Genomic DNA, 50,140 nt, shown 5'->3' with positions numbered 1-50,140 from the left:
CTCTGCATCAGCGACACCTCCGACTTCGGGGTCCTTCGCATCCTCGTGTCGGACGTCGCCCGGGCCCGCCGGGTGGTCATGGAAAAGCAGCTCCCGGCCCGGATCGACGACGTCGTCGCCGCGGAGATCGACGACGTTCCCGGCAGCCTGGCCAGGGTGCTCAAGCCGTTCAAGGAGAGCCGGGTGAACGTCGAGTACATGTACGCCCTTGCCGGGGGGACCTCCGGGAAGGCGGTGATGGTCTTCCGGTTCAGCGACAACGACCGCGCGATCGAGATCCTGAAGCGGAACCACGTCAGGCTGCTCAGCGCCGACGACTTCGGGATCCTCGAGAATCCGGGGTAGCCGATGGCAAAACGACGCTACAGGCCGAAGAAGTTCGCGGTCATCGGAGCCGGGCCGGTCGGCAACGTCATCGCCGCGTTTCTCTCGAAGGGGGGGTGCGAGGTCACCCTGTGCGACATCGTACCGTCGCTCCTTGCGCCGGCGCGCGATCCCGGGATCCGGATCGAGGGGACCGACATCCTGAAGGCGAAGGTGGCCCGGACGACCCCCCGGATCGAGGAGATCCTCGACGATCCTCCCGACGTGATCCTCGTCGCCGTCAAGGCGACGGCGCTCCCGCTGATCGCCTCCGCCCTCGAGGGGTACCCGGGGGAGGGGCGGTACGTGATCAGCTGGCAGAACGGCATCGACACCGAACGGGTCCTCGCGCACCACCTGGGGCCGGAGCATGTCCTGCGGGCGGTCGTGAATTTCGGGTGCGTTCCGATCGCTCCGGGCCACGTCCGGCTCGCCTTCCACCATCGCCCCCACGTTCTCCAGGAGCTCGACCCCGGGGCGCGCAAGGCCGCCGTCGCGATCTGCGAGGTCCTCACCCGGTGCGGGCTCGACACCGTCCACACCGGGCAGATCCTGAGCATGGTCTGGCGGAAGGCGGTCATGAACGCCTGCATGAACCCGATCTGCGCGATCACCGGCAAGACGATGGCCGAGGTCATCAGCGACCCGATCCTCTTCACCCTGGTCGACTCCCTGATCAAGGAGGGGATCGCCGTGGCCCGGGCGAACGAGATCTTCCTCGGCCCGGACTTCTACCCCTACTGCGTCGGCTACATCCGGAGCGCGGGGCACCACAAGCCGTCCATGCGCCAGGATATCGAGGCGGGACGGAGGACCGAGATCGACTACATCAACGGCAAGATCATCGAGTACGGAGCGCAGGCCGGGATCGCCACCCCCTTCAACACGATGGTCCGGGGGCTGGTCAAGGCGCTCGAGCCGCGCTGATCCGCCGGCGCCGCCGGACGACGCCCCGCTTCTTTCGGCGCGCCGGGGGCGATACAATGGAACGGTTCGCGGAACGGGAGGTCGTCGAAGGGGTCATGGACATCCGGGAAAAGGTGGAGCGGCTGTCGGGCCGGATGCACGACCGTCCCCGGTACCCGACGCAGGGGGCCGTGCTCTTCGTCGACCTGGAGCGCCGGGAGCATCGCTCCGGGTACCTCCCCCGGGAGGTCTTCCGCACCTTCCTCGGCGGCCGCGGCGGGAACATGTTCCTCCTCTACAACCTGCTGCCGGACGGGCGGGAGGCGCTGGACCCCGGAGTTCCCCTGATCTTCGGCAGCGGGGTCCTCACCGGGACGGTTCCCACCGCCGCGCGGGGGAACGTCAGCAGCATCGCCCCGGACAGCGACGCATTCCTCGACAGCAACTGCGGGGATGGCTTTCCCACCTTCCTCAAGCTGCACGGTTACGATCACCTGGTCCTCTACGGGCGCTCCGCGGGGTGGACCCTCCTCGAGATCTCGGAGGAACGGGTCCGCTTCCACGACGCCGCCTCCTACCTCGGCATGGACAACATCGACCTCGTCCGGGCCGTCGAGCGCGACTTCACCTGCACCGAGCGCAAGGACATGGCGTTGGCCAGGATCACCCGGGCCGGGGAAAACCTGGTCCTCTGCTCCGGAATCATGGGGGGACCCAAGGCGATCTACGCCCGCGGGGGCACGGGGGCGAAGATGGGCTCCCTCCGGCTCAAGGCGGTCATGATCCGGGGGCGCTGCACACATCCCGACCTCTCGCAGGCCTTCAAGGAGAACAACCGGGAGTTCGCCCGGAAGGTCCTGTCGGCCAGCGCGGTCAAGCATGCGCTGAAAAAAGTCGGGACCCCCTTCCTCTACAAGCCGAGCCGGATCCTGGGGGCCATCGCGGTCAGGAACAACCAGGAGACGGTCTGGGACGACTCCCTGGACGCGGGCAATCTCGACCCCTACCGCACCGGCATGGACAGCTGCCTGAAATGTCCCGTCCGGTGCCGCCCCCTGAACGACATGACCCCCGAGGGGGTAGGGGGGTGGGGAGCCAGCGCGCTCAAGGGAGTGGCCGGGAACGCCCCCTATGACGAGAGCCAGGCGGACCGGGAGCATCGGCGGGAGAAGAACTACCGGGGGATCCGGGGCGACGGCTCCTTCGACCGGCACGACAAGGGGGAGGGCCCCGACTACGTCACCCTGGGGAAGATGGGCCCGATGGTCGGGCTCCGGGAGCCCGAGCAGGTCCTGCGGCTGAACAACATCCTGAACGACCTGGGGCTCGACTCGGCCAGCACCGGAAGCGCCATCGCCTGGGCCATGGAGCTGTACCAGCGGGGGATCCTCTCCCGGGAGGACACCGGGGGGCTCGAGCTGACCTGGGGCAACTACGAGGTGATCGAGAAGCTGCTCTTCCTGACGGCCCGTCGGGAAGGGTTCGGCGACGTCATTGCCGACTCCTCCCGGGCGGTGGAGCGGGGGAGATATCCTCGGGAGGCCCTCCGCTACCGGATGGCCGTCAAGGGGCTCTTCCAGACCGACCCGCACGACTCGAGGATCCTCAAGGGCTTCGCCCTCGGCGTCGCCGTCTCCACGCGGGGGATGGATCACCTCCGGAACCGTCCCACCCTCGAGATCAACGCCCGGATCAACGACGACCCGGAGTTCAAGAGAGCCCTCTACGGCGGATCCGTGTCGCCGGAGCCGAACCGCTACGACGGGAAGGAGCATGCGGTCCGGGCCTGCGAGAACACCTTCGCGGTGGGGGACGCCGTCGGCGTCTGCCGCTTCGCGACCAAGCTCTTCAACTCCCCCTCCACCGCCGGGTGCGAGGAGTTCGCCCTGCAGGTCAGGGAGCTGACCGGGGAGGAGTTCACCCCGGAGCAGCTCGACGGGATCGGCCGCAACATCACCGGGATCGAGCGTCTCCTCAACGCGCGCCTGGGGCTGACCGAGAAGGACGACACCCTCCCGGACCGCTGGTTCGAGGAGGAGATCCGGGGAGGGCCCTTCTCCGGGGAGAAGATCGACCGGGCCCGGTTCGCGCAGCTCAAGGCCCGCTATTACGCCCTCCTCGGGCTCAACGGCGCGGGAGTCCCGTCGCTTGCGTGGCACCGCCGCCTCGCGGAGGTGACCACCGGATTCGCCGTCGAAGTCGCCCTCCCCGACGACATCCCGGGAGCCCCGGAGGGAGCGGTCATCGTGGACGAGCCGGTGAGGAGCGCCGCGGAACTGCGGGAGGCGCTGAACCGGCGGCTCCCCCACGCGGCAAAGAAACTCGAGGACCGTTCCCTGGTCGTTTCGGTGAACGGCGGACTGATCCTTTCGAACGAGCAGGACGCTCCCGTCCGAAACGGCGACCAGGTCGTCGTGATGCGGATCCTTTCGGGAGGATGAGACCGGGGAGGGGGGGAAGGCCGTGAACCGGGCCGGATTCGCGCCGATCGACTTCGCGCCGGCGAGGGTCGATGTGGAGACCACCCCGGGAGGGGGCTATCTTCTCCGCTCCCCCGTCCCCCTGGAACCCTGCGATAGAAGCCTGGGGGTTCTCCTGCGCCGTTGGGCGGCGGAGGCGCCCATGAGGACCTTTCTCGGGGAGCGGGAGCCCTCGGGGCAGTGGCGGCTCCAGAGTTACCGGGAGGCCGCCCGCCTCGCCGATTCCGTCGCCCAGGCGCTGATCGACCGGGGGCTGGGCCCGGAGCGTCCCGTGATGATCCTCTCCGGGAACTCCATCGACCATGCGCTGCTCATGCTCGGGGGATTCGTTGCGGGGGTCCCGGTGGTGCCGGTCTCCGTGGCCTATTCGCTGCTGAGCCAGGACTTTGCAAAGCTTCGGGCCATCTTCGGGGATGTGCGGCCCGGGCTGGTCTTCGCCGAGCAGGGCAGGATGTTCGCCAGGGCCCTCGGGGCATTGGACCTTGCCGGGGTGGAGGTGGTCACCCGGGGAGGGGAGGCCGCCGGACTCCGCGCCACCCCCTTTTCCGTCCTGCTGGAACCTCCCGCCACGGATGCGGTGGAGAAGGCGTTCCAGGCGGTGGGCCCCGACTCCGTCGCCAAGGTCCTCTTCACCTCCGGGTCGACCGGCCTCCCCAAGGGGGTGATCAACACCCACGGGATGCTCTGCGCGAACCAGCAGATGCTGGCCCAGGTGTGGCCGTTCACGGAAAAGACCCCGCCGGTCCTGGTCGACTGGCTTCCCTGGAATCACACCTTCGGGGGGAACCACAACTTCAACCTGGTCCTCAAGCGGGGGGGGACCCTCTACATCGACGGCGGAAAGCCGGCCCCCGGCATGGTGGAGCAGACGGTGAGGAACCTGGCCGAGCTCTCCCCGACCATCTACTTCAACGTTCCGGCCGGCTTCTCCATGCTGCTTCCCTTCCTCGAGAGGGACGAGGCGCTGCGCGGCAGCTTCTTCCGCCGGCTGCAGCTGATCTTCTACGCCGGGGCCGCCCTGTCCCAGGATCTGTGGAGGCGCCTGGAGGCGGTCTCCGTGCAGGCGACCGGGAAGCGGGTGCCCATGACCTCCTCCTGGGGATCGACGGAAACCGCTCCGCTGGCCACCTCCGCCCACTTTCTCATCGAGCAGGCGGGGGTCATCGGGCTTCCCTGCCCGGGGGTGATCCTCAAGATGGTGCCCGGAGGAGGGAAGCTGGAGCTGCGGGTCAAGGGGCCGAACGTCACCCCCGGCTACCTGAACCGTCCGGACCTGACCCGGGAGGCGTTCGACGACGAGGAGTTCTACCGGATCGGCGACGCGGGAAGGTTCGTCGACCCGGGCGATCCCACCAAGGGGATCGCCTTCGACGGGCGGGTCGCGGAGGATTTCAAGCTCGACACGGGGACCTGGGTCCACGCGGGGACGCTGCGGCTGGCCGTCATGGCGGCGGCCGCTCCCGCGCTCCAGGATGCCCTGGTGGCCGGCCACGACCGGGCGGAGGTCGGGATCCTCGCCTGGCCGAATCTCCAGGGATGCCGGCAGCTCTGCGGGGACGCCGACGGGACGCTGCCGGTCGAGGCGCTCGTCCGGAGGCGGGAGGTGGTCGATCACCTGCGCAAGGCGCTGGCGGACCACAACGCCCGGCAGGAGGGCTCCGCGGCGAGGGTCGGGCGGCTGCTGCTCATGACCGAGCCGCCCTCGATCGACGCGAACGAGATCACCGACAAGGGATACATCAACCAGAGGGCGGCCCTGGAACGGCGGAAAGGGCTCCTGGAGCGGTTGTACGCGGCGAAGCCGGACCCGGACGTGGTTGTCCTCTACTTCATACCAAATGGGGGGAAGCGATGAGGCGGATCGGATTGTTCCTGGGGGGAGTCGTACTGGCGTGCGTGGTGGCCGCAACGGGATTCGCCGGCGACACGATCAAGGTGGGGATCGTGGACACCTACACCGGGCCGGTGACGACCTACACCAACGACGTGCGGGACGGGTTCCAGATGGCGGTGGACAAGATCAACGCGAAGGGGGGCGTGCTCGGGAAGAAGATCGAGGTGCTGCTGCGCGACGACACCTTCAAGTCGGACGTCGGGCTGACGCTGGCGAAGGAGCTGATCCTCCAGGAGAACGTCGACATCCTCATGGGCACGATCAACAGCGCGACGGCGCTGGCGATCTCCGACCTCGCGAAGAAGGAGAAGGTCCCCTTCCTCGTGACCTTCTCCAAGAGCGGGAAGATCACCGGGGAGAAGGGACACCGCTACGTGTTCGGCATGAACGAGAACACGGACATGATCGGACGGGCCACGGCGACGGTGCTCGCGAAGAAGCCGTACGCCAGGTACTGGATCGCCGGGGACGACTACGAGTACGGGCACGCGATCGCGGAGAGCATCTTCGGCAACCTGAAGAAGCTGAACCCGAAGGTTACGCTTTTGGGAGAAACCTGGTGGAAGATGCGGGAGAGCGACTTTACCCCCTACATCACCCAGATCCTCGCGGCGAAGCCGGATTTCGTGATCGTCGCCACCGGCGGCGGGAGCATGGTGAACTTCCAGAAGGCGGCGCAGTCCACCGGGTTCAACAAGCGGGTCCCCTTCTACCAGCACACCGGGATCGAGCTCTCCACCCTGATGCCGCAGGGGCAGAACGCGCCGGAAGGGGTGTTCGGAACCGCGAACTACCTCTTCTACTACCCGGACACGAAGGAGAACAAGTCCTTCGCGGAGGAGTTCCAGAAGCGGTTCCACCGGCATCCCAAGAGCGGGGCCGTCTACGGGTACATGGCGGCGCAGTTCCTCGAGAAGGCCTATGCGAAGGCCGGGAAGATCGACAAGGAGAAGTTCATCGACGCCCTGGAGGGGATGACGGCAGACAGCCCCATCGGCACCCTGGAGGTGCGGGCCTGCGACCACCAGATCGTGCTGCCGATGTACTTCGGCGTGACCAGGAAATCGCCGAGATACGAGTTTCTCGTCGCGGGCGACATCCTGTCGGTGTCCGGAAAGGACTACATGCCCAGCTGCGAGGAGATCATGAAGGAGCGGGCGAAGTAGTTCCTTCCCGATGCACATGCTGGAGAACCTTCTTTCGGCCGGGACGCTGACGCAGATCCTGGTGGGCTTGAGCCGGACGACGATCCTGTTCATCGTGTCGTCCGGCTTGAGCCTCATCCTGGGAGTGCTCCGGATCCCGAACATCGCGCACGGCTCCCTCTACATGATCGGCGCCTTCTCCGCCTACACGGTGATCCAGTTCCTGGGGGGCGGCACGCTCGCCTTCTGGGCGGCGATGGTCGCCGGGCCGCTGGTCGTGGCGGCCCTGGGGTTTCTCCTGGAGCGGGGATTCTTCTCCTACCTCTACGACCGGGAGCACCTGATGCTCCTGCTGCTCACCTTTTCCTTCACGCTCATCCTCGGCGACCTGGTGAAGATCCTCTGGGGATCGGAGTACCGCTCCATCACCGCGCCCCCGATCTTCCGGGGCTCCGCGGAGGTCTTCGGCCTGCCGATCCCCCAGTACAACCTGTTCCTCCTCCTGGTCGGGCCGGTGATCGCGGTCTTCCTCTGGCTCGTCATCAACCGGACGAGGATCGGGAAGATCGCCCGCGCGGCGGCGGTGGACAGCGAGATGGTCAGCGCCGTCGGAATCGACGTGGGCTGGGTGTTCGCCTTCACCTTCGTGCTCGGCTGCTTTCTGGCGGGGCTGGGGGGGGCGCTCGTCGCTCCCATCGTCAGCATTTCCCTGGGGATGGACCATTCGCTCATCATGGAGGCCTTCCTGATCGTGATCATCGGGGGTCTGGGGAACATCTGGGGGGCCCTGCTGGGCTCGCTGATCTTCGGGCTCACCCAGTCGCTCGGCATCCTGGTCTGGCCGCAGTTCGGGATCGTCTTCCCCTACCTCGCGGTCGTCGTCGTGCTCGTCTTCCGGCCGAAGGGCCTTCTGCGGTCGGCCTGGTGACGGCGCGATGAAGGGGAAACATGCCGCCGCGATCCTCCTGCTGGTCCTGCTCGCCGCCCTGCCGCAGTTCGCCCCCCGGTTCCACGTCTACATCGTCTCGATCCTCCTGCTCACCGGGCTTCTCGCGACCAGTCTCAACCTTGCCATCGGGTACGGCGGCCTCTACCAGTTCCACCACGCCGTGTTCTACGGGATCGGCGCCTACGGGACGGCCCTGATGCTGACGCGGAGCGGGATGCCGGCCGCGCTCGGGTTCCTCGCGGGGCCGCTGCTGGCGGCGCTGCTCTCCCTGGCGATCGGGATCGTCTGCGTGCGCCTCTCGAAGCTCTATTTCGGCATGCTCCAGATCTCCCTGGGATCGCTCGTCTGGGCGACGGTCTACCGGTGGTACTCCTTCACCGGCGGCGACGACGGGATCCACGGCATCCCGCTGCCCGACCTGCTCTCCTCGACAACAGGGGCCTACTATTACACCCTGATCGTGACGGCGGCCAGCCTGTTCGCGCTGTACCGGATCGTCCGCTCCCCCTTCGGGAAGGCGCTGGAGGGGATCCGGGACAACCCGGTCCGGTCGTCGGCCATCGGGATCCACGTGAAGCTGCACCAGCTCGCGGCCCTCGTGATCGCCGGGTTCTTCGGGGGAGTGGCCGGCTCCCTCTTCGTCGTGGTCGACACGTCGGTCTTCCCCGACATGATGTTCTGGACCTACTCCCTCGAGGTGCTGATCATGTGCCTGCTCGGGGGGATGTACACCTTCTTCGGGCCGCTCGTGGGGAGTTCGATCCTGATGCTCCTGCGGACCTACGTCAGCATCCACTTCCAGTACTGGCACCTGTTCCTCGGCATCCTCCTCACGCTGGTGATCATCTTCCTGCCGGAGGGAGTGCTTGGGGCTGTCGTCCGGCGCTTCCGGCGGGCGGAGACCGGTCATGCTTAGGGTGGAATCGGCCGTCAAGTCGTTCGACGGCTTCCGGGCCGTGAACGGTGCGAACCTCGACGTGGAGGCCGGGGAGATCGTGGCGGTCATCGGCCCCAACGGCGCGGGGAAGACGACGCTGTTCCACCTCATCACGGGGCACCTGTCCGCCGACTCGGGCCGGATCCTGTTCCAGGGGCGGGAGATCGGCGGGGTCGCGCCCCATCTCCTCTGCCGGATGGGGATCACCCGGTCCTTCCAGGTCGTGAACATCTTCCCGCGCCTCTCGGTCTTCGAGAACGTGCAGATCGCGGTGCTCGCGCGGGAGCGGAAGACCTTCCGGATCTTCGCCACGGTGCGGGACATGGCGGCGGAGGAGGTGCACGGGATCCTCCGGAACGTCGGACTCTACGAAAAACGGGACGTCGAGAGCGACCTGCTCTCGCACGGGGATCAGAAGGTGCTCGAGATCGCCGTCGCGCTGAGCGGAAAGCCGGAGCTGCTGATCCTCGACGAGCCCACCGCCGGGATGGCGCCGGAGGAGACGAAGCGCTGCATCCACCTCATCCGGAGGCTTTCCGAGGAGCACGGCCTGACGATCCTGTTCTGCGAGCACGACCTCGCGGTCGTCTTCGAGATCGCGAACCGGATCATGGTGATGGTGCGGGGGGGGACCGTGATCCAGGGGAGCTGCGAGGAGGTGCGGCGGAACCGAGAGGTCCAGAGCGCCTACCTCGGGGAGGACGGGTGATGCTGGAGGTCCGGGGGATCCACACCTACTACGGGCTGAGCCACATCCTCTTCGATGTCTCCCTGTCGCTGCGCAGGGGCGAGATCGTCGGGCTGCTCGGGAGGAACGGAGCCGGCAAGACGACCACCATGAAAAGCGTCTGCGGGATGCTCCGGCCGAAGGAGGGGACCATCTTCTTCGACGGGGAGGACGTGACGGGGAAAAAGCCGTTCCAGCTCGTGCGGCGCGGCATCTGCTACGTTCCCGACGACCGGAGGATCTTCGCCGACCTGACCGTCGAGGACAACCTCGGGATCGTCCACCGGCGGACCGGGGAGTGGAGCCGGGAAAAGGTGTACGATCTGTTCCCGCCGCTCCGGGAGATCGCGGGACGAAGGGCGGGGTTCTTGAGCGGCGGCGAGCGGGCGATGCTCGCCGTGGGAAGGGCGCTCATGAGCGACCCGAGGCTGCTCCTGCTGGACGAGCCGACGGAGGGGCTGGCGCCGCTCATCGTGAAGGCGCTCGAGGAGCAGATCCTCCGCCTCAAGGAGGCGGGGATCAGCATCCTGCTCTCGGAACAGAACCTGAAGTCGTCGCTGCGGCTCATCGACCGCGCCTACATCATCGACAACGGCCGGATCCGCTACCATGGGACGGTGAGGGAGCTCACCGACAACGAGGAGATCCGGAAGATGCACCTGATGATCTGAAAGACCGGCGCTTCCGCCGGCGTTCAGGTGCCGACAAGGGGATGAAATTGCCTACAGAACCGTTTACCTATCGCCGCCGCGTCGCATTCGGAGACTGCGATCCGGCGCGGATCTATTATGCCCCGCGGGCGGTCGACTATGCCGTGGAGGCGGTGGAGGCCTGGCACGAGTCGGTTCTGGGGGTCTCCTGGACGGAGTGGATCGAGCGGCACCGGCTCGAGCCGGACTTCACGAGGATCGACTGCGAATATTTCCGGCCGCTGCTTCCCGACCAGGTGGTTCGGGTTCGGGTGTGGGTCGTGGGGAACGGACGGGAAACCCTCACCTTCCTTGCGGCGGGCGAGGACGACTCGGGGAAGCGATGCTTCCGTGTCCGCCTCGAGGGCCGTTTCCTGGAACGGGGGACCGGATCCCCGGCCCCGGTCCCCGCGAAGCACCGGGAACGGATCGAGGAGTACCGGGTCCGGTGCGGCGGAAACGAAGACGCCCTGAGCCGGACAGGGCGAACGGAGGGGATCCCGCCGCGGAAACCGAAGGCCGGCGGGAAGCCGTTCACTCGAATGCGGCGAGTGCTCTACGGCGAGTGCGGCCCCTCCGGGAAGATCTATCCGCCGAAGGTCTTCGAGTACGCGGTCGAGGTCGTCGGCGAATGGTACGAGGAGGTGGCGGGGGTGTCGTGGCTCACGCTGATCGCCGTCCGCGGGCAGGGGGCCCCGTGGGTGTCGGCCGGCTGCGCTTTCCTGGCCCCCATGGTTCCGGGGCAGGAGATCCGGGTGACGGTCCGGGTGACCCGGTTGGGCAGGTCGAGCATCGGCTTCTCGGTCACGGGGGAGGCCGGCGGAGGCGAAGCATGCTTCGAGGCGGAGATGACGGCCTGCCTCATCGACCAGGAGGCCGGGTTCCGCCCGATGCCGGTTCCGGAGGAGATGGCCGAACGGATCCGCGCCTACCGGGCGGCCAGCGGGGACGAAGGGTAAAGGGCCGCCCCGCTTCCCGTATTCGGATCCGGAGGAGATGGAGGAGGGGTCTGTCGGATTCGGCCGGTCCGTTCCCAAAAACGGTTTTATTCTGTTTGTTTGTTATAATGCAGGGGGATACCCAATCAAGGGGGGGGCGATGAGAATGAAATCGTTCAGGATTGTGATGGCGTTATTGCTAGTGCTTTGTCTTGGCGGCCTTTCGGGGATCGCGGCGGCGGCCGAGAAGCCGATCGTCATCGGCGCACCTCTTGCCACGGCGTTCCTGTACGGGTGGGATGCGGAGCGCGGCATCAGGCTGGCCGTCGAGGAGATCAACGCCGCGGGCGGAGTCAACGTGGGCGGGAAGAAGAGGCCTTTCGCGGTCGAGGTCATCGACACGCGCGACCTGGAAGCCGGTGTGCCCGTCACCGAAGCGCTGCTCGCTGTGGAAAAGCTGGTTCTCGAAAAGAACGCGGACTTCCTCATCGGGGGACCGGTCCGTTCCGAGGCGGCCCTCGCGGCGATGGACCTGCTGAGCAAGTACAAGAAGGTCAGCATCCTGACCACCGGCGTCCTGACACCCGCGTATCACAAGAAGGTTGCGGAGAATTACGACAAGTACAAGTACTGCTTTCGGATCACCAGCCATGTGGGAGTGATGGCGAACGAGTTCATGACGCTCTTCGGCGACATCCAGAAAGGCCACGGGTTCAACAAGGTCTACATCATGGTCCAGGATGTAGAGCATGCCCGGAAGGGCGGCGAATTCATGAAAAAAATGCTGACCGAGAAGGGATGGGACGTGGTGGAGATGAAGATCTATCCCACCGGGACCACCGACTATTCGGTCGGACTGAATGAGGCCATAAAGCAGAAGGCGGACATCCTCTTCCTGTGGATGGACATGCCGGAGAGCTCGATCCTGCTCAAGCAGTGGAGCACGTTGAAGGTGAAGGCGCTGCCGATGGGATTCGTGAACGCCGCGGAGCAGCCGGGATTCTGGAAGGCGACCGAGGGAAGGGGGGAATTCCTGATCGTCAACCTGGTGAATGGAGGAAACGCCCCTGCGAAGATCACCCCCTGGACCATGAAATTCGCCGATGCCTATCAAAAGAGATGGGGACTGGAGCCGGAAGGGTACGGGACCTCCTCGAGCTACATGGCCGTGTATACCCTCAAGGAGGCCATCGAAAAGGCCGGCGGCATCGATTCCGACGCGGTCATCACCGCCCTGGAGAACCTGGACCTCATGGGCGTGTACGGCAGGATCAGATTCGACAAGAAGAGCCACCAGGTCATTCCCTCCCTCGATCCGGACGAGGGGGCCGTCACCAGCATCATCCAGTGGCAGGGAGGCAGGAGGGTCCAGGTGTTCCCGCCCAAGACCGCGGAAGGGAAGATCCTGCTTCCTCCGTGGATGAGGTGACGAGGTTCGGGGAGTCCACCCACCCGGTGAACCTGATCCCTGCGGAGAAGGCTCCACCGTAACACTGCGGGGTTCCCGGGCGTTTCCATGCGGCTTGGTCCATGGCACCGTCGAATGGCTGGTGCCAGCGTATCGGCATCCACCACGGGTTTGCGGATGGTGACATGGAGATCCTGCTCTACGGCATCATCAACAGCGTGACGCTCTCGCTGATGGCGCTGGGCTTCACGCTGGTGTACAGCATCAGCAGGCTTCCCAACTTCGCCCACGGGGCGCTCTATATCACGAGCGGCTACCTCGTCTGGCTCTGCGTCAATCCCCTCGGGCTGCACTATGTTCTGAGCATCCTTCTGGGGATCGCCGGCACGTCCATTCTCGGCGCGCTTCTGTACCGCCTGATCATCATCAAGATCCGCGGCATGGAGATCTCGGAAATCATCGCCACCTACGCCATGGGGCTGGCCATCATCGAGGGGCTGCGGTGGGGGGGGCTGCGGGGGTCGACCTTCACGCTCCCCTCCTTCCTTGCCGGCTCCATCACGTTGGGCGGCGTCGTCGTCGACTACCAACGGCTCTTCGTCCTGGGATTCGGAATCGCCGTGTTCGCGACGCTGAGCCTCTTCGTGAAGTTCACGAAGACCGGGCTTGCCCTGAAGGCGATCGCGCAGGACGAGCGGGCGGCGATGATGCTGGGGATCGACTCGGACAGGAACGCGCTGTTCTCCTTCGCCTTCGGGTCGGGGCTGGCCGCCTTCGCGGCGGTGCTGATCCTGCCGCTCGGAAACATCGTCGTGGAGACGGGCTACAACGTGCTGATCTATTCGATCGCGGTCAGCATCATCGGCGGCCTCGGCAGCTGGACCGGCGCGATCCTCGCGTCGTTCCTCATCGGGTTCGCACAGATCCTGACCGAGGTGTTCCTGTCCACCCAGTTCCAGATGGTCATCTCGCTGCTCGCGATCATCGTGACGCTGCTCTTGAAGCCTTCGGGCATGTTCGGGAAACAGAAGGAGCTGGACGACCGGGTATGAGCGACGGCCAGAAGCGGAAGGAGAGGATCGACCGAGGCATCAAGGTCCGGAGCGACGGGATCTACGCCATGTCCTCCCTCCGGGAGATGCTCTATCTCGCGGGCCCGCGGATCCTTCTGATCGCCGGGCTGCTGCTGTTGCCGCTGGCTCTCGGCCTTGCCCCCTACTGGAAGCGGGTGATCAACATCCTGTGCGTCTACGCGTTGCTGGCGATCTCCTTCGACTTCCTGGCCAACTGCGTGGGACTGGTCTGCCTGGGCGGCGCGATGTTCATCGGACTCGGCGGATACTTCGCCGCCGTGTTCAATGTCTACCTGCACCTGCCCGTGGTTCTGTCGATTCCCGCCGCGACGGTCGCGGGGGCGGTGGTGTCGACCCTTTTGATCCTCCCGTGTCTTTCGCTCCGTGGCGTCTACTTCGCCATCGTGACTCTCATGTACCCCCTGCTCTTCACGAGGTTGATCGAGGCGTTCAACATCCTGGGCGGCTCGAACGGCATCACCGGCCTGGACAGCTTTCCCGGCCAGAACCTCGAGAACTACAGCATCATCGGGATCCTCCTGGCGGTGCTCTTCGCCCTGCGAAGGCTGCAGAATGCGGACATCGGGCTGGTCCTGCACGCCGTGAAGGACAACGACCAGTCGGTGCGGGCGGCGGGAATCGACGTGGTCCGGATCGAGGCGCTGGCCGTCTTCATCGCTTCCGGCATCGGCTGTCTCGGCGGCGCCTACCTCGCGCATCTGTACATGTGGGCGGGTGTGTCGCTCTTCGCGCTCGATTTTTCGATCATCCCGATCGCCGCGGTGACGATCGGCGGCGGCGGATCTCTCTTCGGGGCTGTGATGGGAAGCTTCATCCTGGTTCCCCTCTCCGAGTTCCTACGGATGTTCGGGACCTTCCGGATCGTCCTGTACTGCCTGGTCCTCACCGGCTTCATCGTGTTCAAGAGCGAAGGGCTGATGTCCTATTGCACCCGGAAATATCAGCAGTTCGAGCGGTGGAAGGCCGTATGAGCATCCTCTCTGTGGAAGGTCTCGGAAAAGCGTTCGGCGGCTTGAGGGCATTGAGCTCCGTCGACTTTTCGGTCCGGCAGGGAGAGATCTTCGGGATCATCGGGCCGAACGGTTCAGGGAAGACGACCCTGGTGAACTGCATCACGGGGTTTGTCCGGCCCGACGAGGGGAAGGTGTTCTTCCGGGGGCGCGACATCACCCGCTGGCCCGCGCACCGGATCGCCAGGGTGGGGATCGCAAGGACATTCCAGCTCATGCGACCCTTCTACTCCCTGCCGGCCTACAAGAACCTCGTGATCCCGCTCTGGTCGCCCCGTGCGCGGAAGGAGGGCGGCTGGCGAGGCGGGGGAAAGCACGGGGACCGCGACACGGTGGCCGTCGACATCCTCGAGGAGATCGGCTTCGAGCGCGATTCCCGGGTCCCCTACAAGCTGGCGTCGACCCTTCCGACGGGCTACCTGAAGAGGCTGGAGCTGGCCCGCTGCCTGGCCCTGCGGCCCGAGATCATCTTCTGCGACGAGGTCTTTTCCGGGCTGAGCGCGAGCGAGATCGCGAGCTTGATTCCGCTCATCGAGAAGATGAAGATGGAGGGGATCACCCTGGTCATGATCGAGCACAGGCTGCGCGAGCTGTTCCGGGTGGCGGACCGGGTCATGGCCCTGCAGTTCGGCGAGAAGATCGCCGAGGGCCATTTCCGGGAGGTCATCGAAGACCCGCGGGTGAAAGAGGCATACCTGGGAAGCGAGAAGATGTAGCCATGCTCGAGGCGTCCGGGCTGATGGTGTACTACGAGAACATGCTGGCGCTGAGCAATGTCGGCCTCGCGGCGGAAAAGGGCTCCGTGGTCGGGGTCTTCGGTTCCAACAGCGCCGGGAAGAGCACGCTCCTGTACGTCCTTTCGGGGATCATCCTGGACATCCGGAAGAAGGAACAGATGAGGGGCGGCGAGCGGATCACGCTGTTCGGGTCCATCGCCCTCGACGGGGAGGAGATCACCGCCCTCCCGGCGCACAAGCGGGCGGCCCGGGGGATCATCCTCTGCCCGGAGCGCAGGCGCATCTTCTCGGAGAGCTCGGTCCTCGAGAACCTGCGGATCGGCTCCTACCTCGCACCGCGGAAGTACCGGAACCAGGACATCGAATACGTCTTCAGCATCTTCCCGCACCTGAAGGACCATGTGCACCGCCAGGGCGGCTTCCTGAGCGGCGGGGAACAGCAGATGCTGGCCATCGGACGGGCGCTCATGGCAAGGCCGAGGATCCTGCTGCTGGACGAGCCGCTTCTGGGGCTGAGCCCCGCCTACCAGAAGATCGTGATCGATTCGCTGCAGGAGATCCAGGCGGACCGGGGGATCACCATCGTTGTCGCGGAACAATACGCGAGGCCGGTAATCCCGGTGATCCACCGGGGCTACATCATCGAGAACGGAAACGCGATTTTGGAAGGCACGAGGGACGAGCTGATGAACAACCCGGACGTGAAGTCCGCATATTTCGGGTTGTGAGACGGATGGACAAGAGGTATCAAGGGACGACATTCGGCGGGTTCGAGGAGTCCTGCAGGAGGTATCCGGACCATACGGCGCTCGTCTACCTGGGCGAGCGGTTCCGCTATTCGGAGCTCCACGGGCTGGTGGACCGGTTTGCTTCCGGACTGCTCGCGATCGGCGTGAGACCGGAAGAACGGGTCCTGCTCTACGTGCGGAACTGCCCGCAGTGGGTCATCGCGAATTTCGCGATCAACAAGATCGGCGCCGTCGTCGTTCCGGTGTCGCCCATCTACACCTCCCACGAGCTGGAGTACATCGTACAGGATGCCGAGGTATCGACGGTCATCTGCCTCGACACGAATTACATGTATGTCCGGGAGATCCTCGGCAGGACCGACCTGAAACGGGTCATCGTGACGGGGCTTGTCGACCTCGTTCCCTTCTGGAAGCGGGCGTTCGGGCACCTGTTCGACAGGATCCCGGTCGGGAAGGTGCAGCGGAGCAGGGAGATCTTCACCTTCCGGGAGGTCCTCCGGAGGGGGAGGGCGGCCCCCCCGCTCATCGAGATCGACCCGGACGAGGATCTTGCCTACATCATGTACACCGGCGGGACGACCGGCTTCCCCAAGGGAGTCGTGGGAAACCACGCCGGAGAGGTCTCCTACATCCGGGACATGACGGACGACGTGTTCCATGACCACCTGCTGGAGGGGGGGAGCACGATCCTCATGGTGACCCCCCTCTTCCACATCATGGCGAAGGGGTTCGCGATCGCAACGGCGTTCGACAAGGGGAACACGCTCGTCCTGATGCCATTCCCCGAGCCTGATGCCATCCTCGACGCGATTCAGAGATTCGCGGTGGACTGGATGCTGGGCGTGCCGGCCCTCTACCGGAACCTGCTGGAGAGCGACCGGATCGACCTGTACGCGCTGGACTCCCTCCGGTACTGCTTCAGTGGCGGCGACGTGCTGCCGGCGGAAGTGATGAACAGCTGGGAGCAGCGCTGCGGCGTCCCCATCTATCAGGTCTACGGATCGACGGAAGTGGGCCACGTGACGTACAGTCCCCTGGACAGGAGGCCGTCTCCCAAAACGGTGGGCAAGCCGCTCCGGTCGCGGAAATGCATCGTCATCGACCCCGAAACGGAGGAGCCGCTTCCGCAGGGCGACGTGGGTGAACTCGCGGTCACCTCCGAGCACATCGTGAAGCGCTACTGGAACAAGCCCGAGGAGACGGAACGGTCCTACAGGACGATCGGGGGCGAGACCTTCTACCGGACAGGCGACCTGGTGCGGTTCACCGGCGAAGGCGAGATCGAGTTCGTCGAGCGTTCCGCCGATATCATCAAATACAAGGGATACCGGATCTCCGCCTCCGAGATCGAGGCGGTGCTCCAGGACCATCCCACCGTCGTCGGAGCCTGCGCCGTCGGGGTGCCCGACGATGTGAGCGGCGAGCGGATCAAGGCCATCGTGGTGTTGAAGCAGGATGCCAAGGGGGTCGGAAGCGCCGATCTCATCCGGTGGTGCCGGCGCAGCCTGGCTTCCTACAAGGTGCCCAGCTATATCGAATTCCGGGACATGCTCCCCAAATCGAAGGTCGGAAAGCTGCTCCGGAGGGAAATCCGCGAGGAGGAGAGAAGGAAGACCCGGCAGCCGTGACCGCGGCACGGCACCATGCCTTTCGGAAAAGGAAGATTCCAGCTGCTGGAGGCTTGCAATGCGCGAAGCGTATCTTTGTGATGCCGTACGGACCCCGATCGGCAGGTATGGGGGGAGCCTGTCCGGAGTGCGGACGGACGACTTGGCCGCGCATCCGATCCAGGCGCTGATGCGGCGCAATGCCGCCGTCGACTGGAGCCGGGTGGACGACGTGATGTACGGCTGCGCCAACCAGGCCGGGGAGGACAACCGCAACGTCGCCCGGATGGCGGGGCTACTGGCCGGTCTCCCCGTGGAGGTGCCGGGGGTGACCTTCAACCGCCTCTGCGGCTCCGGGATGGACGCGGTGGGAGCCGCCTCCCGGGCGATCCGCACGGGAGAGGCGGACCTGATCGTGGCCGGGGGGGTGGAGAGCATGTCGCGCGCCCCCTTCGTGATGAGCAAGGGGGCCGCCCCCTTCGACCGCAACGTCGAGATGCACGACACCACCATCGGCTGGCGCTTCGTGAACCTTATATTGAAAGACCAGTACGGGATCGAGTCGATGGGGGAGACCGCGGAGAACGTGGCCGGGCAGTACCGGATCTCGCGCGGGGACCAGGATGCCTACGCCTTCTCCAGCCAGCAGCGGGCCGCCAGGGCCATGTCGGAGGGACGGCTCGCGGAGGAGATCGAGCCGGTCGTCCTTCCGCAGCGCAAGGGGGACGCCGTGGTCGTGGACCGGGACGAGCACCCCCGGCCCGACACCACGCTGGAGGCGCTGGCGCGGCTGAAGCCGGCCTTCCGTGCGAACGGGACGGTGACCGCGGGGACCTCCTCGGGGGTGAACGACGGGGCCTGCGCCCTGCTGGTCGCCTCGGAGAGGGGGGCGAAGGAGCACGGCCTGACGCCCTGGGCCCGGATCGTCTCCGTGGCGGTCGCCGGGGTGCCTCCGCGGATCATGGGGATCGGGCCGGTACCGGCCTCCCGGAAGGCATTGGCGCTCGCCGGCCTCACGCTGGAGCGGATGGAGGTCGTCGAGATGAACGAGGCATTCGCCGCGCAGGTGCTCGCCGGGATGCGGGAGCTGGGCCTTCCCGACGACGCGCCCCACGTGAACCCCAACGGTGGGGCCATCGCCCTGGGGCACCCGCTGGGAATGAGCGGCGCCCGGTTGGTCGCCACCGCCCTCTACCAACTGCGGCGGACCGGGGGCCGCTACGCCCTCTGCACCATGTGCATCGGCGTGGGGCAGGGGATCGCGATGATCCTGGAGCGGGTCTGACCCGCCCCGCTCCGGAAGGACCGGTCGGGCCGGTTTACCGGAAGGCGGAGATCCCGGTGATCTGCTCCCCGATGATCAGGGTGTGCATGTCGTCGGTCCCCTCGTAGGTGGAGACCGATTCCAGGTTGTTCGCGTGCCGCATGATCGGGTACTCGCCCATGATGCCGTTCGCCCCGAGGATGGTGCGCGCGGTGCGGGCCGCCTCGAGCGCGATCCGGACGTTGTTCATCTTCGCCATGGAGACCTGGGCGAAGGTGCAGGTTCCCTGGTCCTTGCGCCGTCCCAGGTACAACGCGAGCAGCTGCCCCTTGGTGATCTCTGTGACCATCTCCGCGAGTTTGCGCTGTTGCAGCTGGAAGGAGGCGATCGGCTTGTCGAACTGGATCCGGTCCTTGGCGTACTCGAGGGCGGTCTGGTAGCAGGCGTCGGCGGCCCCCAGCGCCCCCCAGGCGATCCCGTAGCGCGCCTGGGTCAGGCAGCTCAAGGGGCCTTTCAGCCCCTTCGCCTTCGGCAGCAGGCTCCTCTCCTCGTCGACGAGGACGTCCTCGAGGATCAGTTCCGAGGTCACCGAGGCGCGCAGGCTCCACTTCCCCTTCATCTGCGGGGCGGTGAAGCCGGGAGTGCCTTTCTCCACCAGGAAGCCTCGGATCCCGTCGCCGGTCTTCGCCCAGACCACGGCCACGTCGGCGATGCTCCCGTTCGTGATCCACATCTTCGAGCCGTTGATCCGCCACCGGCCGTCCTTCTCCCGCACTGCGTGGGTTCGCATCCCGCCGGGGTTGGAGCCGAAATCGGGCTCGGTAAGCCCGAAGCAGCCGATCGCCTCGCCGGTCGCCATTTTCGGGAGCCAGAAGTCCTTCTGCGCCTCGCTTCCGTAGGCGTGGATCGGATACATGACCAGCGACCCCTGGACGGAGGCGAAGCTGCGCAGGCCGGAGTCGCCGCGCTCGAGCTCGTACATCAGCAATCCGTAGCCCACGTTGGAGATTTCGGAGCAGCCGTACTTCTCGGGAAGGGTGGGGCCGAAGAACCCCAGCTCCCCCATCGGCCGGATCAGGTGCCCGGGGAAGGTCTCCTCCTGGGCGTGACGGTCGATGATCGGCAGCACTTCCTCGTTCACGAAGTGCCGGGCGGTCTCCCGCACCAGCTTCTCCTCCGGGGTCAGCAGCTCCTGGAAGCCCATGTAGTCGGTCAGCTCGGTGGTCGCGGCCATGCCGGTCTCCTTTCGGCTCTACACTGCGGGAATCGGCACCGCGCCGGTGCCCGGGATCCTCATCCGTGCAACGCCTTCGCCAGGCGGCCCTGCTCCTGCAGTTTCCGGTGGCGGAACGCCCCCCACAAGGCGGCGCCGATGGCGCCGGCATACAGGGAGTCGGGATGGGTCGCCGCCCGGGTGCTCATCCCCTGCCGCTCCATCCCGTCCTGCAGCGCCTGAAAGAGGCCGGTGTCGAGCGCCAGCCCCCCGGTCATCATCACGACCCCGTCCCGGACGTCGATCGACTTGAGCAGCTTGGTCAGCCGCTCGGCCATCGACTCGTGGATGCCGCGGAGGATGTCGCTCGGGGCGATCGAGCGGGACACCATGTTGATGACGTCGGTTTCGGCCAGCACCGCGCAGATGCTGCTGACCGGCTCCGGCTTCGTGGATTTCCGGGAGAGGGGGCCGATCTCGTCCTGGGCGATCCCGAGATAGCGGGAGATGTTCTCCAGGAACTGGCCGGAGCCGGAGGCGCACTGGCTGGTCATCCGGTAGTTCAGCACCTTCCCCCGGCCGTCGATCCGGATGGCGCGTCCGTTCAGGGCCCCGATGTCGAGCACCGCGCGGGCGTCGGGGTTCAGGTAGAGGGCGCCGCGGGCATGGGTGGTCATGGAGTAGAAGTGCCCGGTGGCCCCCCGGTAGCTCTCCCCCTCGCCGGTGGTGGCGATGTAGTCGATCCCGTCCCGGGAGAGGCCGGCCTCCGCAAGCACCGACTGCAGCGACTCCCCGACGAGCTGGAAGGCCTCGCGCTGCCGTATCCTCGCGTCCCAGCGGGCGAGCCACTCGCTCTGTTCGCCGTTCACGCGGAACAGCGCGGTCTTGATGACTCCCGAACCGACGTCGACGCCGATGGTCAGGCTCATGCGCGTGCTCCCCGTGTGCCCCCGGGGACCGCGCGGCGGGCGAAGGCCGCCCCGCCGAGGGCGCCGGTGTAGATCGAATCGGGGCTGATGTTGATCGTGATCTCCCCGTAGTTCTCCCGGACCAGCTGCCGCAGCTCCTTGACCGCCGCCTCGTTCTTGGCGACGCCGCCGGTGAAGGTGAACTCGTTCGTCACCCCGCCGGAGCGGGAGAGGATCGACATGGCCCGCAGGATGATCGCCCGGTGCAGCCCGGCCAGGATGTCGGCGCGGGCCTCCCCCAGGGCGAGCCGGTCGCGCAGTTCGGCGCCGGCGAACACGGTGCAGGTGGAGTTGATCCGGATCGACCGGGTCGCCTCCATGGCGATGGGACCCAGCTCGTGGAGCCCGATCTTCATCTCGTCGGCGATGTAGCCCAGGTAGCGCCCGCAGCCGGCGGCGCAGCGGTCGTTCATCTGAAAGCTGGTGACGATGCCGTTCCCGTCCACCTGGATCCCCTTGGTGTCCTGCCCGCCGATGTCGAGCACCGTGCGGGTCCCGGGGAACATCATGTGCGCCCCGAGGCCGTGGCAGAGGATCTCCGAGCGGATATGCTCCTTGGGAAAGGGGAGCCGGACCCGGCCGTAGCCGGTGCCGACCACGAAGGTCTCCTCGAGGCCGACGGAAAGCGACTGCTCGAGGGCGGTGCGGGCCTCCTCATGGCGGACCCCCGCTCGGTCCGGTTCCTGGAAGGTGCGCGCGAGGGCCTGCGCCATCTGTCCGGCGATGGTGTCGTCCGACGGGATGGTCCTCTCCACGTCGAGGATCGACTTGTCGTAGATGTTCAGCAGGGTCTCGAAGCCGACTCCAGAATCCCGGCCCACCGGCTCGGCGAGGCTCATGAAGCGGGACCCGGCGATGTCGCGGAAGAAGTCGGATTTCCGGGCGGCCCCCGGCGCGTAGATCGCCGGCGCCTCCTCCAGGAGCCGCCGGAACACCGAGGCCAGCGCATCCCGGAGCGCCCCCTTCCGGTCCCGGAAGCGGGGGTCCCCGAGATGGAGCTCGCAGCTCTCCTCCAGCTGCCGCAGCCCGGAGAGGAACTGCTCCAGCCGGAAGCTGCGCTCCAGGACCTCCAGCAGCCGCTCGCCCCCCCGGCCGTTGCCCACGGCCTGGCGGAACAGGGTGAACCGGGCGCCGATCTTGGCCTCCTGCTTGGAGACCGTGGCGGCGACGTCGTAGTTGGAGCGGGAGTTCGTGATCCCGCGGCCCAGAACCAACTGGTTCTCGTCCATGAGCAACGCCTTGGTGGTGGTCGATCCCAGGTCGATTCCGATGAAGGTGCGCATGGCGGTGCCCCTACGCCCCGGCTTTCGCGGAGCCGCCGGCCCGCCGCTTCTGGTCGATCATCTGGAAGTAGCTCTCCAGCCGGTTCTTCACGTTGGCCGCCGAGAAGTAGCGCGGGTCCACCAGGTCGGTCTCGATGAAGGCCGCCGGTTTTCCGGTCCGCCTCTCGATCTCGCGCATCATGACCAGCTGCCCTGCGGAGAAGCTGTTGCAGCTCTTGATCGAGTTGATCAGCAGGCCGTCGGCGTCGTACTCCAGGACGTTCCGCGAGAGCATGTCGACCCGGACCGGGAGGTTGCGGTTCGTGTAGACCCCGAGGCAGTAGTCGGCAAGGCTCTCCAGCGGATGGTCCGGGTCGTGCCGGAACCCGTCGTAGTCGTAGACGCCGCCGACCTTCGTGTAGGAGCTGGCGACGACCACGGCCCCCGCCTCGTAAAACATCTTCCAGAAGTCGCGGAAGGAGGTCCAGTTCGGCGGCCCCTCGACCACCAGCCGGTAGTTCTCCTCCGGCATGTCCCCCTCGGGGGTCTGGGCGCACAGCCCCAGCGCGATCCGCTCCCCGATCTCCTCCCGGAGCATCCGGTAGTATTCGATCGCCTCGTCGGTGCCCCGGAAGGCGGTGAAGATCGGCCCCATGTAGTAGACGCCGCCGAAGTAGCAGTCGATGGGGGAGGGCTTCCGCTTGGCCTGCTCCAGCATCCAGACCAGGTCGTCCTCGGCCGCGGCCGACTTGCGCAGGTACCCGCGCAGCCGGTCGATGTCGAAGCGGATCCCCGACACCCGCTCCAGCAGCGGGATCACCTCCTGCCGGAGTTGCGAGACGATGTAGTCCCGCATGTTCTTCGTCGGCTTCCCGTCGGCGGCGTAGGGGACATGGAGCATCACCGTGGGACATTGGTACTGCTCGCGGAGCAGCTCGAACCACTTCATGAAGGTGAAGCAGCCGGTGTAGGAGAGGAGCAGCAGGTCCGGGTCGGGAAACGGCTTCCCGTTGGGGGCGATGTTCCCCTTGGCCATCATGCCGATGTCCGCCTTCACGTAGGTGCAGACGTCCTCGGAGTGCCCGGCCCGCTCCGCCTCCAGGATCATGTCGCCCGACTTCTTCCGCATGGCGTTCTGGATGGCGTTGATCTCCGGAAGGTTGTTCACGATGTCGAAGCACAGGAGCAGCTCGTTCAGGTTGCCCGGGACGAAGGTCGAGCAGACCTTGTGCTCCCCGGAGGTGATCTTGTCGTAGTTGCGGCTGATCATCTCCTTCTGGATCCTCTGCGACGAGGACTTGACGACTTTCTTTTGGCTCATGACGCGCTCCACAGCTTGATGGAATCGGCGAAGGTCCCGGCCTGCTCCCGGATCGGCTGCATCTGGCCCGAGTTCTCGGCGTACTGCATCGTGATGTAGGGGATCTTCCGGGCTTCGAGGCGGCTGACCAGCATCGGCTGGTCGAGCAGCGCCGGGTCGCAGAAGCTGGGCGCCGCGAAGATCACGCCGTCGGCCTGCAGGGTGCGGATCGACTCGAGCAGCGACCGTCCCTTCTCCGTCCTCTCGACCTCGTACTTCGCCGCCGTCTGGGCGGACTGGTGCAGGAAGGCGCGGGCCAGGTTCTCGACGGGGTCCCCCGCCGCGGGGACCTCCCCCAGGAGCCACCGGTGGACCAGGAGGAGATCGTCGTCCACGATGTAGCAGCCGGCCATCTCCAGCGACTTGATCAGGTTGAGCGGCGGTTGCTCGCAGAAGGTGCCGACCAGGATCACCCGGCAGTTGTCGCGCATCGGCCGGTCCTCCGCCTCCGCGGCGGCCAGGTAGTCCCGCATCAGGAGGGTATGCTCCTCCGGGGGAAGCACCATCCCCGCCCGCATCAGCAGGTAGACCTCGGCGGAAGGGGCCTTCCAGGGGCAGGCGGCCCGGAACGCGTAGACCCGGTTCACCCAGAGGCGGTTCTCGTTGTAGACCGCGATCGAGCGGCGGATCTCCTCGTCCGCGATCTCCCGGCCGGCGAGCTTCGCGAGCCCGTCCCGCATCTCCCGCAGCTCGTTGGCGTAGAAGCGTCCGCCGACCTCGTCCCGGAAATTCTGCGGGGCGTCGAAGTAGCGGACAACCTTGTCCTGGAAGAGGAGCTGCCAGATGCCGCTCAGGTTCCGGATGACGTCGCAGATGGAGGGGAAGAGCATGCCGTCGACGAAGTCCAGCCTTCCGGTGACCGCCAGCTCGACGGTCGAGCGGGGGATCCGGCAGATGTAGCTCTGGTAGTAGGCGTCGCCGTGGATCACCTCCATGTCGGCGCCCCCCCCGAGGATTCCCAGCGGCAGCATGCCGGCGGCGTGGACGATCTCGCGCGGGACGTAGACCGGCATGTACCCGATCACCTTGCGGCCGGGGCGGGCCTCCTTCCATTCGCGCGCCCGGGCGAAGCTCAGGTCGTCGAAGAGCTCCTGGCAGAACGACACGATTTCCTGGACCGTCCTGGGGGTCGAGGGAGGGTTCATCTTACCGCTTCGCTCCCGGCATCAGGCTCTCCACCAGCTCCTCGGTCCAGGGGATCCCCCTGGCCAGCCCCTGGCGCAGTTTGACGAAGTCGATCTCGCGCCCCGTCTCCCGGGTCCCCTCGTTGAAGGCGCGAAAACCCGCGCGGGCCTCGTTCATCATGTTCAGCGCCAGCCAGGCGCGGGAGTTCTCCTTGTTGGCGTTCCAGGCGTCAAGCTTCGGCTTGCGCAGCTCCTCCAGGCTCTTGGTCAGGCACTCGGGGAAGGTCTCGATCAGTTTCGCGCACAGCTCCTCGACCTTCTGGTCGAGCAGCGAGAGGTCGGTCTCGCCCGCCTTGATCCGGGCAAGCCCTTCCTTGTAGTCCGCGCCGCTCCGGAACTCCCCGTGCACGATCCGGCCGTACTCGTCGAGCATCCGGTCGGTGATCACGGTCGGGTTCGGGACGAACCGGCCGTCCACCTTCAGGGCGGGGACCAGGTCGGTGACGATGCCGAGGCGGGCCGCCTTGTGCGCCGAAAACGGCTCGCACAGGGTCCCGGAGACCATCGCCTGCTCGCAGCCGATCATGACCGGGAGAAAGTCGGTGGCGCCGCCGATCGCCGCAGAGCCGTGCTTCGGGCCGGCCTGGCCGAAATTGGCCAGGTCCTGTGCGACGGTGAAGTCGCAGGCCATGCCGATCTCCTGCCCGCCGCCGATCCGCATCCCGTTGACCCGGCAGATCACCGGTTTGTCGCAGGCGAGGATCGCCGAAACCATGTCGTTGAACAACCGCATGTACTGGCGGTACTCCTGCGGGTTGCCGGCGTAGTACTCGGCGTACTCCTTGGTGTTGCCGCCGGTGCAGAAGGCCCTGTCGCCGGTTCCGGTGAAGACCACGGCGTTCACCTCGCGGTCGACCGAGGCGCGCCGGAAGGCCAGGATCAGCGCCTTGACCATGTCCGTGGTGTAGGAGTTGTATTGCTTCGGGTTGTTCAGGACGATCCAGGCGTTTACGAGCCCCTCCGCCGCCGAGCCGTCGCGGCGTCTGGCCGGCCGCTTCTCGTAGCGGACCATGCCGTCGCAGAGACTTTCCACCTCCCTGTCGATCAGGTTGTGGTCGACCAGTTTGGACGGCGCGGTCCTGGCGATGATCTCGTCTGTGGTGGCCATGGCTCCTCCTCTCCTCCCGGAAGGTTCACCTGTCGGTGTGCGCGGCCCCGCGGCGCCGAACGGCATGCGGCAGGAACCTGCGAGGGCTATACATGCAATCAGGTACCACAATACCATTTAAGGTGTCAAGGAACAATTTTCCCCCGGCGGTAGCCGGCCGGAAGGACCCGGGCCGGGCTACCGGATCTCCCGGGCGAGAACCAGCCGCTGGGACTGCACGAACCCGCGCGCATGGAGGAATCTCTGCAGGGTGAAGTTCTCCTGCGACAGCTGGACCAGCACCGTTTCGACCTGGAGGGTGGACAGGTTCAGCAGCAGCTGGGAGAGCAGGGCATGCCCGATCCCGGAGCCCCCGAAGGCGGGGTGGACGCCGATCGTGTCGATCACCGCAGAGGTCTCGACCTGACCGAATTCCCCGAAGTCGACCCGCGCCATGATGAACCCGTTGACGATCCCGTCCTCCTCGGCCACCAGGGAGACCCGGATTCCGGACTCGACCAGCACCTCCCGGAACTTCGCCGCGTAGTAGGCGGAGCGGTCGAATCCTGTGAGCTTCCGGTCGATCCGGACGACGGCCGCCAGATCCTCCTCCCGGAGGGAGCGGACCGGGAGCCGGTCCCGGGCCAGCGTCCCGAACCCGATCTCCTCGCCCCGGCCGCGGCCCCGTTCCCTTCCTTCAGGCTTCAGCGGCTTCACCTCGGCGACCTCCTCCTCGAGAGGGGTGGTGCCCCGTTCGATGATCTGGAAGGGGGCCAGCAAAAACCCCGTGGAGGCGAAGAACCGGACCATCCCCTGGTTCGCCCAGGCGACCTGCGTTCTCAGGGTGCCGATCCGCTTCGCGCCCAGCTGCCGTTCGATGTCGGCGATCACCGCCTTCCCGATCCCCTGTCCCCGGAAATCCGGGTCGACGCCGAGGACGTCGAGAACGGCCGCCGTGCCCCGGATTCCGAACTCCCCCTCCTGCACACGGGCGAAGCCGTACCCCGCCAGCGTTTTCCCGTCCACCGCCGCACAGGTGACGAAGGCGTCCGGCATCGCCTCCGCGACGGCGAACCGTCTCTCCAGGAATCCCCTCCGCGAACGGCCGGCGATCCCGCTTTCCAGCGCTGCGACCCGGTCCGAATCCTCCCGCCGCAGCGGGCGAAGCACAAGGGCGGACATCCGCTCACCTCCCTTCCTGCGTATCCCCATTGTACCCGGATTTCGATGCGGCGGGCCGGACGGCCGTTATGGTACTGTATGCCGAGCGCGCCCCGCGCGGGGGGCCGATCCCGTTCGCCCGAAGGAGGAGGAATGAGCGGATTCCTGAATCTGAAAGGCCGCGTCGCGGTGGTGACCGGCGGCGCCCGGGGGATCGGGCTGGCGATCACCCGCGCCCTGACCGCTCAGGGCGTCGTCGTGCACGTCTTCGACGTGGCCCCGGGCGAGGGGGGGGAGGATCCCTCCTTCCGGTTCCACAAGGTGGATATCGCCGATTCGGCCGCCGTGGCCGCCGCGGTCGCGACGCTGCCTCCGGAGGTGTCTCTGCTGGTCAACAACGCCGGCATCACCCGGGACCGCAGCGCGGCGAACATGACCGACGAGGAGTGGCAGTCTGTGATCGCGGTGAACCTGACCGGCGCCTTCCACATGGCGCGCGCCCTGGCACCCTCGATGCGGAAGGCCGGGTACGGGCGGATCGTGAACATCACCTCCATCAACGGGATCCGCGGCAAGTTCGGCCAGGCGAACTATTGCGCCTCCAAGGCGGGGCTGATCGGCCTGACCAAGACGCTGGCGCGGGAGCTGGGACCCAGGGGGGTCACGGTGAACGCCGTCGCGCCGGGGATGGTCATGACCGAGATGACGCAGGCGCTCGCCGGGGAGGTGATCGCGAAGGCCCGGGACGAGAGCGTGCTGCCGGAGCTGACCCGGCCCGAGGATGTCGCCAACGCCGTGCTCTTCCTGCTCTCCGACGCGGCCCGCATGATCACCGGCGAGGTGATCCGGGTCGACGCCGGGCAGTATATCTGAACGTGGCCGGCGGCCTGCACGGCTCGGGGTGCCGCGGATGACGCCCCCACCGGCGGAAAGGGACTCCCCCGCGCCGCGGATCGATTTCCACGTGCACCTGTCGGTCTACACGCACCACCGCGAGTGGGTGACCGAGTGGATGAAGCGGTCGCACCCCGCGGGGTACGAGGACTATATCGCCCGCCATGCCGACCCGGGCGCCTTCGAGGAACTGCTGTCGGCCGAAGGGGTCGACCATGCCTGCGTGCTGGCGGAGCTCTCCCCCGTCACCACGGGAATCTGCACGAACGAGCAGGTGCGCGATTTCTGCAGGGGGAGGACGCGGCTGATCCCCTTCTGCGACATCAATCCCCACCTGCACACCGACCTGGGGGAGGAGCTGCGCCGGAAGGTCGAGGGGGAGGGGTTCCGGGGGGCGAAGCTCTACCCCACCTACCAGCACTACTATCCCAACGACCCGAGGATCTATCCGCTGTACCAGGCGGCCCAGGAGCTCGGGATCCCGGTCCTGTTCCACACCGGCTCGTCGGTGTTTCGGGGCTCCCGGATGAAGTACGGAGACCCGCTCTACCTGGACGACCTGGCCGTCGATTTCCCCCGGCTGAACCTGGTGATCGGCCACGGCGGCAGAGGGTTCTGGTACGACCGGGCGCAGTTCCTCTCGAAACACCACGCCAACGTCTACCTGGAGATTTCCGGCCTTCCGCCGGCCCGGCTGATGACCTACTTCCCGGAGCTACCCCGGATCACCGACAAGGTGATCTTCGGCAGCGACTGGCCGGGGATCCCCTGGATCCGGCGGAACATGGAGGCGGTCGGAAAGCTGCCGCTGCCGGCGGAGGGGGTCGACAGGATTCTCGGCGGGAACGCGGCCCGGCTCCTGCGTTTGTAGCGGCGGTCATGGGCTCCGGGACGGTTCAGCGCCCGGGTTTGCCCCCGGCGGCCGCTTCCGTTCGCTGGCGGGTGCTGTTCAGCGCCGTCCGCAGGGTGATGGTGCCCAGGACCGCCTTGGTCAGCTCGTCGATCTCGAGGGTGATGCGCTGCAGTTCCGCCACGATCGGATTGTCCGTCGGGCTCCAGTGGTTGGGCAGGTCGAGATCCGATTCGAGCGTTTCGAACAGCTGGATGACGTCCAGCAGCGTCGTCCGGCTGACATTCCCGGAAAACCGGTACCCGCCGCCGACCCCCCGCACCGCCTGGACCAGCCCCGCGTGCGCCAGGGTCCCCATCACCTTCGCGAGGTGGTGCGAGGAGATGCCGTACTTGTCGGCGATGTCGGTGGTCGAGAGCTGCCGTCGGGAATCGCCGGCCAGTTCGAGCACGGCGAAGAGGGCGAACAGGCTGCTCTTTTTCAGCCTCACCGGAAACCCCCGCTGCAGGTCAATCGATCTCCTTCTCGAGCTCGACATACCGGCCGGTGCGCAGATCCTGGCTCCGGAAGAAGGAGAGCATTTCCTTGTTGTTCCGGTCCACCATCGTCCGGACCGTGGTGACGTCGGCCTGCCGGAGCCGCCTGCAGATTTCCTCGAACATCCCCCGGGCGATCCCCCTCCCGCGCATCTTCGGGGACACGCCCAGCGCGAACACCCATCCACATGGGGGCGACCCGAACTCCCATGCGCGGACTTCGCCGGTGATGAACCCGACGACCCTGTCGCCGGTTTCCGCGACCAGGAACACCCGGTCCTTTCTCCCGACGGCCACGTAGTGGTCGAAAATCCCTCGCCAATAGGCCGGTTTCTCCTCCTCGGACCCCACCTCGTCCAGCGCGATGATGGCCTCGAGGTCGGATGAGACGGCGTTTCGTATGAGGATCTGCTCGTTCATTTCACCCCTTGCCGTAGGTGACCGGTGTTGATCAATTTGGTACCTTAATACCACAATTAGGAAAATTAGCAAGCGATTTCCGGCCGGAGAGATTCCGCTCCCATCGTGCGGGCGATATCCGCTATGGACTCCGACCGGATTCCTGTATTAGTATACGCATGGGTCGAACCGGGGGGGGCGGGTCGACGGTCCCTGGTGATCGTTATCGGGCAGTGCTCCCTCCGTGAATATTTTTTCGTAAAACGGCGTATCACATTGCGTTGACAGACAAATGGCATTGTGGTACTTTTTTGCGAAATATCCGGGGCCGGTTGGGGGGTGGGGCTCCGGCTGTTTTCTCACGGGGGGAAACAGCTTAGCCTTTTGTAATTGAAGGATTTTCAAGGAGTCGACGGGAAACGGCGGCTTCGCACCGTTGCCGTCGTCCAATTCCGAACATCGGAAGGAGGAGGAGATGAAGGGAAAGAAACGGATGGTGTTGGGGATCCTGATGGCGCTCCTGCTGGCCGGAACCGTGGTCCAGGCGGCGGAGCCGATCCGCGTGGGGGCGATCCTCGCGGTGACCGGACCGGCCTCGTTTCTCGGAGGGCCCGAGGCGAGGACTCTCGAAATGCTCGCCGAGGAGGTCAACGCCAAGGGAGGGATCAACGGGCACAAGGTCGAGCTGTTCATCATGGATTCGGGGGCGAGTCCCGAGAAGGCGGTCTCCTTCGCCAAGCAGCTGATCGAGGAGAAGAAGGTGCTGGCGATCCTGGGACCCTCCACGAGCGGGGAGACGATGCAGATCAAGGGGATCGCCGAGGGGGGGAAGACGATCCTCCTCTCCTGCGCGGCGGCCGAGGTGATCGTGAACCCGGTGGCGAAGTGGGTCTTCAAGACCCCGCAGAAGGACAGCGATGCCATCCAGGCGATCTTCAACCAGATGAAGAGGATGAAGATCTCCAAGATCGGCGTCCTGTCGGGCAACGACGGCTTCGGCAGCGCAGGGAAGGGGCAGATCGAAAAGCTGGCTCCGGAGAACGGCATCACGATCGTGGCCAACGAGGTCTACGACAAGGCCTCCACCGACCTGACGGCCGAGGTGACCAAGCTCAAGGCGGCCAACGTCGAGGCGATCGTGAACTGGTCAATCGTTCCGGCCCAGTCGATCGTGATCAAGAACGCCCGCCAGATCGGATTCGCGGGGCCCATCTTCCAGAGCCACGGATTCGGGAACATCAAGTATGTGGCGGCCGCCGGGGCGGCCGCGGAGGGGGTCATCTTCCCCGCCGGCCGGCTGCTCGTCGCGGAGGTCCTTCCGGATTCCAATCCACAGAAAGCGGTCCTCATGAAGTACAAGAACGACTACGAGAAGAAGTACAAGGAGGATGCCAGCACCTTCGGAGGGCATGGCTATGACGCCTTCATGATCCTCGCGAAGGCGATCGAGAAGGCGGGCAGCACCGACAAGGAGAAGGTGCGCGACGCGATCGAGACGATGCGGGGGTTCATCGGCACCGGCGGCGTCTTCAACTTCTCGGCGCAGGACCACAACGGCCTCGGGATCGACGCGTTCGAACTGCTCACCGTGAAGGACGGGAAGTTCGCACTGTACGGGAAGTAGGAAGGGCGGATCGGCAGGAAACTTTACCGCGGGAGTATCCGCGCACGCCGCGGATACTCCCGTTTTGTTGACGGGGCGCGATGAACCTCGAGCTGTTCCTGCAATACGTGGTCGCCGGAGTCACCTACGGAACGATCTACGGGATCGTCGCCATCGGGTTCAACATCATCTACAACACGACGGGGATCATCAACTTCGCCCAGGGGGAGTTCGTCATGCTCGGCGGGATGACCGCCGTGACCCTCTCCCGGGTGCTCCCGCTCCCCGCGGCGATCCTGGGGGCCGTGCTCGTCACCACGGCGGTCGGCGCCCTCATCGAGATCCTGTTCATCCGCTGGCTCCACCGTCCCTCGGTGCTGCGGATGATCGTCATCACGATCGGGCTTTCGATCCTGATCCGGGAAGCGGCGCTTCACATCTGGGGGGAGAGCGTTCGGGCCCTTCCCTACTTCACCGGGACGTCGGTGACCTCGATCCGGCTGGGCGGGGTGTACATCTCTCCGCAGGTGCTCTGGGTGGTCGGCATCGGCGCGGTCGTGGTGGCGATCCTGGGAGGCTTCTTCCGGTACACCCTGCTGGGGATGCAGATGCGGGCCTGCGCCGCGAACCGGGACGCCGCGCGGCTGTGCGGCATCAGCGCGAAGAACATGGTGACCTTCTCGTTCATGCTCAGCGCCGCGATCGGGGCGCTCGGAGGGTGCATCGTCTCCCCGATCACCTACGTGTCGTATGACAGCGGGGTGCCGCTGGCGATCAAGGGGTTCACGGTCGCGATCCTCGGGGGGCTGGGAAACAGCCTGGCCTCCGCCGGCGCGGGGATGCTGCTCGGGATTCTCGAGTCCTTCAGCATCTCGGTGCTCCCGGCGGCCTACAAGGACGTGATCTCGGTCGCCATCCTGCTCGTCATCCTGTTCGTCCGGCCCAGCGGACTGTTCGGGAGCACCGAAGTGGCCCGCCTGAAGGAGTTCTGATGAGGAAACAGGGGCTCCAGATCGCGGGGTGCGCCGCGGTGGTCGGAGCGATCCAGCTGGCGGCCTCCCTGACCGGGAACGTGTACCACCTGACCCAGTTGACGATGTCCGCCTACTACACGCTGGTCGTGCTCGGTCTCTGCATCGTCACCGGGTATGCCGGGCAGATCTCGATCGGGCACGCCGGCTTCTTCGCGATCGGGGGGTATCTCTCCGCGCTGCTGACCACCCACAACCTTTCGGCCTACAAGGGACCCGTCGTCTCGGGGCTGGCCGCATTGGGGATTCTCACGCGCCGCCCCGACCTCTACGGGGGGGAGCTGCTCACGGTCCATCCCTGGCCCGCGTGCATTTTCGCGGTGCTCAGCGCCATCGCCGTCGCCTATGCCATCGGGGGGCCGGTCCTCAAGCTGAAGGGGCACTACCTCGCAATGGCCACGCTGGGGTTCGGCATCATCGTCTACCGGATCGTTCTCGGGACCGAGCTGGTCGGCTCGGCGGACGGGATCTACGACGTCCCGGCCTTTCCCCTGCTTCCGGGGATCTCGGTGTCCGGGAAATCCTCCCTCCGGGTGATGAATTATTATGTCGCCTGGGGATTCGTGATCCTGGGGATGGTCTTCCTGCTGAACCTCGTCCGCTCCCGCGTGGGAAGGGCGCTCGCCTCGATCCACGGCGCGGAGGATGCCGCCGAGGCGATGGGGATTCCCACGGCGCGGTACAAGCTGAAGATCTTCGTGGTCAGCGCCGCCTTCGCGGCGGTGGCGGGGGTTCTCCTGACCCACTACAACGGCGGGATCGGCCCCTCGGAATCCTCGGTCATGAAGTCGGTGCGCTACCTGGCGATCGTCGCCATCGGGGGGATGGCGAACCTCTGGGGGGCGCTCTCCATGAGCCTGGTGCTGAACTACCTCTCCCTCCGGGGCTATTTCGGGACGTACGACGACGCCGTCTTCGGAGTCATTCTGATCCTGATCATGCTCTTCGCGCCGGACGGGCTCCTCCGGAGGGGGATGGTCGACGACCTCCGGGGGCTCTTCCAGCGAGCCGGTACCGGGGAGGGCGCCTCCTGATGCTGCTGTCGGTCCGGGGAGTGAGCAAGAACTTCGGGGGAGTCCAGGCGGTCGACGACGTCTCCTTCGACGTCCCCGGCGGGGCGATCAAGGCGCTCATCGGCCCGAACGGGGCGGGGAAGACGACCCTCTTCAACCTGGTCTCCGGGTTCCTTCCCCCGCAGCAGGGGTCGATCGTCTTCGACGGCGAGGAGATGCGCGGGCTTCCGCCCCACCGGATCGCCGCCCGGGGGATGACCCGGACCTTCCAGCAGATCCGGCTCTTCCCGAAGATGAGCGTCCTGGAGACGGTAATGGTCGGCGCCCACGTCCACAGCCGGGGGGAGTTCCTCGCCGGCATGCTCCACCTTCCGTTCACCCGGAAGGAGGAGCGCAGGGTAAGGGAGGAGTGCCGGGAGATCCTCGGGCTGCTCGGGATCGACAAGGTGGCCGACGACGAGGCGACCAGCCTCCCCTACGGGCTGCAGCGGGTCGTCGAGCTGGGGAGGGCGCTCGCCTGCAAGCCGCGCATCCTGCTGCTGGACGAGCCGGCGGCGGGATTGAACATCTCGGAGACCACCGAGATGGGAAAACGGATCGCGCGGATCCGGGGGGAAATGGGGATCACCGTCCTCCTCGTGGAGCACGACATGGCGCTGGTCATGGACATCTCCGACGAGATCGTCGTGCTCTCCTACGGAAAGAAGATCGCCGAGGACGTGCCGAAGGCGATCCAGAGGAACCGGGAAGTGATCCGGGTCTACCTCGGGGAGAACGATGCTTAGGATCCGGAATCTCGAGGCGGGATACGGCCGGCTGAAGGTGCTCCGGAAGGTGTCGATGCACATCAACCCCGGGGAGATCGTCACCGTCATCGGCGCGAACGGCGCGGGGAAGACCACCCTCCTTCGGACGGTTTCCGGTCTTCTGAACGGCAAGGGGGGGGAGATCCTCTTCGAGAAGCGGGACCTCCGGAACGAGCCTCCCGAGAGGATCGTGTTCCTCGGCTGCTCGCTGGTGCCCGAGGGAAGGCAGGTCTTCGCCCCGATGACCGTCCGGGAGAACCTGGTGCTGGGATCCTACGTCCAGTACCGGAGGAAGCGGAAAGCGGAGGCGGAGGAGGACCTCGAGCGGATCTTCGGCCTCTTCCCCAGGCTGAAGGAGCGGGAACGGCAGCTTGCGGGGACCCTCTCCGGCGGCGAGCAGCAGATGCTCGCGATCGGCCGTTCGCTGCTTTCCCGGCCCCGCCTCCTCCTGCTCGACGAGCCTTCCATGGGGCTCGCTCCCCTGGTGGCCAAGGAGATCTTCCGCCACATCTCGAGCCTCCGGAAGGACCTCGGACTGACGATCCTTCTCGTGGAGCAGAACGCGCGGGCGGCCCTGGGGATCGCGGAACGGGGGTATGTCCTGGAGACGGGACGGGTGGTGCTCCAGGGGCCGTCGGAGGAGCTTCTTGCGAACCGGGACGTGCAGCGGGCCTACCTGGGTGTGGATTTGAACGGGAACCGGTAAACTATCCGGGAGCGGGAGGGCCGACGATGTACTGGGATCGCGACAAGGAGTGCATGGACCGGGAGGAGCTCGAGCAGACCCAGTTCGAGCGGCTGCAGTCGACCCTGAACCGCGTGTACGCCCACGTTCCCTTCTACCGGAAGAAGTTCGACCGGGAGGGGATCACCCCGGAGAGCGTGGAGTCGCTCTCCGACATCGTCCGTCTGCCGTTCACGACGAAGGAGGACGTGCTCGCGAACTATCCGTACGGGCTCTTCGCGGTCCCGCTCCGGGAGATCGTCCGGATCCACTCCTCTTCGAGCACGACGGGGACCTCGGTGGTAGGGTACACCCGCAACGACCTCAAGACCTGGAGCAGCCTGGTGGCCCGGGTCCTCACGGCGGGCGGGGTGACCAAGGACGACGTCGTGCAGGTGTCGCTGGGGTACGGGCTGTTCACCGGGGGGTTCGGCCTGCACTACGGGGCGGAGCGTGTCGGCGCCTCCGTGATCCCGGCCTCCAGCGGGAACACCGCCCGCCAGATCCAGATCATGAGGGACTTCAAGACGACGGCGCTGGTGTCGACCCCGTCCTACGCCATGCTGATCGCCGACACGATCCGGGAGATGGGGATCCCCGTCTCGGCCCTGTCGCTCAGGTACGGCCTCTTCGGGGCGGAGCCCTGGTCCGAGAGGATGCGGCAGCGGATCCAGGAGGCGCTGGGGATCATCGCGACCGACAACTACGGGATTTCGGCCGTCCTGGGCCCGGGGATCGCGGGGGAGTGCATGGAGCGCAAGGGGCTGCATCTCCACGAGGACCACTTCCTCGCGGAAGTGATCGACCCGGAGACGCTGAAGCCGCTCCCCGCGGGGGAGCAGGGGGAGCTCGTGCTCACCACCCTGACGAAGGAGGCCTTCCCGATGATCCGGTACCGGACCCGGGACCTGACCCGGCTCCTCCCGGAGAATTGCCGGTGCGGGCGGACGGGCCGGCGGATGAGCCGGGTGACGGGGCGGACCGACGACATGCTGATCATCCGGGGGGTGAACGTCTTCCCCTCCCAGGTCGAGTCGCTGCTCCACGAGGTCGCGGGGGGCGAATCCGCCTTCCAGCTCGTGGTCGACCGGAAAGGTCCGATGGACGAGGCGACGCTCCTCGTCGAGGCCGGCGCGGATCCCTCCTTCGAGTGGGAACGCCGGCAGACCGGCGTGCTGGCGGAGGCGATCCGGAAGCGGCTGGCGCACGACCTGGGGATCGCCCTGGAGGTGAAGCTCGCGGGGGAGGGCACCCTCGAGCGGGTCGAGGGAAAGGTCCGGCGGGTCGTCGACCGGCGGATGCTGTGAGGGACCGAAGGTGAGCACGGGAACCCTGTACATCGTCGCGACGCCGCTGGGGAACCTCGAGGACATCACCCTGCGGGCGATCCGGGTCCTCCGGGAGGTCTCGGTCGTCGCCTGCGAGGACACCCGGCGCACCGTGAAGCTGCTGAACCGCTACGAGATCCGGACTCCCCTGTTCATCTTCCACGAGTACAACAAGATGCGGGCGGGGAAGAACATCCTCCGGCGGCTGCGGGACGGGGAGAGCGTGGCCCTCGTGTCGGACGCCGGAACCCCCGCCATCTCGGATCCGGGGTACGAGCTGGTCCGGGAGGCGATCGCCGCCGGGGTTCCCCTGGAGGTGGTCCCGGGGCCCTCGGCGCTCGTCGCGGCCCTGGTGGTCTCCGGTCTCCCCACCGACCACTTCGCCTTCGAGGGGTTCCTGCCGGCCCGGAAGGAGAAGCGGCGGAAGGCGATGAAGGCGCTGGCCGGGGAGACGAGGACGATGATCTTCTACGAGTCCCCCCAGCGGATCGCCGGATTCCTCCAGGATGCTGCGGAGATCTTCGGGGAGCGGCGGGGCTGCGTCGTGCGGGAGCTCACGAAGATCCACGAGGAGATCCTCCGCGGGACCCTCCCGGAGCTGGCCGGGGAGATCGGCGGCCGGGACTCCGTCCTGGGGGAGGTCACGGTGGTGGTGGGAGGGGCGCAGAAGACGGTCGAACTCTCCGTCGAGGAGATCGTGCGGGCGGCCCTCGAGGACGCCTCCGGTTCGTCGCGGGACCTCACCCGGGAGATCGCGGAGCGGACCGGACTTTCCCGCAAGGAAATCTACGCGGAGATCCTTCGGCATCGGGGGAAATGAAACCGGGGCGGGCGGCCCCTTCGGGCGCCCGCCCCGCGGGACCGCATCGCTCCCCGGACTATTTCTTGTTTGCGCTCTCCGGTGCGAGCAGGGAATCGGTCACGTTGGTCACCAGCCCGTGGAAGGCCGCCTTGGCCTTCGCGAAGGCCGGGTTGGCCAGGATGCTCTCCAGGGCCGCCAGGTTGTCCATGTCCACCTGGACGACCCTCTGGGGCGAGGCGCCTCCGAGCAGGCTCCTGTAGGTCCGCACCGCCCGGACGCCGGAAAACTTGAGCCAGAGATTCTTCCCCGCCCGGCTCCGGTATCTTTCGTATTCCTTCTGCTTCCCGGGGAGAATGTCGAACCGGTACTGCAAACGGGGGGACACTCCTTGTATTATCGCCGAGAAAACCAGGAGTGTCCCCCCCAATCTTCGGGTCAATCGACGCGCAGCACGATCTTCCCGAACTGCCTCTTTTCCTCGAGGCGCCGCACCGCCTCCTTGATCTGCCCCAGGGGAAACACCGAGTCGACGACCGGGCGGAGCCGCCCGTCGTGGAACATCCGGAGCATCTCGGCGAACTCCCCGTGGGTGCCCATGGTGGAGCCGAGAACGGTGAGCTGGTTCCAGAAGATCCTCGCGATGTCGGTCTCCGGGTTCGGGCCGGTCGTGGCGCCGCAGGTGAGGAGCCGCCCGCCGCGGGCCAGCGACGCGATCGACTGCTTCCAGGTGGCCTTCCCCACGGAGTCCAGGACGATGTCGACCCCCCGCTTCCCCGTGATCCTGCGGGCCTCCCGGGCGAAGTCCGTAGCGGAATGGTCGATGGCGAAATCGGCCCCGAGCTCCTTCGCGCGGGCGAGCTTTTCCGGGCTTCCCGACGTCACCCCGACGGAGAGGCCGAGCATCTTCCCGATCGAGAGGGCCGCGAGCGAAACCCCCCCTCCGATCCCGAGGACGAGCAGCGATTCCCCCGGCCTGGCCCTCGCCTTCGTGACGAGCATCCGCCAGGCGGTCAGGAAGGTCAGGGGGAAGGCGGCCGCCTCCTCGAAGGAGAGCCCCTTCGGCTTCGGGTAGGCGTTGATCCCGGGCGCCACCACGTATTCGGCGAAGGTTCCCGCGATATGCTCCCCCAGGAGGTGGAAGGTGACGCAGAGGGAGTGCTCCCCCTTGAGGCAGAACTCGCAGGTGCCGCAGTGGATCCCCGGGTTGAGGACCACCTCGTCCCCCTCCTTCACCCCCGTGACGCCGGGGCCGGCCGACTCGACCACCCCCGCCCCGTCGGCCCCCATCACGTGCGGGAAGGGGACCGGGATCCCGGGAATACCGTTGCGGACGAAGATGTCGAGGTGGTTCAGGGCGCCGGCGCGGACCCGGACCCGCACCTGCCCCGGCCCCGGGACCGGGGCCGGAAGCTCCCCGAATTCGATGACGTCGAGCGGTCCATGCTTCCGGAGATAGGCGGCCTTCATCGATCGGGTTCCTCCGGCCTCATTCGGTGATCTGCGCGCGGCGAAGCAGCTCTTCGAAGGCCGGCAGGTCGATGTGGAGAAGCGCGGCCGCCTTCTCCCGGTTCCCTTCCGCAAGGGCGAGGGCCTGGAGGACCATCGGCCTCTCGAGCTCCTCGATCGACAGGCGGATGTCGGCGGAGACCGCGGGCGCTTTCTCCCGGGCCTTTCCCCTTCGCGATTTCCGTCCGTAGAGGATCTCCGGGGGAAGGTCCGCCGCGTCGACCACGGTGCCCTGCTTCTTCCGCGAGGAGATCGCCGTGACGAACTCCTGCAGCTCCTGCACGTTTCCCGCCCACGGGTAGGCGCTGAGCGCGTCCAGGGCCGTCTGGCTGAACCCCCGCAGCGGCTTCTTCCGCGCCTGGTTCCCTTCGAAGAGAAAGTGGTGGAGCAACAGAGGGATATCCTCCGTCCGGTCCCGGAGCGGCGGCAGGACGATCGTGCCGGGAACCAGCGCCTCCCGCAATCCGGTGGAAAAGGTTCCCTTCGCCACGAGCTCGCCGAGGTCCTCCGAGGTGGAGGCCAGCAGGCGCACGTCCGCTTCCAGCTTCCCGCTGCCGCCGACGGGAGTGAAGGTCCGGGTCCGGACCAGGTCGAGGATCCGCTCCTGCGCCATCGGCCCCGCCGCGTCGATCCCGGAAAGAAAGAGGGTCCCGTGGCCGGCCATCGGGATCTTCCCCGGGTGCGGCAGGACCGCCTTCCCGAAGGCGCCGGCGGCATGCCCGAAGAGATCGCTCAGGAGAGCCTCCTCTCCGACCCCCGCGCAGTGGACGGGGACGAAAAGGCGCTGCGATCGGGAACTGTGAAAGTGGAGGATCCGGGCGAAGAACGCCCGCCCCGTGCCGCGCCCGCCGACGAACAGGACCGGGGTGTCCGCGTCTGCGAGCCGGTGCACCGCGGAGAGGACCTCCTGGATCCTCGGGCTGGTTCCCACGACCGCTCCCAGCAGGTGCCCGCCGCGCGATTCCGCCTTCAGGAAGAGATTCTCCTGCCGGAGCAGCTTCCGGTCGTAGGCCTTTCCGACGAGGTTCAGGACCTCCGCTCCCTGGAACGGTTTCGTCAGGTAGTGGAAGGCGCCCGCGCGCATCGCTTCGATGGCGGTGTCCACCGTCGCGTAGCCGGTCATCAGGACGACCTCGGCCTCGGGCTGGATCTTCTTCGAGGTCCGGAGCAATTCGATCCCGTCGGTCCCGGGCAGCTTCAGGTCGGTGAGGACGACGTCGAACCGGTCCCGTTCGAGCCTCTCGACCCCCTCGTTCCCGGATTCGGCCGTCTGGACCTCCCAGCCGTCCATGCCGAGGAGATCGCCGAGAAATCCGAGGACCTGGGGCTCGTCGTCGACCACCAGAATCCGCTTGCGGGACGCGATCTTCATCCTATTTCCTCCGGATGGCCCACAGGATGGCCGCGCCGCCGCAGGCGAGAATGAGCAGAAACGACGCCACCTCGAGTCGCCGGAACCGGGAGCGCGCGCTCTTCTCCGCGGCGGCCCGCTTCTCGTAGGACACTCCGCTGGAGGCGCTGTTGTCGGCGTTCCCGGTCACCGCGGCCGGGAGGAGGGGAGCGAAGAGGAGGAGGAGCGCGAAAGCCGTTGCCCGCAGGAACCGCCCCCGACGACCTCCACGCTTCCCGTCCCCTGGGAATGTGCGCCGTATGGCCGAAGCCGGTCCGGTCATCGTCCTCCTTATACCACGAAACGGAGCGTCCGGCCGCAGGATGCGCAGCGGTCCCCCGACAACCCGGACAGGTTCGTCCGGGTTCCGCGCCGCCGTACCGCCACCCCTCCGCAGCGGGGGCAACGGGTGTCCTCGGCCCCCTCGAGGGAGAAATTCCCCACGTACACGTAGGGGAGCTTCTTCCGTGCGATACGCCAGGCCGCCGCGAGCCGCTCCGGCGAAGTGGGGGGGGCGGAGTAGCGGTGCTGCGGGAAATACCGGGAGAGGTGGAGCGGGATCTCCGGGTCGATCCCGGCCACGAAGTCGACCACCGCGCGGACCGCCTCGTCCGAGTCGTTCTCCCCGGTGACCAGCAGGCTGGTGACCTCCACGTGGGTGGCGGCGGCGCTCTCGCGGATCGTCTCGAGCACCGGCGGGAGCATCCCGCCGCAGTTCTTCCGGTAGAACTCCGGGCTCATCGACTTCAGGTCGATGTTCATCGCGTCGATCACCGGGAGCAGCTCCCGGAGCGGCTCCGGGGAGATGAACCCGTTCGTGACGAGGACGTTGACCATCCCCGCCTTCCGGAATTCCCGCGCGCAGTCCAGGACGAACTCGAACCAGATGAGCGGCTCGTTGTAGGTGTAGGCGACCCCGACCGACCCCCCCTCCCGCGCGGCCCGGACGAGCTGCGGAATGGGTACCGGAACGAGCGGGGCGCCCCCCTCCACCAGGAGGTGGTTCTGGCAGAATCCGCAGTGGAAGTTGCAGCCGATCGATCCGATCGACAGGATGTGGGTTCCGGGGCGGAAGTGGTAGAGCGGCTTCTTCTCGATCGGGTCGACCTGGACCGCCGCCACCTTTCCGTAGGTCAGCGCGAGCAGGGTGCCGTTGCGGTTCTCCCGCACCCGGCAGATCCCCCGTGTTCCCTCCCCGATGAGGCACCGGTGCGGGCAGAGCCCGCAGCGCACCGCATCCCCCTCCGGGGCCCACCAGGAGGCCGTTCTCTGCTCAGCGGCGCACATCGAATTCCGGGAAGTCGGCGGAGGGGGCCCGCCAGTCCACCCGGATCTCCGTCACGAGGGCGCCCGGAGGCCCCTCGCTCATGAAGGCGATCACCCGCTCCACCGCGGCCGGCTCCCCCTGCAAAACCGCCTCGACCCTTCGGTCCGGAAGGTTGCGGACATACCCGCGGACCCCGCATCCGGATGCGACCTCCCGGGTCGAGGCGCGGAAGAAGACCCCCTGCACCTTTCCCGACACGACGACATGCGCTTCGTGCCGCTCCTTCATCCGGGAATCCCCCCGCCGACCAGTTCGAGGAACTCCGCTTCCGAGAGGATCGGGACGCCGGCCTCCCGGGCCTTGTCCGCCTTGGACCCCGGATCGGTCCCCGCCACCAGGTAGTCCACCTTCCGGCTGATCCCCACCGCCACCGTTCCCCCTTCCCGCCGGACCAGCTCCTTCGCCTTCGCCCTCGGGATCTCCAGGGTTCCCGTGAAGAGGAAGGTCTTTCCCGCGGCCCTCCCCTCGAGGGGGGGCATCGGGACCGGCGCGACCTCCCGGAGAAGCAGGTCGACCGTGCGGGTCCCCTCCGGTGAGGAGAAGAACTCCGCGATGCTCCGGGCCACCTCGGAGCCGACCTCGTGCACGGCGGAAAGCTCTTCCGACGTCGCATTGAGAAGCGCCTCGAGCGACCCGAACCGCCTGGCCAGCACTTCCGCGAGATGCTCCCCGACGTGGCGGATTCCGAGGGAGTAGAGAAACCGGGAGAAGGATGGATTCCGGCTCCGCCCGATCGCGCGCAGGAGGTTGTCCGCCGACTTCTCCCCGAGTCGCTCCATCCCCGACAGCGTGTCCCGTTCCAGCCGGTAGAGGTCCGCCGGTTCGGCCACCAGCCCCTCGTCCACCAGCGCCGAGAGGATCTTCGGTCCCATCCCCTCGATGTCCATGGCGTTCTTCGAGACGAAATGGCGAAGCGACTCCTTCCGCTTCGCGACGCAGCCGCTCCCGGTGCACCGGTGGGCGGACTCCCCCGGAACCCGCGCGGCGGGAGAGCCGCAGACGGGGCATCGATCGGGCATCCGGAACGGCTCGCCCCGGCCGGCATCCCCGCGCCTGGCCGAGACCGACTCGACGACCTCGGGGATCACGTCGCCGGCCCGCTGCACGATCACCCGGTCTCCGGGTCGGATATCCTTGGCCTCCACGTTGTCCTGGTTGTGGAGGGTGGCCCTGCGGACCGTGACCCCCCGGACGGTCACGGGGGAGAGGATCGCGACGGGAGTCAGCGTTCCCATCCGGCCGACGCTCAGGACGATCTTCTCCACGGCGGTTTCCTGGCGGTCCGGGGAGAACTTCGCGGCGACGGCCCAGCGGGGGGAGCGGGAGGCCTCTCCCAGCTCCCGCTGGATCGCCAGGGAGTCGACCTTCACCACGATGCCGTCGACCTCGTACGACAGATCCCCCTTGCGTCGCTCGATCTCCCGGTAGAAGGCGAGGACCTCCTCCAGGGAGCGGCAGACCCGGCTTTCCTCCTGGTTCACCGGGAATCCCCATCGGGAGAGCAGTTCGAGCTCCTCCCGGTGGCTCGGGCAAGGAAGCGCCTCCGCCCCGGTCTGACCCGTTCCGTAGACCCAGAGGCGCACGCGCCGGCTCGCCGTCACCCGCGGATCGAGCTGGCGGACCGATCCGGCGGCGGCGTTGCGGGGGTTCGCGAACGGAGGCTCCCCGCGGAGTTCCCGTCCCCGGTTGAGGCGGAGAAAATCGGCCTTCCGCATGTAGACCTCCCCCCGGACCCTGAGGATGGGAGGAGGGGGCGGTACCCCGGGAGATCCCTGAATCCGCAGGGGGATGTCGGGAATCGTCCGAAGGTTCGCGGTCACATCCTCCCCGCGGACGCCGTCCCCCCGCGTGGCTCCCTGCGCGAGTACCCCGTCCTCGTAGGAGAGCTCCACGGCGAGACCGTCGATCTTCACCTCGGCCACGTACCCGAGCGTCTCCGGCTCGGCCCCCTTTCCGCGGAGGAACCTGCGGACCCTGGCGTCGAACTCGCGGAGCTCCTCCTCCCCGAAGGCGTTCTGGAGGGAGAGCATCGGGACCGTGCGCACGACCGTTCCGAAGGCTTCGACCGGCTCCGCCCCCACCCGCTGCGTCGGGGAGTCGGGGTCGGCCAGCCCGGGGTGCTCCTCCTCGAGACGCTGAAGCTCCCGGAAGAGCTGGTCGTATTCGGCGTCCGGAATCTCGGGCGCGTCGTCGCGGTAGTACCGGTCGTTGTGGTGCCGGATCAGGCGCCGGAGCTCCTCGGCGCGGAATCTCGGCGAATGCCCTGGCATCTCACCTCCGGGGGCGCGGGACGGGCGAAAGCCGCTGGCGGCCTTCCTGTCACAATTATACAATGGAAACCGGCGTCCCAATCCGGCCGGCGCACGGCGTGAGGGCGCCGGGAAGGGGTGCGCGATGGGATCGTTCTGGAAACGGCTCTTCGGGGCGGAGCGGCAGGAGGTCCGGCACCTCAGGAGGATCGAGGAGGAGATCGAGGAGCACAAGAAGCAGGGGGGCTGGAGCGGATCCCGCCCTCCCCGCCCCGGGCGCCTTTCCCGCTACGCCTCCTCCAGCGCGACGATCCCCGGGAGACGCTTCCCTTCCAGCAGCTCGAGGAAGGCGCCGCCCCCGGTGGACACGTAGGACATCCTGGAGAATAGACCGGCCTTGTGCAGCGCGGTGTCGGTGTCCCCTCCCCCCACGATCGTCGTGGCGTCGCTTTCCGCCAGCGCCCGCATGAGGGCGAAGGTCCCCGCCGCGAACGGGGCGAGCTCGAAGGCCCCCATCGGTCCGTTCCACACGATCGTCTTCGCGTCCTGGAGCGCCTCCCGGAAGAGGATGGATGTGGCCGGCCCCACGTCGGCGGCCAGCCATCCGTCCGGGATCTCCTGGACGGGAACCGCCTTCGTCGCGGCCGAGGCGTCGAGCCGGTCGGCCACGACGACGTCCACCGGGAGATAGAGGCGCACCTTTCTCCCCTCGGCCTCGGCGAGCACCTGCTTCGCCGTCGCCGTCATCTCCGCCTCGTAGAGCGATTTCCCGACCGGGAATCCCTGCGCGGCGATGAAGGTGTTCGCCATCGCTCCCCCGATCAGGATCTTGTCCACCTTCCCCAGGACGTTGTGGATCGCCTGGATCTTCCCGGAGATCTTGGCCCCTCCGAAGACCGCCGCGAGCGGGCGCGCGGGGGAGACGAGCGCCTTCTCGAAGAAGGCGATCTCGTTCTTCAGGAGCAGCCCGGCCGCCTTCTCCCTCACGAAGCGGGTCACCGCGACGTTCGAGGCATGCCCCCGGTGGGCGGTGGCGAAGGCGTCGTTCACGTAGACGTCGCAGAGGGCGGCCAGCTGCCTCCCGAACGCCTCGTCGTTCTTCTCCTCCCCGGGATGGAACCGGACATTCTCCAGGAGGAGGATCTCCCCGGGGCGCGCGGAGGCGGCCGCCTTCTCCACAGCCTCCCCCACGCAATCGGGGACGAAGCGGACCCCCTTCCCCAGCAGCGACGCGAGGCGGGGCGCCACGGGGGCGAGGCTCATTTCCGGGACCGTCTTCCCCTTCGGCCGCCCGAGATGGGAGAGCAGCAGGATGACCGCCCCCTTCTCCGCCGCGGTCCGGAGGGTGGGCAGGACCGCCTGGATCCGGGTGTCGTCGGTGACGGCGCCCGCCTTGTCCAGCGGGACGTTGAAGTCGACGCGGATCAGCGTCCGCTTGCCCGTAAGATCCATCTGGTCGATCGTGCGGATCTTCATTCCGCGCCTCCTCCTCTCCGGTCTGCGTGTGATGGTACCAGAATCCGGGAATGCGGTTGAAGGGGAAGCTTCACAGGGCCGCCCGCAGGTAGGGGAAGAGGTTGAAGAGGAAGTGGAGCAGGATGGGAACGTAGATGCCCCCGGTCCGCTTCCTCGCCCACCCGAACAGGAGCGCGGGGAAGAAGGTGAGCGCCCGGTAGGGGGAGGCATGGATCACGAGGTGCCCCGCGGAAAAGAGGAGGGAGGAGGAAAGGACCGGCTCCCATCCCCTCTCCTCGAACGCGTCGTAGAGATATCCCCGGAAAAAGACTTCCTCGGGGAGCGCGACGAAGAGGGCCTGGCGAACCAGAAATTCCCACAGGGGAGGAAGCGCCTCCGGCGGAAGGGGGGGGGGAAGGACCCCGGGGAGGCGGGAGGCCGCGAGGTAGACGGCCGCTCCCGCCGCCGCCGTCCCGGCCAGGATCCGGAAGCCGGTCCCCCGGTCCCCGGGCGCCGTCCAGGCGGGCGGGCGGCCGCGCCGGTAGTGCAGGAAGGGGGTGTACAGGAACAGGGCGGCGCCGAGGATCTCCGGATGGAGCCAGACCGTCACCGCCGGCCACGCCGAGGCCACGCGCAGCACGATCACCACCGCCAGGAACAGGAGGATCGCCCGGAGGGGGAGGGGGCCGGGCCGCCGCCCGGAGCCGCGTTCCATCAGCGGCCGGGCCGGATCCGGTCGAACAGCTCGGGGAAGCGGTCGATCGTGAAGTCGGGCGGGTGCAGGGCGAACCCCTCCGCGCCCAGCCCGTAGGTCACCCCGCAGGTCGCGACCCCCGCCCTCCTGCCGGCCAGCACGTCGTTCACGGAGTCCCCGACCATGAGCGCTTCCGCGGGGTCCACCCCCTGGCCGGAGAGGATCGCGCGCAGCCCTTCCGGGTCCGGCTTTTTCGTCCCGAAGCTGTCGCCGCCGTAAACCTCCACGAAGTATTCCGACAGCGACAGGCCGTCCAGGATCGCCCGGGTCATCCCGATCGGCTTGTTCGTCAACAGCGCCATCTCGTAGGCGTCCATGTGCTCCCGCAGGCACTCCTCCACTCCCGGGTAGGGGAGGGTCGTCGCCAGCAGGTGTCTGCCGTAGTGATCGAGAAAGAGGTGAAGCGCCTCCCGGAGAACCGCCTCCCGCTCCGCTCCGAGCGACCGCCGGATCAGCATCGCCGCCCCGTTTCCGACGTACCGGAAGATCGTCGGATGCGGAAGGGGCTTGAGCCCGAAGGTCGTAAGCGTGTGGTTGACCGAGTTCGCCATGTCGGTCTTGGAGTCGATGAGGGTCCCGTCCAGGTCGAACACCAGGAGCCGCCGCACGCCGTCTTTCGGCAGGTCCCCTTTCCTGGGAGGTCGTTTCGGCATCTTCCCATTGTACCGGAAAACCGTGTCGGGGCGGCGAAGGCGCGCCCCGCAAGGTCCGCAGGCTGTAAACCCTCCGGCAAACCTTGCGGTTGACAGCCCCGGAAGGGTGAGGAAGAATGGGGGCACCGTGAGGACGGGGGAGGGCGATGGAACCATTCTGGAAAAGGATTCGGGAGGAGGCGATGTCCGGCGCGGGGATCTCCGCGGCGGACGCCCTTTCGGTGCTGCGCCTCCCGCAGGCCGACCTCTGGCGGCTCCTGGACGTCACGGAGGAGGTGCGCCGCCGGTTCAAGGGGGAGGGGATCCGGCTCTGCTCGATCGTGAACGCCAAGTCCGGGCTCTGCTCCGAAGACTGCTCCTTCTGCTCCCAGTCGATCCGATCGAAGGCGTCGATCCCGAAGTATCCGCTGCTCCCCGAGGAGGAGATGGTGCGGGCCGCCCGCGAGGCCAAGGAGAGGGGGGCGAGGGAATTTTCCATCGTCGTTTCGGGGCTTGCGATGCGCAGCCGGGCGGAGCTCACGCGGGTGGGGGACGCCGTCGAGCGGATCCGGGACGAGGTCGGGCTGGAGACCTGCGTGTCGCTGGGGACCCTGTCCGGGGAACAGGTCTCCTACCTGCTCTCCCGGGGGCTGCGGTCCGTCCACCACAACCTGGAGACCTCGCGCAGCTTCTTCCCCTCCGTCTGCTCGACGCACGACTACGAGGAGGACCTGCGGGCGGTCCGGGAGGCCAAGGCCGCCGGGGCCTGGGTCTGCTGCGGGGGGATCTTCGGGATCGGGGAGTCGGAGGAGGACCGGGTCGAGCTGGCGATGACGCTGCGGGAGCTTGCGGTCGACTCGATCCCGGTGAACTTCCTGAACCCCGTGCCAGGAACGCCCGTGGAGGGGAAGCGGGAGCTCACCCCCTTCTGCTGCCTGAAGATCATCGCCATGATGCGGCTCTGCCATCCCGGGCGGGAGATCATCGTCTGCGGGGGGCGGGAGGTGAACCTGCGCGACCTGCAGGGGCTGATCTTCGCAGCGGGGGCCACCGGCACGATGGCGGGGAACTACCTGACCACCCGGGGTCGCCCGGCGGAGGAGGACCTGCAGATGATCCGCGACCTCGGGCTCTCCCTGCGGCCGGCATGACCGATCTCTCCTTCCTCGACCGGGAGATCGACGCCCTGAAGGCGAAGGGGCGCTACCGGTTCCTCCGGCGGCTCTCCTCCCCGCAGGAGGCCGTCGTCGTCATCGACGGAAGGCGGCTTTGGAACTTCTCCTCGAACAACTACCTGGGACTGGCGAACCACCCGGCCGTCGTGGCCGCGCTTTGCGAGTACGCAAACCGGTACGGCGTGGGTGCGGGGGCATCGCGCCTCATCAGCGGCCACATGGACGCCCACGCCGAGCTGGAGGAGGCGGTGGCCCGCTTCAAGGGGGCGGAGGCCTGCCTCACCTTCAGCGCCGGGTACATGGCGAACCTCGGGATCCTGCAGACCCTCGGCGGGCCGGACGCGACGATCTTCTCGGACGAGTGGAACCACGCCTCCATCGTGGACGGGTGCCGTCTCTCCCGCTCCCCGGTGGAGGTGTACCGGCATGCCGACGTCTCCCACCTCGAGGAGCTGCTGCGCGCCTCCCGGGCGCGCCGGAAGATCGTCGTGACCGACGGCGTCTTCAGCATGGACGGCGACATCGCACCCCTGCCCGCCATCGTCGAGGCGAAGGAGCGGCACGGGGCGATCCTGGTCGTCGACGACGCCCACGCCACGGGAGTGCTTCCCCCCGGCGGCCGCGGGACGGCCGACTTCTTCGGCCTCTCCGGCCGGGTCGACATCCGGATGGGGACCTTCTCCAAGGCGCTGGGGACCTACGGCGCCTACCTCTGCGCGACGCGGCGGATGGTGGAGTACTTCATCAACCGGTGCCGCCCCTTCATCTTCAACACCGGGCTTCCCCCGGCCCTTGCGGGGGCGACGCTGGCCGCGCTGCGCCTGGTCGAGGAGAACCCGGAGATCCTGTCCGCCCTCCGGCGCAACGGGGCGATCTTCCGGGAGGAGATGGCGGCGCGCGGCCGGAGGGTCTTTTCGGAGACCGCGATCTTCCCGATCCTGGTGGGGGGGGACGCGGACACGATGGCGGTCTCGCAGGCGCTGTTCGACCGGGGGTTCTTCATCCACGGGATCCGGCCCCCCACGGTCCCGGAGGGGACGGGGCGGCTGCGGCTGACCCTCATGGCCACCCACACCCCGGAGATGGTCCGGGAGGCGGCGGAACGGATCGAGGAAGCGCTTAAGGAGAGAGGCATTGGAGCGGACGGAGCGGCTGCGCCGGCAGGATAAACAGGCGATCTGGCACCCGTTCACCCAGATGGCGGACTGGGAGAAGGAGGCCCCCCTGGTGATCGAGCGGGGGGAGGGGAACTACCTCTTCGACACCGACGGGAACCGCTACTTCGACGGGGTATCCTCACTCTGGGTCAACCTGTTCGGCCACCGGCGGCGGGAGATCGACGAGGCGGTCCGGGAGCAGCTCTCCCGGCTCGCCCACTCCACCTTCCTGGGGCTGACCCACGAGCCGGCGATCGAGCTGGCGGGGAAGCTGCTGGCGGTCGGTCCCCCGGGGCTCTCCCGCGTCTTCTACTCGGACAACGGATCGACGGCGATGGAGATCGCCATCAAGATGGCCTTCCAGTACTGGAGGCAGAAAAAGGGGGGCGGGAAACGGGAGGAGTTCCTCGCGCTCTCCGGGGGATACCACGGGGACACGATCGGCTCGGTCTCCGCGGGGGGGATCGATCTCTTCCACGGCATCTTCCGCCCGCTCCTCTTCCCGGTGCGCCGCCTGCCGATGCCCCACTGCTACCGGTGCCCGTACGGACTCGCCCGCCCTTCCTGCGGGCTCCACTGCGCGGAGCGGATGGAAGAGGAGGTGCGGGAGCGGGCCGGTTCGCTGGCCGCGGTGGTCGTCGAGCCGCTCGTCCAGGGGGCGGCGGGGATGATCCTGATGCCGGAAGGGTACCTCGGGAGGCTGCGGGCGGCGACCCGGGAGTGCGGCGTCCTCCTGGTCTGCGACGAGGTGGCGACCGGCTTCGGGCGCACCGGGACGATGTTCGCCTGCGAGCAGGAGGGTGTCTCCCCGGACATCCTGGCGGCGGCCAAGGGGCTGACCGGGGGGTACCTGCCGCTGGCCGCGACGCTGGCCACCGAGGAGATCTATGGCGCGTTCCTCGGGCGGTTCGAGGAGTTCCGGACCTTCTTCCACGGGCACTCCTACACCGCGAACCCGCTCGGGTGCGCCGCCGCGCTGGCGACCCTGTCCATCTTCGAGCGGGAGGATGTCCTCGGACGGGTCCGGCGGCTCTCCGCCGTCCTGTCGGCCGAGCTGGGCCTCCTGGAAGGGCGGCCGCACGTCGGGGAAATCCGCAGGAAAGGGCTGATGGCGGGGATCGAGATCGTGAAGGACAGGAAGACCCGCGAATCCTTTTCCCCGGCGGAAAAGGTCGGCCAGAGGATCGTCCGGAAGGTCCGCGAGCAGGGGATCCTCCTGCGCCCCCTGGGCGACGTCGTCGTGCTGATGCCCCCCCTCTCCTCCACGGAAGCGGAGATCGAGCGGCTGGTCCGCGCGGTGGACGGGGCAATCCGGGAAGTCGTTCCGGGGTAGCGCCGGTGGGCCGGGCGATCCTCATCACCGGGACCGACACCGGG

At 67.1% G+C, this 50,140-nt stretch carries 49 protein-coding genes; 30 read left to right on the top strand and 19 right to left on the bottom strand.

Annotated features, from left to right (window positions below):
- The 17 genes from A2X88_09390 to A2X88_09310 all read left to right on the top strand — a co-directional run.
- A partial coding sequence (locus A2X88_09390; GenBank protein ID OGP33618.1) for an amino acid-binding protein occupies window positions 1–345 on the top strand: 345 nt, incomplete at its 5' end.
- A 3-nt stretch (window positions 346–348) separates the two neighbouring features.
- Window positions 349–1,290, top strand: a complete 942-nt coding sequence (locus A2X88_09385; GenBank protein OGP33617.1) for a 2-dehydropantoate 2-reductase — start codon at window positions 349–351, stop codon at window positions 1,288–1,290.
- A 95-nt stretch (window positions 1,291–1,385) separates the two neighbouring features.
- Window positions 1,386–3,710 (top strand): aldehyde ferredoxin oxidoreductase, encoded by a 2,325-nt coding sequence (locus A2X88_09380; GenBank protein OGP33625.1) that lies wholly within the window; start codon window positions 1,386–1,388, stop codon window positions 3,708–3,710.
- A 22-nt stretch (window positions 3,711–3,732) separates the two neighbouring features.
- Window positions 3,733–5,604 carry a feruloyl-CoA synthase gene (locus tag A2X88_09375; GenBank protein ID OGP33616.1) on the top strand — a complete coding sequence of 624 codons (1,872 nt, stop codon included), beginning with the start codon at window positions 3,733–3,735 and terminating at the stop codon, window positions 5,602–5,604.
- Entirely contained in the window at window positions 5,601–6,809 is a 1,209-nt protein-coding gene (locus tag A2X88_09370; protein ID OGP33615.1) for an amino acid ABC transporter substrate-binding protein, read from the top strand. The genes A2X88_09375 and A2X88_09370 overlap by 4 nt, the downstream gene beginning before the upstream one ends.
- Window positions 6,810–6,819: 10 nt before the next feature.
- A complete protein-coding gene (locus A2X88_09365; GenBank protein OGP33614.1) occupies window positions 6,820–7,716 on the top strand; it encodes an ABC transporter permease in 897 nt (298 codons plus the stop codon).
- Between the two features lie 7 nt (window positions 7,717–7,723).
- Entirely contained in the window at window positions 7,724–8,653 is a 930-nt protein-coding gene (locus A2X88_09360) for an ABC transporter permease (protein OGP33613.1), read from the top strand.
- A complete protein-coding gene (locus A2X88_09355; GenBank protein ID OGP33612.1) occupies window positions 8,646–9,383 on the top strand; it encodes an ABC transporter ATP-binding protein in 738 nt (245 codons plus the stop codon). Before A2X88_09360 ends, A2X88_09355 begins: the two co-directional genes overlap by 8 nt.
- A complete protein-coding gene (locus A2X88_09350) occupies window positions 9,380–10,072 on the top strand; it encodes an ABC transporter ATP-binding protein (GenBank protein ID OGP33611.1) in 693 nt (230 codons plus the stop codon). Before A2X88_09355 ends, A2X88_09350 begins: the two co-directional genes overlap by 4 nt.
- 41 nt (window positions 10,073–10,113) lie before the next feature.
- Window positions 10,114–11,049: a hypothetical protein gene (locus tag A2X88_09345; protein ID OGP33610.1), complete on the top strand. Its 936-nt coding sequence runs from the start codon at window positions 10,114–10,116 to the stop codon at window positions 11,047–11,049.
- A gap of 139 nt (window positions 11,050–11,188) precedes the next feature.
- The gene (locus A2X88_09340; protein OGP33609.1) at window positions 11,189–12,457 is read left to right on the top strand and encodes an ABC transporter substrate-binding protein; all 1,269 of its coding nucleotides are present in this window, start codon (window positions 11,189–11,191) and stop codon (window positions 12,455–12,457) included.
- Window positions 12,458–12,621: 164 nt separating this feature from the next.
- Window positions 12,622–13,488 carry a branched-chain amino acid ABC transporter permease gene (locus tag A2X88_09335; protein ID OGP33608.1) on the top strand — a complete coding sequence of 289 codons (867 nt, stop codon included), beginning with the start codon at window positions 12,622–12,624 and terminating at the stop codon, window positions 13,486–13,488.
- Window positions 13,485–14,501: an ABC transporter permease gene (locus A2X88_09330; GenBank protein OGP33607.1), complete on the top strand. Its 1,017-nt coding sequence runs from the start codon at window positions 13,485–13,487 to the stop codon at window positions 14,499–14,501. The genes A2X88_09335 and A2X88_09330 overlap by 4 nt, the downstream gene beginning before the upstream one ends.
- Window positions 14,498–15,256, top strand: coding sequence for an ABC transporter ATP-binding protein (locus A2X88_09325; GenBank protein OGP33606.1), 759 nt, complete (start codon window positions 14,498–14,500; stop codon window positions 15,254–15,256). Before A2X88_09330 ends, A2X88_09325 begins: the two co-directional genes overlap by 4 nt.
- A gap of 2 nt (window positions 15,257–15,258) precedes the next feature.
- Window positions 15,259–16,005, top strand: a complete 747-nt coding sequence (locus A2X88_09320; GenBank protein OGP33605.1) for an ABC transporter ATP-binding protein — start codon at window positions 15,259–15,261, stop codon at window positions 16,003–16,005.
- A 5-nt stretch (window positions 16,006–16,010) separates the two neighbouring features.
- Complete coding sequence (locus A2X88_09315) at window positions 16,011–17,654, top strand: AMP-dependent synthetase (GenBank protein OGP33604.1); 1,644 nt, start codon at window positions 16,011–16,013, stop codon at window positions 17,652–17,654.
- A 58-nt stretch (window positions 17,655–17,712) separates the two neighbouring features.
- Window positions 17,713–18,918, top strand: coding sequence for a 3-oxoadipyl-CoA thiolase (locus tag A2X88_09310; GenBank protein ID OGP33603.1), 1,206 nt, complete (start codon window positions 17,713–17,715; stop codon window positions 18,916–18,918).
- A 34-nt stretch (window positions 18,919–18,952) separates the two neighbouring features.
- Here the strand turns inward: A2X88_09310 and A2X88_09305 are convergent, their stop codons facing one another.
- The 7 genes from A2X88_09305 to A2X88_09275 form a co-directional block, all read right to left on the bottom strand.
- Complete coding sequence (locus A2X88_09305) at window positions 18,953–20,131, bottom strand: acyl-CoA dehydrogenase (protein ID OGP33602.1); 1,179 nt, start codon at window positions 20,129–20,131, stop codon at window positions 18,953–18,955.
- A gap of 59 nt (window positions 20,132–20,190) precedes the next feature.
- Window positions 20,191–21,039: a benzoyl-CoA reductase subunit D gene (locus tag A2X88_09300; protein OGP33601.1), complete on the bottom strand. Its 849-nt coding sequence runs from the start codon at window positions 21,037–21,039 to the stop codon at window positions 20,191–20,193.
- The gene (locus tag A2X88_09295; protein ID OGP33600.1) at window positions 21,036–22,361 is read right to left on the bottom strand and encodes a benzoyl-CoA reductase subunit A; all 1,326 of its coding nucleotides are present in this window, start codon (window positions 22,359–22,361) and stop codon (window positions 21,036–21,038) included. The genes A2X88_09300 and A2X88_09295 overlap by 4 nt, the downstream gene beginning before the upstream one ends.
- 10 nt (window positions 22,362–22,371) lie before the next feature.
- On the bottom strand, window positions 22,372–23,661 hold the full coding sequence (locus tag A2X88_09290) for a benzoyl-CoA reductase subunit B (protein ID OGP33624.1): 1,290 nt from the start codon (window positions 23,659–23,661) through the stop codon (window positions 22,372–22,374).
- Entirely contained in the window at window positions 23,658–24,845 is a 1,188-nt protein-coding gene (locus A2X88_09285; protein OGP33599.1) for a benzoyl-CoA reductase subunit C, read from the bottom strand. The genes A2X88_09290 and A2X88_09285 overlap by 4 nt, the downstream gene beginning before the upstream one ends.
- Before the next feature lies 1 nt (window position 24,846).
- Complete coding sequence (locus tag A2X88_09280) at window positions 24,847–25,992, bottom strand: 6-oxocyclohex-1-ene-1-carbonyl-CoA hydrolase (protein ID OGP33598.1); 1,146 nt, start codon at window positions 25,990–25,992, stop codon at window positions 24,847–24,849.
- A gap of 177 nt (window positions 25,993–26,169) precedes the next feature.
- Window positions 26,170–26,619 carry a hypothetical protein gene (locus A2X88_09275; GenBank protein OGP33623.1) on the bottom strand — a complete coding sequence of 150 codons (450 nt, stop codon included), beginning with the start codon at window positions 26,617–26,619 and terminating at the stop codon, window positions 26,170–26,172.
- A 666-nt stretch (window positions 26,620–27,285) separates the two neighbouring features.
- Between A2X88_09275 and A2X88_09270 the strand changes: the two genes are divergently transcribed.
- On the top strand, window positions 27,286–28,005 hold the full coding sequence (locus tag A2X88_09270; protein ID OGP33597.1) for a dehydrogenase: 720 nt from the start codon (window positions 27,286–27,288) through the stop codon (window positions 28,003–28,005).
- A gap of 37 nt (window positions 28,006–28,042) precedes the next feature.
- Entirely contained in the window at window positions 28,043–28,897 is an 855-nt protein-coding gene (locus A2X88_09265) for a metal-dependent hydrolase (protein ID OGP33596.1), read from the top strand.
- A 25-nt stretch (window positions 28,898–28,922) separates the two neighbouring features.
- On the opposite strand, the gene A2X88_09260 is transcribed toward A2X88_09265, so the two are convergent.
- Together A2X88_09260 and A2X88_09255 are read right to left on the bottom strand one after the other, a co-directional pair.
- Window positions 28,923–29,366 carry a transcriptional regulator gene (locus A2X88_09260; protein ID OGP33595.1) on the bottom strand — a complete coding sequence of 148 codons (444 nt, stop codon included), beginning with the start codon at window positions 29,364–29,366 and terminating at the stop codon, window positions 28,923–28,925.
- Window positions 29,367–29,385: 19 nt separating this feature from the next.
- Window positions 29,386–29,832 carry a GNAT family N-acetyltransferase gene (locus tag A2X88_09255; protein ID OGP33594.1) on the bottom strand — a complete coding sequence of 149 codons (447 nt, stop codon included), beginning with the start codon at window positions 29,830–29,832 and terminating at the stop codon, window positions 29,386–29,388.
- A 454-nt stretch (window positions 29,833–30,286) separates the two neighbouring features.
- Here A2X88_09255 and A2X88_09250 point away from each other — a divergent pair, with 454 nt between their 5' ends.
- The 7 genes from A2X88_09250 to A2X88_09220 all read left to right on the top strand — a co-directional run bounded on the left by A2X88_09250 (window position 30,287) and on the right by A2X88_09220 (window position 37,136).
- Window positions 30,287–31,435, top strand: a complete 1,149-nt coding sequence (locus A2X88_09250; GenBank protein ID OGP33622.1) for a branched-chain amino acid ABC transporter substrate-binding protein — start codon at window positions 30,287–30,289, stop codon at window positions 31,433–31,435.
- Between the two features lie 80 nt (window positions 31,436–31,515).
- On the top strand, window positions 31,516–32,406 hold the full coding sequence (locus tag A2X88_09245; GenBank protein OGP33593.1) for an ABC transporter permease: 891 nt from the start codon (window positions 31,516–31,518) through the stop codon (window positions 32,404–32,406).
- Window positions 32,406–33,479 (top strand): branched-chain amino acid ABC transporter permease, encoded by a 1,074-nt coding sequence (locus A2X88_09240; GenBank protein ID OGP33592.1) that lies wholly within the window; start codon window positions 32,406–32,408, stop codon window positions 33,477–33,479. The genes A2X88_09245 and A2X88_09240 overlap by 1 nt, the downstream gene beginning before the upstream one ends.
- On the top strand, window positions 33,479–34,243 hold the full coding sequence (gene livG, locus A2X88_09235) for a high-affinity branched-chain amino acid ABC transporter ATP-binding protein LivG (GenBank protein OGP33591.1): 765 nt from the start codon (window positions 33,479–33,481) through the stop codon (window positions 34,241–34,243). Before A2X88_09240 ends, livG begins: the two co-directional genes overlap by 1 nt.
- A complete protein-coding gene (livF, locus tag A2X88_09230; protein OGP33590.1) occupies window positions 34,236–34,970 on the top strand; it encodes a branched-chain amino acid ABC transporter ATP-binding protein in 735 nt (244 codons plus the stop codon). Before livG ends, livF begins: the two co-directional genes overlap by 8 nt.
- 26 nt (window positions 34,971–34,996) lie before the next feature.
- Window positions 34,997–36,295: a phenylacetate--CoA ligase gene (locus A2X88_09225; GenBank protein OGP33589.1), complete on the top strand. Its 1,299-nt coding sequence runs from the start codon at window positions 34,997–34,999 to the stop codon at window positions 36,293–36,295.
- 10 nt (window positions 36,296–36,305) lie between these two features.
- Window positions 36,306–37,136, top strand: coding sequence for a 16S rRNA (cytidine(1402)-2'-O)-methyltransferase (locus A2X88_09220; GenBank protein OGP33588.1), 831 nt, complete (start codon window positions 36,306–36,308; stop codon window positions 37,134–37,136).
- Window positions 37,137–37,194: 58 nt separating this feature from the next.
- On the opposite strand, the gene A2X88_09215 is transcribed toward A2X88_09220, so the two are convergent.
- The 7 genes from A2X88_09215 to A2X88_09185 all read right to left on the bottom strand — a co-directional run bounded on the left by A2X88_09215 (window position 37,195) and on the right by A2X88_09185 (window position 43,611).
- The gene (locus tag A2X88_09215) at window positions 37,195–37,491 is read right to left on the bottom strand and encodes a hypothetical protein (protein OGP33587.1); all 297 of its coding nucleotides are present in this window, start codon (window positions 37,489–37,491) and stop codon (window positions 37,195–37,197) included.
- Window positions 37,492–37,553: 62 nt separating this feature from the next.
- Complete coding sequence (locus A2X88_09210; protein ID OGP33586.1) at window positions 37,554–38,585, bottom strand: alcohol dehydrogenase; 1,032 nt, start codon at window positions 38,583–38,585, stop codon at window positions 37,554–37,556.
- 19 nt (window positions 38,586–38,604) lie between these two features.
- Entirely contained in the window at window positions 38,605–39,996 is a 1,392-nt protein-coding gene (locus A2X88_09205) for a hypothetical protein (protein OGP33585.1), read from the bottom strand.
- A gap of 1 nt (window position 39,997) precedes the next feature.
- Complete coding sequence (locus tag A2X88_09200) at window positions 39,998–40,297, bottom strand: hypothetical protein (protein ID OGP33584.1); 300 nt, start codon at window positions 40,295–40,297, stop codon at window positions 39,998–40,000.
- A gap of 8 nt (window positions 40,298–40,305) precedes the next feature.
- Window positions 40,306–41,301, bottom strand: coding sequence for an AmmeMemoRadiSam system radical SAM enzyme (locus A2X88_09195; GenBank protein OGP33583.1), 996 nt, complete (start codon window positions 41,299–41,301; stop codon window positions 40,306–40,308).
- Window positions 41,288–41,569: an acylphosphatase gene (locus A2X88_09190; GenBank protein ID OGP33582.1), complete on the bottom strand. Its 282-nt coding sequence runs from the start codon at window positions 41,567–41,569 to the stop codon at window positions 41,288–41,290. The genes A2X88_09195 and A2X88_09190 overlap by 14 nt, the downstream gene beginning before the upstream one ends.
- Entirely contained in the window at window positions 41,566–43,611 is a 2,046-nt protein-coding gene (locus A2X88_09185; GenBank protein OGP33581.1) for a hypothetical protein, read from the bottom strand. Before A2X88_09185 ends, A2X88_09190 begins: the two co-directional genes overlap by 4 nt.
- Window positions 43,612–43,735: 124 nt before the next feature.
- Between A2X88_09185 and A2X88_09180 the strand changes: the two genes are divergently transcribed.
- Entirely contained in the window at window positions 43,736–43,963 is a 228-nt protein-coding gene (locus A2X88_09180; GenBank protein ID OGP33580.1) for a hypothetical protein, read from the top strand.
- Here the strand turns inward: A2X88_09180 and A2X88_09175 are convergent.
- The 3 genes from A2X88_09175 to A2X88_09165 all read right to left on the bottom strand — a co-directional run bounded on the left by A2X88_09175 (window position 43,879) and on the right by A2X88_09165 (window position 46,452).
- The gene (locus A2X88_09175; GenBank protein OGP33579.1) at window positions 43,879–45,066 is read right to left on the bottom strand and encodes a phosphoglycerate kinase; all 1,188 of its coding nucleotides are present in this window, start codon (window positions 45,064–45,066) and stop codon (window positions 43,879–43,881) included. The genes A2X88_09180 and A2X88_09175 overlap by 85 nt on opposite strands.
- 70 nt (window positions 45,067–45,136) lie before the next feature.
- Window positions 45,137–45,760 (bottom strand): hypothetical protein, encoded by a 624-nt coding sequence (locus A2X88_09170; protein OGP33578.1) that lies wholly within the window; start codon window positions 45,758–45,760, stop codon window positions 45,137–45,139.
- On the bottom strand, window positions 45,760–46,452 hold the full coding sequence (locus tag A2X88_09165) for a hypothetical protein (GenBank protein ID OGP33577.1): 693 nt from the start codon (window positions 46,450–46,452) through the stop codon (window positions 45,760–45,762). The genes A2X88_09170 and A2X88_09165 overlap by 1 nt, the downstream gene beginning before the upstream one ends.
- Window positions 46,453–46,598: 146 nt before the next feature.
- Here A2X88_09165 and A2X88_09160 point away from each other — a divergent pair, with 146 nt between their 5' ends.
- Genes A2X88_09160 through A2X88_09150 form a run of 3 tightly spaced genes read left to right on the top strand, consistent with a single transcriptional unit; the run spans window position 46,599 to window position 50,096 of the window.
- Window positions 46,599–47,582: a biotin synthase BioB gene (locus A2X88_09160; GenBank protein ID OGP33576.1), complete on the top strand. Its 984-nt coding sequence runs from the start codon at window positions 46,599–46,601 to the stop codon at window positions 47,580–47,582.
- Window positions 47,579–48,775, top strand: a complete 1,197-nt coding sequence (locus tag A2X88_09155; GenBank protein OGP33575.1) for an 8-amino-7-oxononanoate synthase — start codon at window positions 47,579–47,581, stop codon at window positions 48,773–48,775. Before A2X88_09160 ends, A2X88_09155 begins: the two co-directional genes overlap by 4 nt.
- Entirely contained in the window at window positions 48,741–50,096 is a 1,356-nt protein-coding gene (locus A2X88_09150; GenBank protein ID OGP33574.1) for an adenosylmethionine--8-amino-7-oxononanoate transaminase, read from the top strand. The genes A2X88_09155 and A2X88_09150 overlap by 35 nt, the downstream gene beginning before the upstream one ends.
- The last annotated feature ends 44 nt before the right edge of the window (window positions 50,097–50,140 follow it).

Source organism: Deltaproteobacteria bacterium GWC2_65_14 (assembly GCA_001797615.1).
Classification (GTDB): Bacteria; Desulfobacterota; Deferrimicrobia; order Deferrimicrobiales; family Deferrimicrobiaceae; genus GWC2-65-14.
The sequence above is the reverse complement of the archived record's forward strand: the minus strand, read 5'-3'. Positions and strand labels throughout refer to the sequence as shown.

Coding starts and splice junctions, on each gene's coding strand:
- A2X88_09385 (OGP33617.1), top strand. CDS start 349: ATGGCAAAACGACGCTACAGGCCGAAGAAGTTCGCGGTCATCGGAGCC.
- A2X88_09380 (OGP33625.1), top strand. CDS start 1,386: ATGGACATCCGGGAAAAGGTGGAGCGGCTGTCGGGCCGGATGCACGAC.
- A2X88_09370 (OGP33615.1), top strand. CDS start 5,601: ATGAGGCGGATCGGATTGTTCCTGGGGGGAGTCGTACTGGCGTGCGTG.
- A2X88_09365 (OGP33614.1), top strand. CDS start 6,820: ATGCACATGCTGGAGAACCTTCTTTCGGCCGGGACGCTGACGCAGATC.
- A2X88_09360 (OGP33613.1), top strand. CDS start 7,724: ATGAAGGGGAAACATGCCGCCGCGATCCTCCTGCTGGTCCTGCTCGCC.
- A2X88_09355 (OGP33612.1), top strand. CDS start 8,646: ATGCTTAGGGTGGAATCGGCCGTCAAGTCGTTCGACGGCTTCCGGGCC.
- A2X88_09345 (OGP33610.1), top strand. CDS start 10,114: ATGAAATTGCCTACAGAACCGTTTACCTATCGCCGCCGCGTCGCATTC.
- A2X88_09340 (OGP33609.1), top strand. CDS start 11,189: ATGAGAATGAAATCGTTCAGGATTGTGATGGCGTTATTGCTAGTGCTT.
- A2X88_09335 (OGP33608.1), top strand. CDS start 12,622: ATGGAGATCCTGCTCTACGGCATCATCAACAGCGTGACGCTCTCGCTG.
- A2X88_09330 (OGP33607.1), top strand. CDS start 13,485: ATGAGCGACGGCCAGAAGCGGAAGGAGAGGATCGACCGAGGCATCAAG.
- A2X88_09325 (OGP33606.1), top strand. CDS start 14,498: ATGAGCATCCTCTCTGTGGAAGGTCTCGGAAAAGCGTTCGGCGGCTTG.
- A2X88_09320 (OGP33605.1), top strand. CDS start 15,259: ATGCTCGAGGCGTCCGGGCTGATGGTGTACTACGAGAACATGCTGGCG.
- A2X88_09315 (OGP33604.1), top strand. CDS start 16,011: ATGGACAAGAGGTATCAAGGGACGACATTCGGCGGGTTCGAGGAGTCC.
- A2X88_09310 (OGP33603.1), top strand. CDS start 17,713: ATGCGCGAAGCGTATCTTTGTGATGCCGTACGGACCCCGATCGGCAGG.
- A2X88_09305 (OGP33602.1), bottom strand. CDS start 20,131: ATGGCCGCGACCACCGAGCTGACCGACTACATGGGCTTCCAGGAGCTG.
- A2X88_09300 (OGP33601.1), bottom strand. CDS start 21,039: ATGAGCCTGACCATCGGCGTCGACGTCGGTTCGGGAGTCATCAAGACC.
- A2X88_09295 (OGP33600.1), bottom strand. CDS start 22,361: ATGCGCACCTTCATCGGAATCGACCTGGGATCGACCACCACCAAGGCG.
- A2X88_09290 (OGP33624.1), bottom strand. CDS start 23,661: ATGAGCCAAAAGAAAGTCGTCAAGTCCTCGTCGCAGAGGATCCAGAAG.
- A2X88_09285 (OGP33599.1), bottom strand. CDS start 24,845: ATGAACCCTCCCTCGACCCCCAGGACGGTCCAGGAAATCGTGTCGTTC.
- A2X88_09280 (OGP33598.1), bottom strand. CDS start 25,992: ATGGCCACCACAGACGAGATCATCGCCAGGACCGCGCCGTCCAAACTG.
- A2X88_09270 (OGP33597.1), top strand. CDS start 27,286: ATGAGCGGATTCCTGAATCTGAAAGGCCGCGTCGCGGTGGTGACCGGC.
- A2X88_09265 (OGP33596.1), top strand. CDS start 28,043: ATGACGCCCCCACCGGCGGAAAGGGACTCCCCCGCGCCGCGGATCGAT.
- A2X88_09255 (OGP33594.1), bottom strand. CDS start 29,832: ATGAACGAGCAGATCCTCATACGAAACGCCGTCTCATCCGACCTCGAG.
- A2X88_09250 (OGP33622.1), top strand. CDS start 30,287: ATGAAGGGAAAGAAACGGATGGTGTTGGGGATCCTGATGGCGCTCCTG.
- A2X88_09245 (OGP33593.1), top strand. CDS start 31,516: ATGAACCTCGAGCTGTTCCTGCAATACGTGGTCGCCGGAGTCACCTAC.
- A2X88_09240 (OGP33592.1), top strand. CDS start 32,406: ATGAGGAAACAGGGGCTCCAGATCGCGGGGTGCGCCGCGGTGGTCGGA.
- livG (OGP33591.1), top strand. CDS start 33,479: ATGCTGCTGTCGGTCCGGGGAGTGAGCAAGAACTTCGGGGGAGTCCAG.
- livF (OGP33590.1), top strand. CDS start 34,236: ATGCTTAGGATCCGGAATCTCGAGGCGGGATACGGCCGGCTGAAGGTG.
- A2X88_09225 (OGP33589.1), top strand. CDS start 34,997: ATGTACTGGGATCGCGACAAGGAGTGCATGGACCGGGAGGAGCTCGAG.
- A2X88_09210 (OGP33586.1), bottom strand. CDS start 38,585: ATGAAGGCCGCCTATCTCCGGAAGCATGGACCGCTCGACGTCATCGAA.
- A2X88_09205 (OGP33585.1), bottom strand. CDS start 39,996: ATGAAGATCGCGTCCCGCAAGCGGATTCTGGTGGTCGACGACGAGCCC.
- A2X88_09200 (OGP33584.1), bottom strand. CDS start 40,297: ATGACCGGACCGGCTTCGGCCATACGGCGCACATTCCCAGGGGACGGG.
- A2X88_09195 (OGP33583.1), bottom strand. CDS start 41,301: ATGTGCGCCGCTGAGCAGAGAACGGCCTCCTGGTGGGCCCCGGAGGGG.
- A2X88_09190 (OGP33582.1), bottom strand. CDS start 41,569: ATGAAGGAGCGGCACGAAGCGCATGTCGTCGTGTCGGGAAAGGTGCAG.
- A2X88_09185 (OGP33581.1), bottom strand. CDS start 43,611: ATGCCAGGGCATTCGCCGAGATTCCGCGCCGAGGAGCTCCGGCGCCTG.
- A2X88_09180 (OGP33580.1), top strand. CDS start 43,736: ATGGGATCGTTCTGGAAACGGCTCTTCGGGGCGGAGCGGCAGGAGGTC.
- A2X88_09175 (OGP33579.1), bottom strand. CDS start 45,066: ATGAAGATCCGCACGATCGACCAGATGGATCTTACGGGCAAGCGGACG.
- A2X88_09170 (OGP33578.1), bottom strand. CDS start 45,760: ATGGAACGCGGCTCCGGGCGGCGGCCCGGCCCCCTCCCCCTCCGGGCG.
- A2X88_09165 (OGP33577.1), bottom strand. CDS start 46,452: ATGCCGAAACGACCTCCCAGGAAAGGGGACCTGCCGAAAGACGGCGTG.
- A2X88_09160 (OGP33576.1), top strand. CDS start 46,599: ATGGAACCATTCTGGAAAAGGATTCGGGAGGAGGCGATGTCCGGCGCG.
- A2X88_09155 (OGP33575.1), top strand. CDS start 47,579: ATGACCGATCTCTCCTTCCTCGACCGGGAGATCGACGCCCTGAAGGCG.